The organism is Avibacterium paragallinarum (assembly GCF_011765605.1).
Taxonomy (GTDB): Bacteria; Pseudomonadota; Gammaproteobacteria; order Enterobacterales; family Pasteurellaceae; genus Avibacterium; species Avibacterium paragallinarum.
Genome location: NZ_CP050316.1, coordinates 741,161 through 798,831, shown reverse-complemented (window position 1 = coordinate 798,831; position 57,671 = coordinate 741,161). Strand labels below are relative to the sequence as shown.

General features: G+C 40.2%; 46 protein-coding genes, 2 tRNA genes and 2 pseudogenes (1 of these 50 cut by a window edge). 26 read left to right on the top strand and 24 right to left on the bottom strand.

All coding sequences use genetic code 11. The annotated features are described in order from the left end of the window. From tgt to HBL79_RS03885, 9 genes are all read left to right on the top strand, one after another. Nucleotides 1–35 carry the 3' portion of a tRNA guanosine(34) transglycosylase Tgt gene (gene tgt, locus HBL79_RS03925; RefSeq protein WP_035685293.1) on the top strand. Its footprint begins 1,141 nt before the window's first position, so the window shows 35 of its 1,176 coding nt (coding positions 1,142–1,176); the start codon falls outside the window, past its left edge; its stop codon occupies nucleotides 33–35. Further along, nucleotides 28–537, top strand: a complete 510-nt coding sequence (locus tag HBL79_RS03920; RefSeq protein ID WP_035685169.1) for a hemerythrin domain-containing protein — start codon at nucleotides 28–30, stop codon at nucleotides 535–537. The genes tgt and HBL79_RS03920 overlap by 8 nt, the downstream gene beginning before the upstream one ends. Before the next feature lie 286 nt (nucleotides 538–823). Continuing rightward, nucleotides 824–1,123 carry a preprotein translocase subunit YajC gene (gene yajC / locus HBL79_RS03915; protein ID WP_017806188.1) on the top strand — a complete coding sequence of 100 codons (300 nt, stop codon included), beginning with the start codon at nucleotides 824–826 and terminating at the stop codon, nucleotides 1,121–1,123. A 34-nt stretch (nucleotides 1,124–1,157) separates the two neighbouring features. Beyond that, the gene (gene secD / locus HBL79_RS03910; RefSeq protein WP_017806187.1) at nucleotides 1,158–3,008 is read left to right on the top strand and encodes a protein translocase subunit SecD; all 1,851 of its coding nucleotides are present in this window, start codon (nucleotides 1,158–1,160) and stop codon (nucleotides 3,006–3,008) included. A gap of 85 nt (nucleotides 3,009–3,093) precedes the next feature. Then, complete coding sequence (gene secF, locus HBL79_RS03905; protein ID WP_370539166.1) at nucleotides 3,094–3,987, top strand: protein translocase subunit SecF; 894 nt, start codon at nucleotides 3,094–3,096, stop codon at nucleotides 3,985–3,987. A 325-nt stretch (nucleotides 3,988–4,312) separates the two neighbouring features. Further along, complete coding sequence (locus HBL79_RS03900) at nucleotides 4,313–6,463, top strand: transglycosylase SLT domain-containing protein (RefSeq protein WP_035685173.1); 2,151 nt, start codon at nucleotides 4,313–4,315, stop codon at nucleotides 6,461–6,463. A gap of 54 nt (nucleotides 6,464–6,517) precedes the next feature. Further along, nucleotides 6,518–6,817 (top strand): trp operon repressor, encoded by a 300-nt coding sequence (gene trpR, locus HBL79_RS03895; protein ID WP_035685175.1) that lies wholly within the window; start codon nucleotides 6,518–6,520, stop codon nucleotides 6,815–6,817. A gap of 28 nt (nucleotides 6,818–6,845) precedes the next feature. Continuing rightward, nucleotides 6,846–7,526, top strand: coding sequence for a monofunctional biosynthetic peptidoglycan transglycosylase (gene mtgA, locus HBL79_RS03890; protein ID WP_046097437.1), 681 nt, complete (start codon nucleotides 6,846–6,848; stop codon nucleotides 7,524–7,526). Between the two features lie 15 nt (nucleotides 7,527–7,541). Continuing rightward, nucleotides 7,542–8,294: an SDR family oxidoreductase gene (locus HBL79_RS03885; RefSeq protein WP_035685180.1), complete on the top strand. Its 753-nt coding sequence runs from the start codon at nucleotides 7,542–7,544 to the stop codon at nucleotides 8,292–8,294. A gap of 55 nt (nucleotides 8,295–8,349) precedes the next feature. Here HBL79_RS03885 and HBL79_RS03880 read toward each other — a convergent pair whose 3' ends face one another. From HBL79_RS03880 to HBL79_RS03825, 12 genes and pseudogenes are all read right to left on the bottom strand, one after another. Next, on the bottom strand, nucleotides 8,350–9,513 hold the full coding sequence (locus HBL79_RS03880; protein ID WP_035685182.1) for a 3-phenylpropionate MFS transporter: 1,164 nt from the start codon (nucleotides 9,511–9,513) through the stop codon (nucleotides 8,350–8,352). An 870-nt stretch (nucleotides 9,514–10,383) separates the two neighbouring features. Next, nucleotides 10,384–10,884, bottom strand: coding sequence for a hypothetical protein (locus tag HBL79_RS03875; RefSeq protein ID WP_051128069.1), 501 nt, complete (start codon nucleotides 10,882–10,884; stop codon nucleotides 10,384–10,386). Then, the gene (locus tag HBL79_RS03870) at nucleotides 10,859–11,143 is read right to left on the bottom strand and encodes a hypothetical protein (RefSeq protein ID WP_035685184.1); all 285 of its coding nucleotides are present in this window, start codon (nucleotides 11,141–11,143) and stop codon (nucleotides 10,859–10,861) included. Before HBL79_RS03870 ends, HBL79_RS03875 begins: the two co-directional genes overlap by 26 nt. Further along, nucleotides 11,127–13,040, bottom strand: a pseudogene (locus HBL79_RS12445) (hemagglutinin repeat-containing protein); the annotation flags it as partial. The gene HBL79_RS03870 and the pseudogene HBL79_RS12445, both read right to left, overlap by 17 nt. A gap of 16 nt (nucleotides 13,041–13,056) precedes the next feature. Continuing rightward, on the bottom strand, nucleotides 13,057–13,428 hold the full coding sequence (locus HBL79_RS03860) for a hypothetical protein (protein ID WP_035685190.1): 372 nt from the start codon (nucleotides 13,426–13,428) through the stop codon (nucleotides 13,057–13,059). Beyond that, nucleotides 13,425–20,207 carry a two-partner secretion domain-containing protein gene (locus HBL79_RS03855; protein WP_046097436.1) on the bottom strand — a complete coding sequence of 2,261 codons (6,783 nt, stop codon included), beginning with the start codon at nucleotides 20,205–20,207 and terminating at the stop codon, nucleotides 13,425–13,427. Before HBL79_RS03855 ends, HBL79_RS03860 begins: the two co-directional genes overlap by 4 nt. 356 nt (nucleotides 20,208–20,563) lie before the next feature. Then, nucleotides 20,564–20,650: transfer RNA gene (locus tag HBL79_RS03850), tRNA-Leu, on the bottom strand. Between the two features lie 3 nt (nucleotides 20,651–20,653). After that, nucleotides 20,654–20,729, bottom strand: a tRNA-Gly gene (locus HBL79_RS03845). Nucleotides 20,730–21,049: 320 nt separating this feature from the next. After that, nucleotides 21,050–21,115, bottom strand: a complete 66-nt coding sequence (locus HBL79_RS12600; RefSeq protein ID WP_370539167.1) for a hypothetical protein — start codon at nucleotides 21,113–21,115, stop codon at nucleotides 21,050–21,052. A 196-nt stretch (nucleotides 21,116–21,311) separates the two neighbouring features. After that, nucleotides 21,312–24,617: a DEAD/DEAH box helicase family protein gene (locus HBL79_RS03835; protein ID WP_046097374.1), complete on the bottom strand. Its 3,306-nt coding sequence runs from the start codon at nucleotides 24,615–24,617 to the stop codon at nucleotides 21,312–21,314. Next, entirely contained in the window at nucleotides 24,618–26,504 is a 1,887-nt protein-coding gene (locus HBL79_RS03830) for a site-specific DNA-methyltransferase (RefSeq protein WP_158609862.1), read from the bottom strand. Between the two features lie 52 nt (nucleotides 26,505–26,556). Then, nucleotides 26,557–27,819: a restriction endonuclease subunit M gene (locus tag HBL79_RS03825; RefSeq protein WP_167316912.1), complete on the bottom strand. Its 1,263-nt coding sequence runs from the start codon at nucleotides 27,817–27,819 to the stop codon at nucleotides 26,557–26,559. A 167-nt stretch (nucleotides 27,820–27,986) separates the two neighbouring features. Between HBL79_RS03825 and HBL79_RS03820 the strand changes: the two genes are divergently transcribed. Beyond that, nucleotides 27,987–28,922, top strand: a complete 936-nt coding sequence (locus HBL79_RS03820) for a LysR family transcriptional regulator (RefSeq protein WP_035688498.1) — start codon at nucleotides 27,987–27,989, stop codon at nucleotides 28,920–28,922. Between the two features lie 20 nt (nucleotides 28,923–28,942). Here the strand turns inward: HBL79_RS03820 and qseC are convergent, their stop codons facing one another. The 9 genes from qseC to pntA all read right to left on the bottom strand — a co-directional run bounded on the left by qseC (nucleotide 28,943) and on the right by pntA (nucleotide 38,105). Beyond that, nucleotides 28,943–30,319 carry a quorum sensing histidine kinase QseC gene (qseC, locus tag HBL79_RS03815; RefSeq protein WP_035688499.1) on the bottom strand — a complete coding sequence of 459 codons (1,377 nt, stop codon included), beginning with the start codon at nucleotides 30,317–30,319 and terminating at the stop codon, nucleotides 28,943–28,945. Continuing rightward, entirely contained in the window at nucleotides 30,306–30,986 is a 681-nt protein-coding gene (locus HBL79_RS03810) for a response regulator (RefSeq protein WP_035688500.1), read from the bottom strand. Before HBL79_RS03810 ends, qseC begins: the two co-directional genes overlap by 14 nt. 24 nt (nucleotides 30,987–31,010) lie before the next feature. After that, the gene (gene tenA / locus HBL79_RS03805; protein WP_035688501.1) at nucleotides 31,011–31,661 is read right to left on the bottom strand and encodes a thiaminase II; all 651 of its coding nucleotides are present in this window, start codon (nucleotides 31,659–31,661) and stop codon (nucleotides 31,011–31,013) included. Nucleotides 31,662–31,778: 117 nt separating this feature from the next. Then, entirely contained in the window at nucleotides 31,779–32,285 is a 507-nt protein-coding gene (locus tag HBL79_RS03800; RefSeq protein WP_035688502.1) for a YgiW/YdeI family stress tolerance OB fold protein, read from the bottom strand. A 167-nt stretch (nucleotides 32,286–32,452) separates the two neighbouring features. Further along, nucleotides 32,453–33,550 (bottom strand): acyltransferase family protein, encoded by a 1,098-nt coding sequence (locus HBL79_RS03795; RefSeq protein ID WP_051128118.1) that lies wholly within the window; start codon nucleotides 33,548–33,550, stop codon nucleotides 32,453–32,455. A 107-nt stretch (nucleotides 33,551–33,657) separates the two neighbouring features. Beyond that, nucleotides 33,658–34,347 (bottom strand): acyltransferase family protein, encoded by a 690-nt coding sequence (locus HBL79_RS03790; RefSeq protein ID WP_052716795.1) that lies wholly within the window; start codon nucleotides 34,345–34,347, stop codon nucleotides 33,658–33,660. Nucleotides 34,348–34,394: 47 nt separating this feature from the next. Further along, on the bottom strand, nucleotides 34,395–34,982 hold the full coding sequence (locus tag HBL79_RS03785; RefSeq protein WP_035688504.1) for a DNA glycosylase: 588 nt from the start codon (nucleotides 34,980–34,982) through the stop codon (nucleotides 34,395–34,397). A gap of 129 nt (nucleotides 34,983–35,111) precedes the next feature. Then, entirely contained in the window at nucleotides 35,112–36,563 is a 1,452-nt protein-coding gene (pntB, locus tag HBL79_RS03780) for a Re/Si-specific NAD(P)(+) transhydrogenase subunit beta (RefSeq protein ID WP_035688506.1), read from the bottom strand. A 12-nt stretch (nucleotides 36,564–36,575) separates the two neighbouring features. Next, the gene (gene pntA, locus HBL79_RS03775; protein WP_035688509.1) at nucleotides 36,576–38,105 is read right to left on the bottom strand and encodes a Re/Si-specific NAD(P)(+) transhydrogenase subunit alpha; all 1,530 of its coding nucleotides are present in this window, start codon (nucleotides 38,103–38,105) and stop codon (nucleotides 36,576–36,578) included. 289 nt (nucleotides 38,106–38,394) lie between these two features. Here pntA and sfsA point away from each other — a divergent pair, with 289 nt between their 5' ends. Further along, nucleotides 38,395–39,111 (top strand): DNA/RNA nuclease SfsA, encoded by a 717-nt coding sequence (sfsA, locus tag HBL79_RS03770; RefSeq protein ID WP_035688511.1) that lies wholly within the window; start codon nucleotides 38,395–38,397, stop codon nucleotides 39,109–39,111. A gap of 183 nt (nucleotides 39,112–39,294) precedes the next feature. Here the strand turns inward: sfsA and HBL79_RS03765 are convergent, their stop codons facing one another. The 3 genes from HBL79_RS03765 to HBL79_RS03760 form a co-directional block, all read right to left on the bottom strand. Further along, a complete protein-coding gene (locus HBL79_RS03765) occupies nucleotides 39,295–39,993 on the bottom strand; it encodes a GNAT family N-acetyltransferase (RefSeq protein ID WP_035688513.1) in 699 nt (232 codons plus the stop codon). Between the two features lie 284 nt (nucleotides 39,994–40,277). After that, nucleotides 40,278–40,829, bottom strand: coding sequence for a sulfatase/phosphatase domain-containing protein (locus HBL79_RS12355; protein WP_208743566.1), 552 nt, complete (start codon nucleotides 40,827–40,829; stop codon nucleotides 40,278–40,280). After that, on the bottom strand, nucleotides 40,805–41,905 hold the full coding sequence (locus tag HBL79_RS03760) for a sulfatase-like hydrolase/transferase (protein WP_208743565.1): 1,101 nt from the start codon (nucleotides 41,903–41,905) through the stop codon (nucleotides 40,805–40,807). Before HBL79_RS03760 ends, HBL79_RS12355 begins: the two co-directional genes overlap by 25 nt. A gap of 293 nt (nucleotides 41,906–42,198) precedes the next feature. On the opposite strand from HBL79_RS03760, the gene HBL79_RS03755 reads away from it, so the two are divergent. From HBL79_RS03755 to hflX, 15 genes and pseudogenes are all read left to right on the top strand, one after another. Then, nucleotides 42,199–42,831, top strand: coding sequence for an acetyltransferase (locus HBL79_RS03755; RefSeq protein WP_017805869.1), 633 nt, complete (start codon nucleotides 42,199–42,201; stop codon nucleotides 42,829–42,831). After that, the gene (neuB, locus tag HBL79_RS03750) at nucleotides 42,828–43,865 is read left to right on the top strand and encodes an N-acetylneuraminate synthase (protein WP_035688517.1); all 1,038 of its coding nucleotides are present in this window, start codon (nucleotides 42,828–42,830) and stop codon (nucleotides 43,863–43,865) included. Before HBL79_RS03755 ends, neuB begins: the two co-directional genes overlap by 4 nt. A gap of 13 nt (nucleotides 43,866–43,878) precedes the next feature. Continuing rightward, nucleotides 43,879–45,153 carry a cytidylyltransferase domain-containing protein gene (locus tag HBL79_RS03745; protein WP_046097373.1) on the top strand — a complete coding sequence of 425 codons (1,275 nt, stop codon included), beginning with the start codon at nucleotides 43,879–43,881 and terminating at the stop codon, nucleotides 45,151–45,153. Continuing rightward, nucleotides 45,150–46,301, top strand: a complete 1,152-nt coding sequence (neuC, locus tag HBL79_RS03740) for a UDP-N-acetylglucosamine 2-epimerase (protein ID WP_017805872.1) — start codon at nucleotides 45,150–45,152, stop codon at nucleotides 46,299–46,301. Before HBL79_RS03745 ends, neuC begins: the two co-directional genes overlap by 4 nt. 174 nt (nucleotides 46,302–46,475) lie before the next feature. Then, entirely contained in the window at nucleotides 46,476–47,675 is a 1,200-nt protein-coding gene (tyrS, locus tag HBL79_RS03735; RefSeq protein WP_035688521.1) for a tyrosine--tRNA ligase, read from the top strand. 309 nt (nucleotides 47,676–47,984) lie between these two features. Then, nucleotides 47,985–48,914 (top strand): aminoimidazole riboside kinase, encoded by a 930-nt coding sequence (locus HBL79_RS03730; RefSeq protein ID WP_035688523.1) that lies wholly within the window; start codon nucleotides 47,985–47,987, stop codon nucleotides 48,912–48,914. A gap of 18 nt (nucleotides 48,915–48,932) precedes the next feature. Next, nucleotides 48,933–50,384 carry a glycoside hydrolase family 32 protein gene (locus HBL79_RS03725; RefSeq protein WP_046097372.1) on the top strand — a complete coding sequence of 484 codons (1,452 nt, stop codon included), beginning with the start codon at nucleotides 48,933–48,935 and terminating at the stop codon, nucleotides 50,382–50,384. Nucleotides 50,385–50,443: 59 nt separating this feature from the next. Next, entirely contained in the window at nucleotides 50,444–50,692 is a 249-nt protein-coding gene (locus HBL79_RS03720) for a type II toxin-antitoxin system HicA family toxin (protein WP_035687070.1), read from the top strand. Beyond that, a complete protein-coding gene (locus tag HBL79_RS03715; protein ID WP_035687072.1) occupies nucleotides 50,689–51,030 on the top strand; it encodes a type II toxin-antitoxin system HicB family antitoxin in 342 nt (113 codons plus the stop codon). The genes HBL79_RS03720 and HBL79_RS03715 overlap by 4 nt, the downstream gene beginning before the upstream one ends. A 94-nt stretch (nucleotides 51,031–51,124) precedes the next feature. Continuing rightward, nucleotides 51,125–51,600 (top strand): annotated as a pseudogene (gene tsaE / locus HBL79_RS03710) (tRNA (adenosine(37)-N6)-threonylcarbamoyltransferase complex ATPase subunit type 1 TsaE). Between the two features lie 12 nt (nucleotides 51,601–51,612). Continuing rightward, nucleotides 51,613–52,860 (top strand): N-acetylmuramoyl-L-alanine amidase, encoded by a 1,248-nt coding sequence (locus tag HBL79_RS03705; RefSeq protein WP_035687078.1) that lies wholly within the window; start codon nucleotides 51,613–51,615, stop codon nucleotides 52,858–52,860. A gap of 8 nt (nucleotides 52,861–52,868) precedes the next feature. Beyond that, a complete protein-coding gene (gene mutL, locus HBL79_RS03700) occupies nucleotides 52,869–54,842 on the top strand; it encodes a DNA mismatch repair endonuclease MutL (RefSeq protein WP_035687081.1) in 1,974 nt (657 codons plus the stop codon). Nucleotides 54,843–54,850: 8 nt separating this feature from the next. After that, entirely contained in the window at nucleotides 54,851–55,777 is a 927-nt protein-coding gene (miaA, locus tag HBL79_RS03695) for a tRNA (adenosine(37)-N6)-dimethylallyltransferase MiaA (RefSeq protein ID WP_035687084.1), read from the top strand. A 117-nt stretch (nucleotides 55,778–55,894) separates the two neighbouring features. After that, nucleotides 55,895–56,185, top strand: a complete 291-nt coding sequence (gene hfq / locus HBL79_RS03690) for an RNA chaperone Hfq (RefSeq protein WP_035687088.1) — start codon at nucleotides 55,895–55,897, stop codon at nucleotides 56,183–56,185. A gap of 2 nt (nucleotides 56,186–56,187) precedes the next feature. Then, nucleotides 56,188–57,546: a ribosome rescue GTPase HflX gene (gene hflX / locus HBL79_RS03685; RefSeq protein WP_035687091.1), complete on the top strand. Its 1,359-nt coding sequence runs from the start codon at nucleotides 56,188–56,190 to the stop codon at nucleotides 57,544–57,546. Nucleotides 57,547–57,671: the final 125 nt, after the last annotated feature.

The following is a 57,671-nucleotide window of genomic DNA, read 5'->3' as shown; positions in this document are numbered from 1 at the left end:
CAGAAAATCATTCACAAGGCGAAAGCAATGCTTAACCTACAACCGCAACAATTTGCTAGCTGGGACGATCCTATCGCGATGCTTTATGCTTGCCACGGCAAGGTGAAAATGTTTTGTCGCCAACTACGTATTCTGCCTAGCTATTTGGAAAAAAACGGCAATATTCAAGCGGTGAAAAAGGACGTGCAGCAAATTTTGAATTATTTCAATCTCGCTGCCCCTTTACACCACGATGACGAGGAAAAGGATTTTTTCCCTGCTTTGTTGAAACATTATCCGCAAGCCAAGGCAGAGGTGGAACAGTTAGAAAGCCAGCACGAAAGCCTACATCAAAACTGGGCGGCGTTATCCGCCCAGCTTGAAGCCTTACTTAACGAGGAAATAACGCTCATTTCCCCTGATCTGATCGAGAATTTTATCGCGGGCTACGACAACCATATCGCCATTGAAGAACCCTTATTTGAGCTAGGCAAACAGCACATTCCACAAGCGGAATTGGCGGCAATGGGGGAAGTGATGAGAGAAAGAAGGAGGTAGAAAAATGAACTTTACCTTTGGTTTAGTGATTTTTGCAATCATTATGGTTGGTTGGGCTTATTTGGCAACCCAGCTGGCTAAAAAACATTAATTATCCCAACCTGTAATTTTTACAGGTTTTCTTTTCCTCAAAACCCAAAGTGCGGTGCTTTTTCTGCTCGTTTTTCTGGTAAAAACGCTTCTATAACTCACCGCACTTTCACAAAAGCACTTTGTCAATAAAGGGATTTTGTGCTATTTTAACGCCCTATATTTTCATCATTTAACTTTAATAGAAGGATAAAAAATGGAAGCTCAACAAGGTAGCCCAATGTCAATGTTATTTATTTTCGTTCTTTTCGGTCTGATTTTCTATTTTATGATTTATCGCCCGCAAGCGAAACGCAATAAAGCCCACAAACAATTAATGGCTGAGTTAGCGAAAGGTACGGAAGTGCTAACCTCTGGTGGGATTATTGGTAAAATCACCAAAATTGGTGCAGAAAGCGATTACGTTGTTCTTGCATTAAATGACAGCACAGAAATCACGATAAAACGTGATTTTATCGTGGCTGTGTTACCAAAAGGTTCATTAAAAAGCCTTTAATTTTTAACTTTTCCGCAAGGGAACAGGAAAATCTATGTTAAATCGTTACCCTTTATGGAAGAATATAATGGTGATCCTCGTGGTCGCCATTGGTGTTTTATACTCCCTTCCAAATCTTTACGGCGAAGATCCTGCCGTTCAAATTTCAGGAACTCGTGGACAAGAAGCCAACACTACAACCCTTAGCAATGTGCAAACGCTTCTCAACGAAAATCATCTCACTACAAAATCCATTAAATTAGAAAACGGTTCTATTCTTGCTCGTTTTCATAATACAGACGATCAATTACTTGCCAAAGATAAAATCAGCGAGAAATTAGGCAATAATTATTCTGTGGCATTAAACCTCGCCCCAGCTACGCCAAAATGGTTGGCAGATATTGGTGGAAACCCGATGAAATGGGGCTTGGACTTGCGTGGTGGTGTTCGCTTCTTAATGGAAGTAGATATGAATACTGCTCTTACCAAACGTCAAGAACAGTTGCAAGATGGGCTATATGCAGAATTACGCAAAGCAAAATATCCATACACTAACATTCGTGCGGGTGAAAATTATAGTACCTTGATCACCTTGAAAAACCCTGATCAACTTTCTAGCCTTCAGCGGTTGCTACGCCAAGCTCACCCGAATTTAGTCGTCAATGAAGTGTCTAATAACACCCTTTCGTTGGCACTTTCTGATGCGGCACTCAATGAAACTCGTGATCACGCCATTGAGCAAAACTTAAGCATTTTACGTCGCCGTGTCGAAGAACTTGGCGTTTCTGAGCCAGTCATTCAACGTCAAGGGGCAGATCGTATCGTGGTTGAATTGCCGGGTGTGCAAGATACCGCACGAGCAAAAGAAATTTTGGGGGCAACTGCCACTTTAGAATTTCGCTTAGTCAATCAAAATGCCAATGTTGATGCCGCAATGCGTGGTATGCTACCTTCAGATTCTGAAGTAAAATTTGACCGCAATAATCGCCCTGTGGTGTTGTATAAACGTGCGGTATTGGGCGGTGATCATATTATCAACGCGTCATCTGGTATGGATCAACACACTGCCAGCCCACAAGTAAGCGTAACGCTAGATAGCGAAGGTGGGGATATTATGTCGCAAACCACCAAAATGAATCTGAAAAAGCCAATGGCTACCTTATATGTAGAATACAAAGATAGTGGCAAAAAAGATGAAAACGGCAAAACCCTCCTTACTAAACATGAAGAAGTGATCAATATCGCCACAATTCAAGGGCGTTTTGGTAGCCAATTTCAAATTACAGGGATTGATAGCCCAAGCGAAGCACAAAATCTGGCAGTATTGCTCCGTTCTGGTGCATTAACCGCACCAATTCAAATTGTGGAAGAACGCACCGTCGGGCCATCTCTTGGGGCGCAAAATGTTGAACAAGGCTTACAAGCTGGGCTTTGGGGCTTAGCGATCACCCTGCTCTTTATGGTGATTTACTACAAAGTATTCGGCTTGTTCGCAAGCCTTGCATTACTTGCCAATATGGTCTTGCTTGTGGGCTTAATGTCCTTATTACCAGGGGCAACCCTCACGATGCCAGGGATTGCGGGGATTATCCTCTCAGTGGGAATGTCCGTTGATGCCAACGTGCTGATCTTTGAGCGTATAAAAGAAGAACTCCGCAACGGTAGAAGCGTGCAGCAAGCCATTAACGAGGGCTACAACGGGGCGTTTAGCAGTATTTTTGATGCCAACTTAACCACAATTTTAACCTCTATCGTCCTTTATGCGGTGGGAACAGGGCCGATTAAAGGCTTTGCCATTACCCTTTCACTTGGGGTCGCGATCTCAATGTTTACCGCAATTACAGGAACGCGAATGCTCGTCAATTTCCTTTACGGCGGCAAACGTGTAGAGAAATTATCAATCTAAGGTGGTTACTGTGAGTTTATTAACACAAAATAAAAAAGTGCATCAATATAAAGGGGTTATCCTGCCTTTTCGGTTTACGCCATTTATGAAATATCGCCTTGTCGGCTATATTTTCTCATTTATTATTACCGCACTTTGTATTACAAGCATCATAACCAAAGGCTTTAACTGGGGCTTGGATTTTACTGGGGGAACGGTGGTAGATACCCACTTTTCTCAGCCTGCAGATCTGGAAAAAATCCGTGCCACCTTAAAAGCAAATGGCATTGAAAGCCCATTGGTGCAAACCACTGGTGGCGTGCGTGATGTGATGATCCGCCTGCCTGCATCTGCGGGCGGGGCGGATATTGGGACGCAAATCAAAGGAATGCTAAGTCAGCTAGACAGCGATATTCAAATTCGTAGCGTCGAATTTGTGGGGCCAAATGTGGGTGAAGAACTCACTCAAGGGGCGATTTATGCCACATTGATTACGCTCTTGATACTACTTGCTTACATCGCATTCCGCTTTGAATGGCGTTTAGCCGCTGGCGGGATTGTGGCACTTGCTCACGATGTGATCGTAACGCTCGGCGTGTTTTCTTATTTTCAAATTGAAATGGATCTCACTTTCGTCGCGGCAATTCTTTCTGTGGTGGGCTACTCCCTAAACGACAGTATCGTGGTTTTTGACCGTGTGCGTGAAAATTTCCGCAAAATTCGCCGTATTGACACGGTGGAAATCATTGACATTTCACTCACTCAAACCTTATCAAGAACCTTAATGACCTCGATCACAACCCTTTTTGTGGTGATCGCGTTATTTGTGTTTGGCGGACCAACCATTCACAGCTTCTCCCTTGCCCTATTAATCGGTATTGGATTTGGTACATATTCCACCATCTATATCGCGATTAGTATCGCACTCGATCTCGGCTTAAAACGTGAGCATATGATTATTCAAAAAGTGAATAAAGACGATATTGATGAAATACCGTAAAAATTCCACCGCACTTTTCTTATAGAGTGCGGTCTAAAAAAAGACTAAAATTCAGCCCGATTTGATCGGGCTTTTGTTTATTTTATTTCGGCGTTTCCGCTCACAATGAAACAAGGCTCAACAGCTAGGGGAACGCCCTATGGCTAAATGGATTTCACTTTCCAACAAGGCTTTAGTACAAGACTACGGCGAGGCAAAGTAATGTCGTAGAAAAGTGAAAGACGTTTAGCTATATTATTTTGAAGGTTATTTTGAAGCCAAACGGCAATAACAAAGTGCGGTGCTTTTTAGACCTATTTTTTAGCAAGCCATACTAGGAACAACAATGAAATTCACGCAAACACTTCTCCTATTTAGTTTATCTTCCCTGCCCCTTTTCGCTGGGGCAGATAGCCTTACCCCAACCAATGAAAAGGCAGAAAATCCCATCGTAAGCACGGCGGCACAAGCCCCAAATACGCCTCCAGATCCCAATACCGATGCCTTACGCGATCAGCAAAAGCTCACCACACAACGGGAAATTTATCGCAAACTTCAGCAATATTTAGCCCTTTCACAAAGCGAAGCAACACTCAATATTGCCGATGGGTTACTTGCTCAACTGCAAGACTACCCGCTTTTGCCTTATGCCGAATACCAGCGTCTAAAGGCCCCAAAAGCCAGCTTATCTATGGCAGAAATTAGCCAGTTTCAACAAAAATACCCTGATTTTCCGCTGAAAGATTTACCGCTCATTTGGCTACAACAGCAATATTCCGTGCAAAACTGGGCGGGTATTTTGGCAGCGGAAAACGCGATCAAAAGTATCACAACTAACCAAACGGCAAATTGCATTATTTTAACCGCTCAGCAAGCCTCGGATACTATTGCCGAAAGCCGAGATCCCGCAGCATCGCTCCTCCAACAAAATACTCAGCCAGAAAAAACGCGTGAAAAAAGCACCGCACTTTCTTCTTCCCTTAAGGATCTCTGGCTAACAGGCAATGTTTTACCTCAACAATGCGAAGCCTTGTTTACTCAAATGGCTCAAAAAAACTTGCTGAATAAAGCCCTTATCAAACAACGTGCCTTATTAGCGGTAGAAAAAAACAATGTTGCGTTGCTCAGTCAATTAGCGAAAATGCCCCAATCCTCCGAACTCAACATTTGGCTGAATAATTTGCTTAATCTGTTGAAATCGCCGCAGCAACTCCGCTCGCCTGCTAGCCCTTTTTATGTGGAAAATTTAGCCGTCAATGAGGAAAATAAACGGATATTGCTGGCAGTAATGCCGCGTTTTATAAAAGGCGTTGCCGAAAATAGCCTTGACCCGCACGCCCCTTTTGCTCAACTTCAACAATGGGCGGAACGCTTTAATTTATCCCCACAACAAAAGCAAGCGTGGCAATCGGCGTTGCTGAGCCAGTTATTTGATAGTGAAAATCCTGCCATTCAGCAATGGCGAGATGAAAGCGTACTCGCCTTAAAAGAAGACAAGCAAACCGAACGCCGCATTCGCGTTGCTTTGCGAGAAAAAGCGGAGATTCAATCTTGGCTGAACGTGCTTTCTGAACAGGCAAAAAACAAAGATGAATGGCGGTATTGGCAAGCAGCGGCATTCTTGCAACAGGGCAACAACCCCCAAGCCGAGCAAATTTGGCAACAAATGCAGCAAAATGCACGCGGCTTTTACCCAATGCTTGCGGCACAAGCCCTAAATCTCAATTATCAGCCCGTAATGAAAACCCTTGGCACAGCGGAAAATGTGCAAAAATACGCCACTCAGCTCGCACGCATTCAAGAATTACAAGCGTTAAAAGATAACACCGCACTTCAACGAGAATGGCGTGCCTTATTGGACAAAGCGAGTTTTGCAGAAAAGTTGGCGTTGGCACATTATGCCGAGCAAAATCAGTGGGCGGATTTGCAAGTGGAGGCGACTATTCAAGCCAAGGCTTGGGACTACATCGCGTTGCGTTTACCGAATGCCTATCAAAGGTGGTTTGATGTCTTTCTCAATGAAAAAACGCACGCCAAAATACACCGCACTTTTGCGATGGCGATCGCACGACAAGAAAGTGCGTGGCGAGCGGAGGTTACCTCTTCCGCCAACGCGAAAGGCTTAATGCAGCTTTTGCCAAGCACGGCGAAACTCACTGCGGAACAAGCAAATTTGCCTTATCGTAAAGAAAGCCAACTCTTTGATCCCATTGATAATATTATGCTTGGCACAACACATCTCAATCAATTAGCGGAAAAATATGGCAATAATCGTATTTTGATCGCCGCTGCCTATAATGCGGGAGCAAAACGGGTGGATAGCTGGCTGGCTAAAGCCAATGGCAAGCTCACAATGGCGGAATTTATCGCGACCATTCCTTTTTATGAAACCCGAGGCTATGTGCAAAATGTGCTAGCGTACGATTATTACTACCAGCTTTTGCAAGGCGAAACGCCAGAAAAATTTACCCAAGAGGAAAAAAACCGATTATACTAGTGCATTAGTTTAATAGCACAATGAAACATTCGTGATAGATAATAGGAGCTTGTTATGTATGTCAGCAAAAATATGGAACAATGGCACAGCTTTTTAGAAATTCTCCGCACCGCCTTTGCACAAAACAAAGAACAAGAATTGCTCACCCTACTTCTCACCCCCGATGAACGCGATGCGGTGGGGTTGCGTTTGCAAATTGTGGCTCAGCTATTAGAAAAAAGTTGTTCACAGCGTGAGATTCAGCAAAACTTGAACACCAGTGCGGCGACCATCACACGAGGCTCAAATATGATCAAAACAATGCCGCCTGAATTTATGCAATGGGTAAAAGAACAACTCAGTGAGCAAAAATAGAAAAAGGGGCCTACAATGTTGGCAACGCCTGAAACAGAAAATCTTACGCTATTCCCTTTATGGCTTTGCATTTTTCTGTGGCGTTACCCTGCTTTTTCGCGTTGTGCCAATCCCTTTTTCCGCTTATATGGTGCAACAAAAAGTGGGGCATCTTTTACAAGGCGAAGAATATACCTTAGATTATCAATGGGTGAGCATTGATAATATCGCTTGGCAAATGCAGCTTGCGGTTATTGCCGCTGAAGATCAAAAATTTGTTCAGCATCACGGCATTGATTGGGAGGCAATTGAGAAAGCCTTAAAGCATAATCAAAACGCTCGGCATATTCGAGGTGGTTCAACCATTTCGCAGCAAACCGTGAAAAATTTATATTTATGGCACGGGCAAAGCTGGCTACGCAAAGGCATTGAACTACCCACTACCTTAATGGTGGAACTGCTATGGACAAAAAAACGCATTTTAGAAGTTTATTTAAACATTGCAGAATTTGGCGAGGGGATTTTTGGCGTAGAGGCAGCGAGCCGATATTACTTCAAAAAATCCGCTAAACAGCTCAACCAGCAAGAAGCAGCACTACTCGCCGCTGTGCTGCCAAATCCAATTTTATTCAAAGTGAACAAACCCAGTGCGTTTGTGCGAAAAAAACAACGTTGGATTATGCGACAAATGAACCTATTGGGTAAAAGCTACTTAAATCAATTAAACTAACTGAGGAGAACAACAATGGCAATTCTAATTACGGGCGCGTCCGCGGGGTTTGGTAAAGCGATGTGCGAAGTGTTTATCAACGCGGGCTATAAAGTGATTGGGGCGGCTCGCCGTTTAGAAAAATTAACCGCCTTACAAAATGAGCTTGGGGAAAATTTTTATCCTTTGCAAATGGATATGAATAATTTAACGCAAATTAGCACCGCACTTTCTCAACTTCCCGAGGATTTTCAAGAGATTGATTTACTAGTAAATAACGCGGGCTTAGCCCTCGGCTTAGAACCTGCCCATCAAGCCAATTTTGAGGACTGGCTCACAATGATCAACACAAATATCGTGGGCTTAACCTATTTAACTCGCCAAATTTTACCGCAAATGGTAGCACGCAAGCTGGGGCATATCATCAATTTAGGTTCAATCGCTGGCACTTATCCTTACCCTGGCGGCAATGTATACGGTGCAACCAAAGCCTTCGTGGAGCAATTTAGTTTAAATTTACGTGCTGATTTAGCGGGAACGAATGTCCGCGTAACCAATGTTGAACCCGGACTATGTGGCGGCACGGAATTTTCTAACGTGCGTTTTAAAGGCGACGACGAAAAAGCCGCAAGCGTTTATGCTAACGTACAACCGATACAACCAATCGACATCGCCAACACCATACTCTGGATCTATCAACAACCCCCACACGTTAATATCAACCGCATTGAAATTATGCCTGTAGCACAAAGTTTCTCTGCGTTGAATGTGGTGAGAGATAAAAACTAAAGTGCGGTGAAAATTTTAGGCGTTTTTAAAGGCGATGGAAAATCGCCTTATTTTTTTATTCAATCACCTCTAAGTGATTTGAAAATTTCTTCGGTACAAGGAAGATTGCAGGCAGAACAAAAATCGCCATTAAAGCAAAACTCATTTGTGCAGAATGTGGATAAACCAATCCAGAAATGAAAGTGAAAAGTGCCATCATAATACAACTGGAACTTGCAAAATAAAGCCCTTGTAATCTTGGAATTGCCTCACTTGGCTGTGAAGTAATATAACGAATCATCGCAAAATGCCCCATTGCATAAGTAAAGGCGTGTAGCATTTGAGCTAACGCTAATAATGTGAAATCCGTTGTGTAAGCAATGGTTGTCCAACGAAGAATTGCCGCCGAAGCCGAACCTAAAGTTAAATAATGAATCTTCCAAGTTTTAAAAATCCTCTTAGAAAAAAAGAAAAAGATCACCTCTGCCACCACGCCCAAGCTCCATAGACAACTAATTTGCGATGTACTAAGACCGTTAGAAGACCAATAAATCGTACCATATGCGTAACAAGCTGCATGAGATCCCTGAATTAATGCCGTGGCAATAATCATTCTTACTGTCGTCGGATTTTTCAATAATTCTCGATAGCTGATTGTCGCCGATACATTTTGCTTATTTTGCTGACAAAATCGTTGCGTTGGATTTAGACTAATTCCTAATCCCCAAAAAACTAAATAGCCAATAATAATACCAATAATCGCACTCTTACCAAACCACCCTAACAAATATCCCGCACTAACAGATCCTACAATAAAAGCTAGTGAGCCAAATAAACGGCTCTTACCGTAATCCATTCCTAACTGCTGATGCCAGCTTGTGGCTATAGTATCGCAAACAGGCATAATTCCCCCATTCAACATATGAAATATCGCCAAAATAGGAATTAACCACCACAATGATTGCACAGCCCAACTCACAACAATTAGAACAAACACGCTTAACCAAGTTAAAAGACGAGTAAGCGGAATAAGCTGATTGAGATGATGAACTCTTTTGGTGAAAAAAATTGCACCAGCAAAGCGACAAAAATAACCAAGTGAAATTAATGTACCAATTAAATCAACATCATAGCCATACTGAGCCAACCAAATTGGTAGAAATGGAATCATCACACCATAAGCACAATAAAAACCAAAAAAATTAAATGATGACCATTGAAATGGGGTAAGTTTCAACATAGGGGAACTCCCAGCTTTAATTTTATCTATAAAAAATCTACACTTAGTAAATATCTTCTTGATTTATTTACAATTTCAAATGCACTAAATGCAAGACTGTCCTATCATAATTCGACATTCTAGAAATTTTAAATGCTTTTAAAATCATATACACACTATCAGTTATTCACATTCATTTTAATTAGTAAAATACCTAACATGGCAAAAAAATATTCCAAAAATAAGGTTTAATATATTTAGTATATCTTCTTTTATATTCATTCTTTTTTCTCCTTATCATGATCTTTTTCAAGATTTTTCTCAATTAATTTTTGTATTTACTAGGCACTTCCGCAAAATAACTACTATGTGAATAACAAATCCAGCAATTTCCTCCTGTTACTTCATTATTTCCGACTAAACCTAATCCCCATTTATTTCCAACAAAATCTGCTTTGTGTACTGCTGAATAAGCACCACTCTAAGGTGTTTCTCTATTCTTACTCATATAACTATATCCGTTATCTTGCAACTGAATTTGTATAGATTTAAACAATGAGCTTTATGCTATAAAAACGAGTAACTGCTCAAAATGTTTCTAGCTTATTTAAAAACATTTATACTTTTTATTATTAGAGATACAATACCTACTGGTAATTTAAATATTTTAGATCTTGTTCAAATTTATAATCAGAATCATCAATGCATTGATTAATTATGCGAATATGTATATTTCTATTAAACTTATCATTTAATTTTTTTTTCGCAATGTTTGTTTGTGTCTCCATACATCTATTAGAGTTTCTATGCCATACTGTATCATGACTATTACAATTCCAATCAAGGAAACGACAAGGATAACAGCCTACTAATAAGAAAGATAAGATAATATTAATAAGCATTCTTTTCATATAAATCTCCATTTTTTACTTTTGTTGGCAAGACTAACTTAGGTTGGCTTGTATTATTTATTCCATCAGACTCTCCCCAGATACGTTTAAAATCTTGATATAGATCTCTATTTAAGATTGGATCAGACACTTCCGCAAAATAACTACTATGTGAATAACAAATCCAGCAATTTCCGCCTGTAACTTCATTATTCCCTACTAAGCCTAATCCCCATTTATTTCCTACAAAATCTGCTTTTTGTACTGCTGAATAAGCACCACTCTGATATGTTTTTCCATCTTCACCTCTATAGCTATATCCGTTGCGTTGCAATTGATTAGCGTAGGCTTGCACATTAGTTGCTGTGCCATAAAAGCGAGATTTTCGGATTGGGATATTCGTTTCGCCTTTCCAAATATTCATATCTTGCAGAGCAATACTTGCCGTTAAACAACCTCGGCTATGATTGCTTGTATCAATTTGAAATTTTTTTGAAGCCATTTTTAAGGAGACATTCTTCTTGAGTTAAAGAATTATTATTATTTTTTAACCTACATCTATTAGAAATAATTTTTGCATCCTCACCACTGCCAGGATATGAATATATATATCCAGATTCTAATGATCTCTTTTTCTCTTTTTCTATACAATTCATATTCCAATCTAAAAAACAATCATGAAAAGGATTCAAAAAACCACTACAACCAAATTGTAAAAAAACAAAAAGCAATAGGAAAATTCTTTTAAAAGGCATTGTCATCTAAACCCCCTCCATCATTCGTCGGTTTAATTAATTTAGGTAATGAAGAATTGATAGGATTTTTGAGATCTATTTCTCCCCATTTTTCTGAAAAATCTTTATATGCTGGATTCTTGATTGTATTGCCATGTGAGTCAATAATTGTTTCATTAGGCACTTCCGCAAAATAACTACTATGTGAATAACAAATCCAGCAATTTCCGCCTGTAACTTCATTATTCCCTACTAAGCCTAATCCCCATTTATTTCCAACAAAATCTGCTTTATGTACTGCTGAATAAGCACCACTCTGATATGTTGTTCCATCTTCACCTGTATAGCTATATCCGTTGCGTTGCAATTGATTAGCGTAGGCTTGCACATTAGTTGCTGTGCCATAAAAGCGAGATTTTCGGATTGGGATATTCGTTTCGCCTTTCCAAATATTCATATCTTGCAGAGCAATACTTGCCGTTAAACCTCCTCGACTATGGTTACTGGTATCAACTTGATAACCCATTTGTTCTGCTTCTCTATACAAATCTTGATTCAGTTTTTGAGAATTATTTAATGGCAATGCTCCCCATAAATATTTGTCATTCACTTTGTCATAAGCAGCATACATAAGTTCTGACACTAAAGAGGTAGCAATCCAGCCTCCATCATATCGACCCGTTGGGCGATTCATCACAACGATGATGCCTTTTTGGTTTGTTTCGGAAATATTCTGTTTTTGTGCATTCTTTAAGGCATCTTCTCGATCATTAAAGATATCTGGATTAGAAATAGTTAAAACATTTCCATTTGCTTTTAAATTAGCTTGCTCTTCGTTTGTTAAATCACTGAGTGACCAAATTTGTCTGCGATTTTTATTGTCACTACAATCACCATTACTTGATGAACATTTTTGATACCACATTTCTTTAGGTGCTGTAGCAGAACGAACAACACGATCGGCTTGCGTACCAGCGAAAACACCTAACATGGTCTTAGTATTGCCAACACTACCTTGCAAAAGACCTAATCCCATATCCAACCAACGAACTTTTTCATCTAGATCTGCAGCTTCATTATCTAATTGAATAGAAAGTCCTGTGTCATAACCTCCATTTATTTTTCTAATTAGCGTTGCATTTTCTCGTTTTTTATCAACGATGGCATATAACTCATTTTTTACATCTTGACGATTTCGATCAAAATCTTGTGTGACGTCACGCTGTAAATCTAGCTCTTTTTGCAACCGCTCTTTATCAAAGTTTTGTGCCAGTTTACCTGTATGTTGTTCTGCTGTGTCTGTCGTAATATCTGTGCTGATTTCTCCTCTCGTTGTTTCTACCGTTTTCCCCGTTTTTGCAAGCTGGGATTGTTCATCTCGAATATGAAGATTTGTGGTGTTAATGCCACTTTTTGTTAGGCTAGATTGACTTTCTTTATCCGAACCAAAGCCAAAGGACATTCCTCCTGTTAAGGAATCTAACCCCTCCGCTAATTTGGCTTGGTTGGTATTCCCTGCACTGTCTCGGCTTGCGGTAGTTTGCTTGCCTTGACTATCTATATAAAGTTTTTCACCTTTGTCATTCACCGCTTGTTTTTGGCTTTGTGCTTGTCCGTATTCCCCTAATGGCGTGTAAAAGTTCATTGCCACTGACCCACTTAAACCAAAACTGCTTCCGCTGTAATTAGCGTGGTTTTTAATATCTGAATAGGAAAGTATTCCCGTTTCAAAACGGTTTTTACCCTCTGTTTCCGCTTGTGCAGTGGAGGTGATTAAGCCACCTTTTAAATCCGTATGCTTACGCACATCAATTTGATAGCCATCATCACCGACAAAAATACCCGATTGTTCTTGTACACTGGCATAATCGGCATTCATTTTCGATTGGTTATAACTGGCAGAGCCTGAGAAGCCATAACCGATACATCCCCCTAAAATGTTAATTTCTATACTTCATATTTTCTATGCAAGTTCTAGTATTATTTCCATCTTGAGCTAAGCACCATTTTAAAGGAGGTCTAAAACGATATCCTATATCATATAAGCATTGATTAACTAAAGCATTTTTTTTTCTATAAAGCTTCATAAACTCATCATCTTCCCTTTTATCAGAAGTTGAATTATTAAATTTATTTTCCAAATAAAAGTAATGATTTCCCATTTGTGCTTTTGCAAAATCATCACAATTTTTAAAATATTTAAATGGTATTTTTTCGCCATCCTTAACCCAGTAATTTGTTGGATCAGGAGACCCGTTGGCTAAATAACATCCTGATAATAATAAAGAAAATAAAAATATAATTTTTTTCATTGTTTTTTACCCGCTTCATTATTAAGAAAAATTTCTCTATTGAAATTTATACGTTCTGTTTTTGGTCCTACTTTCCCCCAAATATTTTTCTGATAATTTATTATTTCTTCGGATTTTTGGGGAGAAATAAATTTAATTGCCTCCTCATCCCGATAATATGCCTTAGTATGATGCCCCATTATCATATCCCATAACGGAATCCCTATACTATTATTTCCTGTGGTATTCGTATTCCCTATGCCAATACTTAAATCTCCTGGAACAAATGGCAAATTGATTCCTGTTGCAACAATATCCCTCGGTGCGGAAGCATATTCCACGCTTCCATCTCTAAATAAGCCAGCTGCCGTTTCGGTATAGCCTTTATCATACAAACCACCCGATAGAGTAGCACCTAAAGTATTATTTGTTATTGGATAAGACGTTCCCACGACATAGGCATTCAATGTTGTATTTTTGAAAGTCATTCCTTCATGTTTTGCCCAATTCATCGCATTTTTTGTACCTGAAGCCCCTAAGCTATGATTGACAGAAGATAAATCTACTCTATTCGTTGGGTTCTGACGATTATATTCATCTAATAATCCCCAAATTTTAGCTTGGTCTCTGCTTGCATTTGATGCGCCAAAAATACTTGGCATATCCAATCCTCCTCTTACTCGTTCAAATACGGTATAAATCAGTTCTGCAGGGAGAGAGGAATACTTTCTTCTTACAATTAAAGCATCATTGTTTAAGTATTCCTTTCCGCCATATTGAATTGCACCTATTGTTCTATCTTCATCAGACTCATTCATTATGCCGTGAACATAAAGACGAGCTAATAACTCTGCTTCCTCTTTAGTTTTTGGTACTGTGAGCTGGTTAACATTTATTTCAGACACCTTGATACATTCAATACTTTGACAATTCTCGTCTTTTTTATGTTTTAAATAGATATTTTGCTCATTTTTCTCTATTTGATAGTAGATTTCATCACCCTGATCGTTAAAGTTATTAACAAACTCTGTTGCAGTATTTAAATCACGTTCTAAATTTGAGCGAATCGTTTCAATATCCGCTTTTTCAACACCTTGATGAAGATTGATTCTAGGAAGCTCCTGTAAACTTTCCTCAACGGTTTTTCCAGTCAGTTTTTGTTGCGCATCACGATTGCGAATGGTGATATTAGCGGTATTGATTGAACTGGTTGTTATCCCCGTTTCGCTTCCTTTATCTTTAACTTGACCTAACAATCCAGTGGCAATGCCTTTGGTGATGCCCCAATTTCCTTGACTGCCAACACCCGCAACACCGCTGTATTCCACTTTTGCAGAGCCATCTTGATGATTTTCTCCAATTTGTCGAAGTTTCATTCCACCTATCTCTTTTGGTGCATCGCCACCACTGACGGTTACACCACCACTTAAGCCAAAGCCACTTGCTGAATGATTACTGTAATTGATGATATTTGAATAGGAAAGTGTTCCCGTTTCAAAACGGTTTTTACCCTCTGTTTCCGCTTGTGCAGTGGAGGTGATTAAGCCACCTTTTAAATCCGTATGCTTACGCACATCAAGTTGATACCCCTCATCACCAGCAAAAATACCCGATTGCTCTTGCACACTGGCATAATCGGCGTTCATTTTCGATTGGTTATAACTGGCAGAGCCTGAGAAGCCATAACCAACAGTCACTTGACCACTCACGTTCATTTGTTTGCCTTTATAGGTCATCGTATCTTGCAAGCTTTCAATATTAAGGTTTTCAACGTTTGCAGTAATGCCTTTGCCTCGCACTTGAGCACCACGAAGGGTCGTGTCCCCACCACTTTGAATGACCGTTTGGCTATGTTTATCACCAATATGGCTAGTTCGCCAAGTGGTTTCATCGCCATTGCCATAGCCTTTTCCATAATTGCCCCCTGCGGTAATCCCAAAAGCAAAACCATCAGAGCCATAACTCACCGCCACACCGGCATTAAAGCCCGTGGATTTATTTTTACTGCGTTCTTGATGCGTTTGTTTGGCTGCCTGTAAATTGATTTCATCATCGGCTTGCAAGCTGGTGCCTTGTTTGCCTGAAACATCTGAACCCACAATGTTAATGTCTGATTCTTTGCCTGCACCGGTGGCTTGGATATTGACTTTACCACCGGCATTGACTTCACTGCCTGTTACACTGTTGCCTTGGGTATCGGTGGTTTGCACATTTTTTTGCTCGCCATAGGTAATAGATACGCTGGCGTTCATTGCTCCTTGAGCCATATTGCCATTCGCCATTTGACTTAGGGTTTGCCCGGCTTTCATTAAGCCTTGTCCCGCTCGATAGGCACTCCAAGCGGTATTGGCAGTTGCCATCGCATTGATTCGGCTATTTTTGCTTTCGCCGACTTGTTTGGCTTGTTCCGCTACAGCGAGGGCATTTTGCACCGCTTGCACCACAGGAATATTTACCGCAATGGTGAAGCCTTTTTGTTCCATGGTGTGTTTATAATGGCTCTCGTATTTGTCATCGGTTGCCAAAATATCGACTTTTTTCGCACCGATATTCACATCGCCTTCCACAGAAGAAACCGTACTGCCTTGTTGTTGGTAATGGTCTTGAGCAAGTAGGGTAGTGTTCCCTTTTAGGCTTCCTACTTGGCTACCTGTAGCGTAATATTTGGTTTGCTCGGTTTCAGTGGTGTCTTTCTTTTCACCAATGGTAAAACCAAATCCCCCTGAGCCCATTAAGCCTGATTTCGTGGTTTTCTCAAAATCCTGTTCGAAAACACGGTTTTCCGCTTCTTTGATTGTGATGTTTTTGGCTTGAGCATTGAGCTGATTTTCTGCCACAATATTTGAGCCTTGAAGGGTCAGGTTAGCATTGCTTTGCAACACCACATTCTTACCATCAATGGTTGAGCCTTGAGCTAAATCATAATGGTGGTCGTGTTTGGTGATATGTGTTGTGGATTGCAGAAAACCACTATGTTTCACTTTAGACGCAGAAGAAAGCTGTTCTTTGTTACGCCCTTCTTCAATGCGAATATCGCCGTTTGAGGAAAGATTTACATCCCCGTTTTCGCTATGGATTTCTCCTTGGCGAACGACAGTACTTTGCTCGCTCACAAGGGTGATATTGCCTCCTCCATTTAACTGTGAACCTACTTCTTGTTGTTGATTTAGACGATAGTAATTATCTACGTCTGCATTGTAATTTGTTTTATTTTGCGTGTTGATTGTACCAATATCAATGTGTTTGGCTTGAATAAGCGTTTCACCTGCACTATTGAGCTTAGCCCCTTTAATCACCACGCCTTGTGGACTATAAATTGTCAGTTTTCCGCTTTTATCTGATACCTCTACCGCAGCAATTTTATCCACTACAGTACGATCAAACAGATTACCAAATTTGTCCTGATATGCTTTATGACTTGTTTGGCTACGAATTTCTATCCCCTCTTTACCCACTAATGTAGCAGCATATTTTGCTTCAATTTGCCCACCAATATTGCGTAATCGATGGTTAGCAAATAAATCAATATTATCCGCCGCTACAATGCCGCTATTTTGAATATAATCAGCTGATATTTGGGTTAAATCACGTCCAGCTATTACACCATTATTTTGTAAATCATCAATGTTGCCTATAATTTGACGGGCAGAAATCACCGCTCCCTTACCATTATGCTGGGATATCTTTAAGTTACGAGGAGCAAGATAGACTTTCGGGACAAGTGCGGTTGTTTTTTCGCCATTTGGCAACGTAATCTCTCGATTAACTAACCAAACCATATCAGAAGTAAGCTCTTGCATTTGGAGAGCGGTTAATTCTACTCCGGGTATAAGATGAAAAGCTTTCGCATAATAAATAGCATTATCCATCAAGGCCTTATATTGCTGGTAATCCGTCAGGTAATTAGCTAAAAAACGCTGCCCTGTTAGCTGGTTAATCTGTTCATTTACTAGACGTTGCTCATAAAACCCATCACCTAGACGTTTTAACATAATATTGTGATCAAACCGCAAGGCATTGAACATATAATCAGAACTTAGCCATTGTTCGCGATTGCTAAAACGTGGATCAGTTTCAATTAAATAGCCATTAGGTGCAGTAGGATTAATCTGATAAAGACTTTGTTGTGGCAAGGTTAGGGCTATTCCGTTAATTTGGCTTGGTGTAATTGCCTCTGATTTCTTCTCAATCTCTGTATTTGTTCCAGAGATAGGCTTTCCTATGACATTTTCTACTTTGTTAAATTCAAAATGAATTGTGGGATGAATATCATTTATATTGCCTTCTCCTGTACTGTAATTCGCCCATACTTTCTTTGTTATACCGTGTCTACGATGCTCTTTGTGAAAGCTATCCCAGCGTCCTTTGTCTGTAACGTTTATTGTCCCTGTAATATCGATATTATTGAGTGATGTCCCTGTTGTGGAATGTAAAGTCTCATTGGTGTCATTGTTTGTAAATACCTCGTTGCCGAGTAATAAATGCTTCCCTACAGAAAGAGTAGAAGCATTATTTTCTAACATTTCGCCAGTTACATGGAAATCACCTCCAATTAATAATTTAGCGGGATCTCGCTCTTCAATGGTTGTGGTAATGGTATGACGATTATAGACCCAATGCATCCAGGCATTCGCTCCAATAGTTTGTCCATCATTCAAATGAAGATAAGATTTACTATCATCTTCGTCATTATTTTTAAGATCAAAATAACCATGTCGCCCTTCTTTATCTACAAGAACATAACGTCGTGCGATATTTTGCGGAGCATATTCTTCTCGATGTTCATCAGTATGAAATTCGCCAAGAATTAAATGTAAATCATGGTTCCAAAGGCGTGCCGTATTCATATAAGCATTCCCTAGTGCTTCAATGGTGGCACTACCATTATCAATAAACATTGCCTCCCCTATGGCGTGATAATCCGAATCTAATTCTCCGCCAATCCCCATATCGCCAGCACTAAAAATCAAGGCGTGGTCTCGATTAGTCAGTGTGCCTACCGCAACATCTAACCGCTCGCGAGCAGCAATCGTTCCTGATTTCTCGCCCTCTTTATCATTTAATGCCATTTGCGTTTCAATCGCAAGATGATCGCCGTAAATTCGCCCAGTGCCTAAATTGGAAAGTGCGGTGCTTTTTAATAAGGTTTTTCCACCATCGATTAAACCTCGATTAAAAATATCATTGGCTTGAATACGAGCATTCTGACCTGATAACTCACCGCCTTGATAATTATTGAGGTGCTGAGCCTGTAAGGTTAAATCTCCTTTACTTACAATTTTACCTTGTTCGTTATTAATATTCAGTTTATCGCCTTGAATTTGCAACGCCCTCAAAGAGAGGATTTCGCCTTGTTGATTTTCCAAATTTTGTGCAAGGTTAAGTTGAATTGTTTCTCCCGCATAAACTGCCCCATTTTGATTTACAAGGCTATCTGCATTTAATGCTACAACTTTGGCTAAGATTCCCTGCTTAGGTTGGCTAGTTTCAGGATCTTTTGTGTTTTGATTAGTGAATTGTTTGGTGTTAATGGTGAGTTTTTCTGTGGATTGAATCAATGAACCTTTAGGGCTGACTTTACTATTATCTACGGATTCCTTTACATTAATTTGGGCAGATTTTCCCTTAATTGTTCCCCCTCTATTATCTAAGTGAGAACTTCTGGTTGTAAGATGAGCTTCTGCGAGCAATTGTCCTTGATTACGTATTTGGTTTTGGCTATTTGCTTGTATATCACCTTTCGCAGAAATGATGCCTTGATTGACTATCCGCCCTTGTGAGTCAATCACAACTTCTCCAGCACTTGCCCCAATATGCCCCGCATTACGCACGCCTAGCCCTTGTTCAGTGCCAACAAGATGAATTTTCCCCGCATACATACCGCCAAGTTCACTCACATCTAAAGCAAAGTGCGGTGTATTTTCACTGAGATTTTGGCTGTCAATGCGGGTAATTTGTAGTTCATTGTCGGCATTGACAAGCTCTGCTTGTTTGACGGTATTTTTCCCTGTAACCACATTGAGCTTTTTACCTGCCCAAATGCCTGCATTGATTTCTGCTTCTCGAGCAAGGATATCCGTATAATCAACACGGCTATTATCTAAGCCTTTACCGCTCACCACCATTTTGCCTTTTTCGACCTGAAAGCCTGTTACACGTCCCGCTTCAATCAGCGGTTTGCCTGTGGTCATTGTGGAGCGGGTGGCGTTAATCGTGCCACAGCCATCACAGTGCAGCCCATTTGGGTTGGCGATAATCACTTCGGCTTTTTTCCCTGCCACTTCAAGATACCCCTTCAGTTGGCTTGGATTTGTGGAAGTAACTTCATTGAGAATGACTTTGGCTTCACTACGAGCAAGGTAAGGATTGCCTTGCACCCAGCCCGCTTGCTGTGTCACTACGGCTTTATGACTGTTATTGAGAATCGCCCCTTTTTTATCCACATTAAAATCTTGGTATTTATTATGGGAAAGCCCTTTATCATTGGGTGTTTGAATATTGATTTGTGGCAATCCATTAGCAGTTTGAAGGACAATAGGTTGCTGATTTTTAGGCGTATTAGGATCGGCTTTGATGATTAAGGTTTCTGCAAATGCCGAAGGGGAAAAGACAAAGCCCAAAGCACAGAATAAACGGAAAGTGAGCGGTTTTAATTTGGCAAAAATCGGTAAAAAACCGACCGCACTTTGTGTTTGAGGCATTTCACTTTTTGCTTTGCCTTCGGCTTTTGCCAGTTCAAAAACCACGATAAGGCGTTGCAGTGTTTTGCTGAAAATCACACGAAAATTATGTTTATTAATAAGAACATTCTCGTCAGCCACAAAAATCCTCATAAACAACCTACCAAAATAAAAACATTAAAAGCCAAGAGAAAATAGGATTCTGTTTTAGGAGTGGTATTAAACGAGCTAGTCCAATACAGCCTATACCCAAAACAAACACCATTAACTATACAATATACTACCTAATTTATTTATAGTTAAATTATTTTTAGTGACCATTGGTCACCAAATCAGACAAAAGCAAAGCGTTAGTTTTTTTATAATAGGCTAAAAATAGTCACCAAATGGACACCAAAAGAAAAGGGAGGATAAAAATGAGATATAAAAAAAGCCGCTCTTGGCGACTATCTTATTGATTTACTTATGCTTTTAAATGGTGCCCGAGGGCGGACTTGAACCGCCACGACTCGAAAGTCGAGGGATTTTAAATCCCTTGTGTCTACCGATTTCACCACTCGGGCAAGTGGAGCGGGAAACGAGGCTCGAACTCGCGACCCCGACCTTGGCAAGGTCGTGCTCTACCAACTGAGCTATTCCCGCAAATTTAACTAACCATTTGGTCCTGCTAAATAACGGGGTGAATTTTACGGATTTATGTCGATTAGTCAAATAGAAATTTCTTACTTTGTGTTTAATTGACTAAAAAAAACTCATTGTAAATTAATATGCTTATTTCAGGATCAAATTTTGTCTACTTTAACATTCTCGCATTTAAGGGAATGCAATCAGACTAAATAAAAATAGATAAAAAACACCGCACTTCAGTTTCAATAAAATGATCTGCCTAAAAAGTCCTAAACACCTAGGAAATTAAATATTGAGTCCTGTATTGCACAGGACTCTAGTTGTTTAACACAGGTTTAATCCCATTCATTATAGTGGCGAATATACTCGTACAGTGCCGCCTCCAGCTTCGTCATATCCATAAAATTACTCTGGGAAAAACCTTTCGATTTCACAATGCTAAAAAATCTTCCATCACTGCATTATCATAGCCATTTCCCTTACTACTCATATTCTGCCCCCCCCCTTTTCATCTATCAACATTTAACGCCCCTCAGCCAATTGACAAAGATAGCCTTGCTCGCTAGGAATCAGCATAGCAACCCCATTTAACTTTCCTTAACTCAACAACATCTTTTCAAACATCGCTTTCAAATAATCCCTATCCTGCATAAACAGAATATTTTTGTCTTGATAGACAGTTTCATCATATTGATGGGTTAAATTTTCCCTTTCGGTGATTGAAAGAATAAAAGCATTGAGCTGAATCGCTAAGCCGTTTTCTTTTTGCAGATTTTTGATTTCTTCTGCTAAGCCGAATTTGGGATCGTCAATGCTCATATGCAAAATGCCTTTGGGGTCAATCAGGCTGAGCCATTGCTTGCCCGTTGCCCGATCCACCAGCCAGAGCAAAAAGTCGGGGTAAAAATTACCTGCCAATGCAAAGCCTAAACCTTTGTTTTTATTGGCGGAGTTGCGGAGCAAATACAACTCTTTGTCGCCGATCCATTGGCTAAGATCTCCGTTGGCTTGAGCGGTTTGCAGATCTTGCACAAAACGGATTTCGCTGGTTTGATTCATATCCATGGGCTTCATGGTGAACGGCAAGGTGTCGGCATTTGCTAGCGTCATAATGGGGTAATACAAATGGGGTGCAAAGCAAATGGCAGTGATGTTGGGGGCTTGCCAGTTGAGGGCTTGTTTTAATTGACCATTTTTAATGGCGTTTTCCAACTGTTTTAATTTATTTGCGTATGCTTCACGCTCCTCATTATTGTCTTTATCAAAGGCAAAATGATAGTGGTTTTGCAAGGCTGGGTGATTTTCGTTCACCTCCACAACTTCATAAAACTGCCCTTCATACAAGCCTTTGAGGGTTTGGTAAAAACGTTGCATATAAAGTTTTAGCAGTTCAATCAGAATCGTTTGTTGTTTTTCAATATCAGCATAACAATGAACGCTGAGTGCCTCTTTCGGAATATACAGGCGATACCAGCCCTCCGTTCGGGCAAAATCTTGAATGCCTTTCTTATGGATTTGCAGATTCCACCACGAGCGTTGCCATTTGTATTCCCACAAAGCGAGATAGATTTTTTCCCAATCAAAGGCGGTAAACAGGCGTTGATCCAGCGTATGATGTTCCCATTTATCCAGTGGTGTGCTGTCGCCTTTGGTGCGATACATTTCAATTTTTGGGTATAAATCCAACTCAATATGCAGGCGTTTGGCTTTGCCTTGATAGCATTCAGGCAGCCTGAAAAATTCAATGCCTTTTTGTTGGCGTTTGAAGCCCATTTTTTGGTTGTCTTTATAGCCGTCTTTTAATTGCAAGGTTTTTAAGGTGCGTTGTGGCAAATTAGCACGCACTTTAAAATCAATAGTCAGCATTTCATCAGGCGGGGTAATGCCTTCTTCTTTGAGGTATTTTTTAAATTCCTCCATATAACCTGCGGCGATGCCGAAAATATTCAGCGTTTCTAATTTTTCCAGAAATACGCCTTGAGGACGTTCATTTTCTTGGCTACGTTTTAACGAATAGCCTTGCCCTTTGAGCCGCACGCCTCGCCCAAACAATTGGATAATTTGGCTACCCTCGCTTTTGCCCATATTGAGCAAGCCCATAGTGGACACCCGCCAGCTCGACCAGCCTTCGGTGAATTTTTTTGAGCCAATCAGCAAATGAATATCGCTGTCTTTGTGGTTAATCTTCCGAAATAAAGAGGGTGAAAAATCATTCTGTACGGTATCAAAATCCCTTTGCGTTTCGGCGGTTTTGGCAAACCCTTTGGCATCGCCAATATTAATCACACCAAAAGCAGGGGCATTGCCTACCGATAATGCCAATTCACCTTCTACGTTTTTATTGTTTAATAAGGCAACCTGCAAACGCCCATCAATGGCGGTATTGAACACTTTTTGCAAAATATCGTTATACAACTCGGCTTCTTTGCCTAAAAAATCCATTAATGGCACAAATTGCCCTCGAAAAATATTTTCCCCCTTTGCATTGGTTAATACAGCGGTATCGCTGAGTAATTGGTTCAGACGGCGTTCAATGGTGGTACGGTCGTTTAAAAAATGTGCCAAAAATTGCAGGATTTTTAAAATATCGCTGTCATCATCGGCAACTTTATTGCCCACAAACACCCACAGCGGTTTTTCAATTTGAAAAGAGGCAATGGCTTTTTGGTGGCGTTCAAATAAATACAGCTGTTGATAAAACACCAATAAGCAAGCGGTTAAATACATCTCACCGTGTGGGGCATAATCTTCATCACGCAAATTGAGGATTTGGCTTTCTTTGCCATAGCCATCGGCGTAAAAATATTTGTAGGAATAATCAAACAACACGGCTTTGGCATACACTTCCAACATCGCCGATTGTTTGATTTCTTGCAATGCCAACACATCGGGCTGTAATTGTGCCAATTGATGTTCATCTAAACCTTTTAGGCTTTTTTTGCCAAACAGAATGCCCGCTTGCTTTTTTTGCCATTCGATTATTTGTTCTTTCACGGTTTTGCCCTTACTCACCGACTGCCCAAAGGTGGCGGAATATTCAAAAGCAAAACCATTGCCAATCAGCTGTTCACGGCGTTTTAGCCACGCATCGCCTGATGTGCCGCGGTGTCCCTCGTCCACCAACACCAAATTGCTGCCTGAAAAACTTTCCACTGCCACCGTTTTATCGCCGTGTTTATCTGCCAATTTATTGATGTCGATCACCTGAATGGCTTCATACAATTCCCCTTGCTTCGGGGATTTATTTTTATCAAATAAAGCAGCGGAAAAATTGGACTGCTCCAATTCCTGAAAATGTTGCTGGCTTAAGCCCTCATTGGGGGTAAGCAAAATAATTTGATCGATTTTATTCGGGCAATAATGCTGATATTGCAAAATATTAACGTGCATCAGCAAGGTTTTGCCCGAGCCTGTGGCATTCCAAAAGGCAATTTTGTTTAAATCTTCCGCTTGATAATCGGATAAATCCAAATGATCGTTTTCTTGCTTATAGCTTGCCAAGATTTGATTTAAGCCCGCCAGCATTGCCTCTGTGCGATGAACAAACCAATCCAAATAAATCTCAGTAAACAACAGCGATAAATATTGGAAATATTTCATCTGCAATTGATGACCGCTGGCTTGATTACGTTTTTCGGTGATGGTTTGCCAATGTTTGACAATATTTAAATCATAACGGCGAAAATCTTCCTCGCTGATTTTTTTAGAAAAAACGTCTTTTAAGGCTTCAAAAAAAAGCGTTTGCCCCTCATTATTTAAGCCGATTAAGTCGTTATCCTTTAAAGCCTTTTTTAAATCCTCAAAACTGTTTTGCCCCAAAAGCGATAAAACCCAGCGGTTTAAAATCAAATGGGCGTGAAAAGTGCGGTGCTTTTTGGAAGCCGTTTTTTTCTGCTTTGCCATTTATTCCCCCTTTTGTGCAAACATTAGGCGTAAAAATTCAGGCTCAATGGCACGCAGGCTTAAACGGCTTTCTGTGCCGTCTTCGTTTTGCCAAAGGCTTGCCATATCGTGATCGCCGTTGAGATAAACCACATCATATTGATCGCTATTGGGGTTAATATTTTGTGCATTAAAGCATTGTGCCACTTCGGCATAGCCCATTTTTTCGACATCACGCCACACAATCAGGCAGCGATCGCCATTCGGCAATGCCCCCTCCACCATCACATAACCCCGTTTCTCTCGTTCATCAGTGATGTGTTGCACACGAAGCCCGAGCAGATAGTTAAAAGTTTCCACCAAGTCAATTTTGGTTTTTGCATAAGCACCTGCGGAATCCGTAGCAATGTTGAGGCAATAATCAAAGGGGTGGGTAAAATCATCGCTGTTGAGTAGCGAGCCTTTGCTTTCCACGTCTAATAAATAACGCAATAAATAATCTTCTTGCACGCTTTCAGGCAGCCCGCCAATAAAATCCGCTTGCCCTTTGAGTTCCAGATTATTGAGGGTGTCTTCATAGCTTTCGAGTTTTAAGACTTTGACGATTTGTGAAACACCATTCAGGCTGCCTGAAGATTTTTTCGCATCCACATTGGCAATTGCTTTTTGAATGCGTGATTTTAGTACTTCATTAAAATATTCACCTTGTTCAACAAGGATATATTTACGTTTTCCACCATCTTCACGATTAAGCTCGATAACGGCGTGTGCAGTTGTCCCACTACCTGAAAAATAATCAAGAATAATCGTATCATCATCAAGCATTCTCACTACATCTTTGAGCATTTGAATAGGTTTTTGACCATTGGAAAATGAAATCCCCAATGCTTCAGAAGATAAGTTGTTGTAATTTAAGTCGTCCCATAAATTACCTTTATTATCTAATTTATAAATAACCCCCTTATTTTTTACTACAACATCTTCAAGGAATGCAATTAAATTCCTAACTCTATCTTTATAAAACAACCTAATTGTTTTGCCTGCATTCTTTCCTTTCTTTGGAATATATTCAATGCTAATCAAATCTCCCAGCTCTCCAGTTTCATTCATTACTTTCGTTCTAATTGAAGATTGAGCATTAGTTGTTCTAAGAATTTTATCTATATATTCATAGTAAACCTTACTTTGGTCGCCATTAAATTCATCAGAGGCTACCTTACTAACAGAGCAAAATTCATAATCTGAATGTTCATAAACTTTGATTTCATCTCCATCAGATGTAACTAAAGATTTAATGTATTTGCCAGCATCAATTCTCTTTAAAACAGTCGTATATTTCCAACTTTTACCAATAGATTTCATGTTTTCAATAAAAGCATTTAATTCCTGCTGTTTTTTGGGAAGATTGATGATTGAAAAGTCATTTTTATTTTTCGCATACAAAAATAGATATTCCACATTATTTTGCAAACTTCCACCTAAATGGCTTCCGCTTACTCCTGCAACTTTGGTTTTTACTGATACCTGATTAACAAAATTTCCTTCTCCATAAATCCCATCACAAAGCTGTTTCAATCTCGCCTGCTCATTATCATCAATCGAAATAAAATTCACCCCATCTTGGCGTAATAAAGGATAGGCTGCCTGAAGACGGTTCTCCATTGTGGTAAGCCAACTAGAATGCTGATAATTGTCTTTATAAATAAACCCATCTGTGCCAGTGTTATACGGCGGATCAATATAGATACATTTCACCTGTTCCCGATAACGGGCCTGCAAAAGATTAAGGGCTTGGAAATTATCAGAATGAATTAAAACACCGTCTGTGTTTGCGTCTAAATCCCATTTTTCAGAAAGCAGTGTGAGCAGTTTTTGTTGATAGCTGGGCGGATAAAGCGAGGTATCCACCACTAAGTGCGGTTGATTTTGCTGGAATTTTTCTAGATTTTGTTCGGCAAGGTTACCCCCCCGAGTATTCTAACGCATTGAAATTAAATAGATTTTTCCAAGCATTTTGTTGAGCTGGGTTGGAGAGGGTTTCAGCTAGCATTTCGGTTGGAATGCGATCGAGGGTGATGAGGTAATGGCTTTGGGCGACAAATTTTTTCTTCAGCCAAAGTTTTTTCTGAAAGTTTTCCAGTTGGGCTAAAAAGTCGATCAGATCGTGGGCAATTTCTCGCAATACTTGGATTTGACGCAGGCTGTTTTCGATTTGAACAAAGCTGTCGGCGTGCTGGATATTATCCAAGTGCATCACTTCGTTTTTGATGTAGAAATCCAATTCACGGCGTAAAAATCCGCCTAAATCTTTGTGGATAAAATAATCCGCACTGTTTTTTTGCGTGTAATCGCTGAGGTGTTTTTCTAATAATGTGCGGTTGGGATTATTGGCTGTCGGTGCTTTTTCCCAAACAGCTTGCCAATCGGTGGAAATAAGACTTTTTAGGGCTTCAATGGTGCGGGCATTTGCTTGCTCTTGTTTGTCTTTTTTCTCCGTTGGGCGGTATTCAAAGCGGATTTCTAGTGTGTTGCCGTCTTCGCTTTGTGCCAATGTTTCGATTTGCTCTTCATTGTATTCGCCATCTTCGTTTTGTTTGGCAATTATTCTTGGCTCTGCCAATGCAAATAAACGTTTAGCATCGTTGTCTTTGCGATTGTCTTTGGCGGTGTCGGCGGCAATCAGGCGGAAAAACACTTCTTTGCCATCTGCAAGTTTAAAGCGGTAGTTGCTAAAATTTTCGCCTGATTTGGTGTAGTACTGATCTTTGTTTGCCCAGTGCAGCAGCACTTCTTCACCGCTATAGGGAATGGCGTAGGTGTCGCCTTTGTAACGGCGTTGGCTGATAAAATCGCCTTCATCGTAGTAGCGAGAAAAGAAAGTGTATAAATGGGAAAAAATCGCTGCCTCACTTTGGCTACCCGCTTGTTGGGCTTGGGCGATTTGTGCTTGCAGTTGTTGCACTTTAGGCGAGGCATCAGGCTCTACCCCTAAGGCTTGAGCCTGTTTTTCAGCTTCGGCTAATTCATTTTGCCATTGTGCCATTTGCCCTTGATTGGCTTGACTGAGGGCTTGGCGGATTTTTTGCGGCAGTTTGTGATTCAAATAATCGTTTATTTGATCGGCTCTACTGTTTAAAATGCGGTAAATACCAAAATCCAAATCCGCACGGTCGGTTTGAAAAATTTCTTTCAGTTTTTGGGTGAGTTGGGGGAGATGGTGCATTTTTGCCTCTCTAATGAGTTTTAGTTATTTAAGTGAAAATAATGATTGTAATTTAGATAATAGATTACTCAACGATACATTGATAATCCACCTATTCTATTTATTTTTCACCAAAGTTTATATAGTATCTCAGATCAAATTTTATAGATAACAATATTTTAGCAAGAATGAACAGCACCACCTACCACCAACTACAAATTTTCCACGCCATTGCCCAAGAGGGGAGTATTAATGCGGCGGCGAGGAAACTGGGGATTACCAGCCCTTCCGTAAGCCAAGCCTTGAAGCTGTTGGAGCAATCAATGGATATGCCGTTGTTTTGGCGTAGCACAAGGCGGGTTCAGCTCACGGAGGCTGGAGCGAGATTGCTCACACAAACCGAGCCGTTAATGCGGGAATTGGACAGCCGTTTAGAGCAGTTTCTCAGCGAAGAACACGCGCCATCGGGTTTGGTGCGGATTACCCTTTCCCGCTTTACTTACCGTTTGATTTTGCAAGATCATTTGGCGGAATTTCACCGTCGTTATCCGCATATTTGCTTGGATATTTCTGTGTATGACGGCACGGTGGATTTGGTGGCTCAAGGCTTTGATTTAGGCATTCGCTTTGGCGACAAAATCGATGAAAATATGGTGGCACGCCAGCTTCTGCCTGCCTTTCAAGAAGGGCTATATGTTTCAGACAGCTATCTGAAACAATACGGTATGCCGAGCCGTGAAAACCTGCACCAACACCATTTAATCGGCTACCGTTTTATCACTACTGGGCAGATTTTGCCGCTGATTTTGGAACATGAGGGCGAAAGCGTGAGTGTGGAAATGCCCACGCCGATGATTTGTAACGACATCGACACCATCGCAGACGGCGTGCGTGCGGGCTTAGGCATTGGGCGTTTATTCACCCCGATTTATCAACAACTACCCGACAAAGCTAACTTTATCCCCGTGTTGCAAGACCATTGGCGAACCTATCCACCTGTGTATGTGTATTACCCACAAGCCAGCCAAAAAATAAAGCGTGTGGCGGCGGTGATTGCGTTTTTGCAAGAGCATATCCACACTAAAAATAATATTCTCTTTCCTCGCGTGTTGAATGAGCAGTAATCTTATTGCACCTTATTCCCCTAAGGTGCCAATTCGATTTCCACACAAAAACCTTTTTCGCCGCGAAAATTCTCCTGATTTTGATACCGCACTTTGTAATGATGAAGTTCGGCGATGCGTTGCACAATGGATAGCCCTAAGCCACTGCCCTTTTCATTTTGCCCTGCGGGGCGATAGAAACGTTGTCCGAGTTTATTTAGCGTTTCATCGGGGACACCGCCGCCATTGTCTTCTATTCTGAGCTGAGTTTTCATTAGAATGATGTTGATCTCGCTCCCTTTGGCACAGTAGGCGATCCCGTTGTCGATCACATTGCGTAGCATTAACGACAGTAACAAGGGTTCGCCCTGTTGCGTTGCGGGTTGGGCGAGTTGATCAAAATTTAGGGTGATGCCCGCTTTTTCTGCTTGAAAATATCGCTCGGCGATGAGTGAGCGGATCAGCTTATCCCACTGAATTTGTTGTAGATTTTCCAGTTGATTGAGATTATCCAAGCGAGATAAGGTCAAAAGCTGTTCCACCAACTGGCTCGCACGGTCAATGCCTCGCGTCAGGTTTTGCAAGGCTTGTTCTCGCATCGACTGATCCTCGCCTGCCATTTGAGCGATTTCAGTTTGGATACGCAAGGCGGTTAAAGGGCTACGCAATTCGTGTGCCGCATCAGCGGTGAAACGGCGTTCACGCAACAAACTTGCTGCGGTTCGGGTAAAAAACTGATTCAGGCTTTCCACTAACAGCAAAATTTCCGTTGGGATTGACTGCGTGTCTAAAGGGTGAGCTTCATCAGGGCGACGTTCGCTCACTTGCTGGCTCACCTGTCGCAACACCGCCAGCTCTCGGCTAATCGTCCAAATTATCACGCCTAACAACAGGGGCAAGCTGGCGAACCAAATCCACATTTGCCCCAGTACCATTTTTTCAATCAGGGCTTGGCGATATTTGAGTTCCTGCCCTACCGCGACCATCAAATGCCCCTCCGCAATAGGTAGCCAGAAAATTCGCCATTGGTCGCTATCCCCTTGTAGCGTGGCGTTATCAAAGCCTCTTTTGGGGTCATAAAGAAAATTATTGCCGTTTTCGCCATCGCTAAGCAACATTTCCCCCTCGCGGGTAAAAATCGCAAACGCCAGTGCGTTATCATCGTGATTTTTTCGCTTTCTAAAGTGCGGTCGTTTTTTGAGGTGATTTTTCCATTCGGGCGGATTGCGGTCAATTAACATTGTGCGAAGATCGGAAGAAGCCAGCCGTTTCGCAAATAAAATCTGTTGCATATCAAAAACTTCATTCACTTGGCTACGCACTGCCGACCACGCAATCGCGGTGGAAATACCCCAAATCGCAATGGCAAGCAATGAGAGAATGAGGATAAGGCGTAAGCGTAAACTACGAGCTGGCATTGTCGTCCTCAAGCGTTCCTAAGGCATAGCCCACGCCGTGAACCGTGCGGATAAAGGGCTTGCCGAGTTTTTGGCGGAGGTTATAGATATGCACTTCTAGGGCGTTACTGCTCACTTCATCGCTCCAACTGTACAATTTTTCCTCGATAAAAGAACACGTTAGCACCCGCTCTTTGTTGTGCATTAGCAGTTCTAATAATTTGTATTCCGTGCCAGTGAGGGAAACGGGCTGCCCGCGTAAAAAGGCTTGATGTTGGCTTAAATCAAGACTGACCGCACTGTGCTGAAGTAAGGATTGCGTTTGCCCGTAACGGCGACGAATTAAGGCTTGCAAGCGTGCAACCACTTCACTCAGTGCAAAGGGTTTGACGAGGTAATCGTCCGCCCCAAGTTGCAAACCTTCGACCCGCTCTTCTAGGCTGCCGCGTGCGGTCAAAATTAACACTGGAACATCGTGGCTCTGCTTACGCCATTGTTGCAACAGGGCTAGCCCGTCTTTCTTCGGCAAGGTGAGATCCAGCACCACCGCATCATAAGGGGCGGCGTTCACCGCGTACATTCCCGTTTCGCCATCACGAAACCAATCCACGCTGAAACCTGATTTGCTTAATCCAATATTCAGCCCGTCGCCGATTAAAGGATCGTCTTCAATGAGTAAAATTCGCATTATTTTTTGACCGCACTTTTATTTTTAACTGAGATCCAACCCCATTTGCCAGAAATCAATTTCCATTCGCGTCGCGGTGGTGAAAATCTGTTGGAGCTGTTGATTTTGCTTCGCCGATAAGCCTTCATATAAGCCATTTAGCATCGCCGTGAAGTCCGCTGCGGCTTGTTGAAAGTCTGCTGCCCCGTAGGTGTCGATCCATTTTTGATAAGGATTATTCGGTGTGGGCGGCTGCTGACTTAAGCGTTTTCCAATTTCCGCATACCCTAACATACAAGGGGCAAGGGCGGTGTAAAGCTCCGCCAAACCGCCTTTTACACCACAATCTAACACATAGCGGGTATAAGCCACGCAAGCGGTCGATTCTGGCACATTTTGCAAGGCTTGCTCAGAAATGCCCCACTCACGACAAAATTCAATGTGCAACTGAATTTCTTTCAACAGCAAATCGTTCGCTTGGTGTGCAACGTGAATTTCTGCAAAATTATCCGCTTTAAAAATGCCGAGCGACAATGCACGGCTGTATTGGAAAAGGTAAAGATAATCCTGTTGCAAATAGTGCTGAAAACTTTTTGTCGCCAATGTGCCGTTGTTCAACTGTTGCACGAATGCGTGGAGAATATAATTATCCCAATAGGGTTGGCTATTTTCAATGAGGTGAGAAACAGTAAGCATTTGATTTTCCTTATATAAATGAAAAGAATGTTGCCATTTCGCCTCACCCACTACATAAACCCAATGAGGGAAATGCCTCATTGAGTTTAACTGAAAAAACGAATTTGTAAAATGAGATTAATTCTCACCCTGAATTTTCACAATATGATGTACTTCTAGCTCCAGCTTATTGTCCGATTTATCTACTTCAGCAAAAATTTTCACTTCATCATTTGGCGTGATGGTTTGCCCTTTCCACGCACGACGATGTTTCACTTCAATTTCCGTTTCACCACTGTTATCACGGAAAAGAAAATCGTTTTTGCTCAACTGTTTCACAATTTTCCCTTGTAATACCACTTGCTGATCGTCTTTCCACTCCCCTTTTTGCGAAATCAAATTAGCGGGTTGATTGGCATCAAAAGAGGGAATTGCCTTTTTCTGCGTTTGCGGATTGCTCGGATCAACAAACCCACCACGCATTCTCTCGCCGCGTGATTTTTTATGATGATGCTTCCCTTGGTGCTTTTCCCCTTTTTGTATCGTTGGGGAATTTTCTGTTGTCTGTGCCACCGAATTTTCCGCATTTACCGCAAAACTCACCATTGATAATAGTAAAATTGTTGCTAAACTAAATTTTTTCATTGTTTATACTCCTTAATAAAAGACAAGACGAGTGTCTTGTTGGAAGCATTAAAACAAAGAAATATTAAGAGAATCTTAAGAGGGAGAAGATTACTCATCTCCCTCTTATATTTTATGAGGATTTTTATGATAAATGATCTACCAATAGCCTGTAGGTTATCGTTACTTTAATTCTTGCTTTTATAAAGACTATCCACCAATTTAGAAGGTAATAATTGCTGATGTTGATGAAAATTAACACCAATTTGATAAGAACCAAAACCAGTTAAATGATCTTGATCAGCATAAACTACTTTATCTTCTGTATAATAATATTGTGGTAAATAAGGAACAATATCTACCCAATGCACATTAGGAATATCCTTAATAATAGAAAATATTTTTTGATTACTTTCTTGAATATTTCCCATATGAATAATTGGAGGTAAATAATTACTTAATCCTAAATATTTAACTCTAAAATATCTTAATGGCGAATAGCTCAATGCTGGAATATTACTAAAAATATAAACTTGCTTATCTTTCGACAAATCTCTAATAAAACGTTCAAATTTGGTATAAAAATCTTTTACTATAAAATCTTTTGGATTTGAACGAGGGACAGGATAATCTCCTGAATACAGATCATAGAAAAAGCTAATAAAAACTATTGGATAATCTTTCACTTCCTCATATACACAATTATGACCTTGTTCATCAACTTCAAAAGTAATTTCGCAAGATGGATTTTTCTTTTCAATATATTTAAAAATTGAAGCACGCCAATACTCTTTATCACCTATATAATTTAAAAAATCTTTTAAGTGCCAAGAATGCGAGTCTCCAATAACAATAATTTTACTTTCCAGCTTTTTATTAGACTGCTGAATAATATCAGCATTAAATGTTTTTTCCCAATTTCTCAGACTATTTCTAATACAATAGTTTGAAGCAATTAGCACCAAAGATGGTATAAGGTAAATGAATAAAAATGATTTTTTAAAACTTATTTGAGAATATCTGATAGGCTTTTCGATAAAAAGATATCCTAAAATAGACAATAAAAGAATTAAAGTCATTTGGATAATAATCATAAAAATATGTTGTGCTTTATCACCTAAAATATAGTGAAAAGGCGTAATTATTACCCAATGCCATAGATATAAAGAATATGATAATAAACCAATTTTTACAATAAACGCATTACTTAAAACTCTCTTAACAAAAGAACTTGATACAGAAAAGTAAATAATACCCGCAGTACTTAAGCAAGGTAATAAAAGCATAACACCTGGTATATACGGCATATTATCCGAATATAGAAAGAAACAGCTAATAAGAATAACAAGAAAGGTTAAAGATAAAAAATCGCTCCATCTTGAGTAACTTTGATTTAGTTCATTTGACTTTTTAAATAAAATTGTATAGGGGGGGGGGGTAAGAAAGACAGCCCTGAACCAATTAATAACTCAAAAAACCGTAACTGTGATAAATAATAAATATTAATGTATTTTGTATAATAGCTATCTGGTATAAAAGTTAATCCTAAACTTAATAGAAATAAAACAAAAGTTAAATAAAAAAATATCTTTTTATTTCTAAAAAGTTTGTATCCAAAAATAAGAAAAAGAGGAAATATAAGATAATATTGCTCTTCTACAGATAATGACCAAATATGTAAAATAGGATTACTATTCGCATCTAGATCAAAATATCCTTGCTTTTTAGCAAAAAATATATTGGCCGAGAAAAAAGTGGAAAATTCGATACCTTTTCTTAGAGTATTAAAATCTTGATATGTAAAAATCAATGTTCCAATCAACGAAGAAAAAAACATAACCGAAATAAAAATAGGAAAAATTCTTTTTATTCGACGGTTATAAAAATCCTTATAAGAGAACTGATTATTCTCTATATCAATAACAATAATCTTGGTAATTAAATATCCTGAAATAACAAAAAAAACATCAACACCTAAAAAGCCACCTGGCAACCAGTGATGATTAAAATGGAAAAGGATCACAGAAATAACAGCAATCGCCCGTAAACCATCTATCTCTGGTCGATATTTAATCTTTGACATAAATGATACAACCTCATATAAAATTTAACGATAAAAATCTCAGTATATTAAATTATATTCGCTTTCTTGAAAAAAGCACAATACGCCGCTACCTTTTTCTCAAAAGCCAAAGGATAAGCCCTTGAGGTAGAGGGTAAACGATATAAATTTAACGTAAAATTGGGGTAGGGATAAGGAATAAAGCTGTTGGTTTTCGGCTCTTTAACCTTTTCAGGTAACAAAGAAAGCAAAATTTCTGTGGCTTTTCCGCCGGTGGTAAAAATCCAATGGCAATGCGGTACTTGGGGTAACACTTCCGATAAATTCACAGTTTCCACCACTTTTAAGAATTTATCAGAAGCGTTGTCTTGCAAGCGAATCGCTTTACGCACGGTTGGGCAAAGAGCGATACCTCGCTCCCAAAGAAATTGTTTGATCCGTTCAGCATCAAACCGTTTTTCATTTGGCACTTGAAAATAGTCCGCACGCCCGAAAAATACCGCACCATAGACCCGCCACATATCATTTTGAAAATTAGGATAATGAAATGCCATACAACGCTTTTCTTCTTTTGGCGGAAAACTTCCCATCATCATTACTGTGGCGTGCGGTGGCAAAATAGCGGGGAACGGGTGCATTTCAATTTGTTGGCTCATTGCTTTTCCTTATTTTTCAAATTTATACAAATATACTCCATAATGACCATTTCATAAAAAAACCGCACTTCCATTTAAAGTGCGGTCTATTTTTAACATATTTTTTGCGAAAAGAAAGTAAAACTTAATTTAAAGGGCTTTTAAAATATCATCCACACGTTCTTTCGCATCACCAAAGAGCATTTGGGTGTTTTCTTTGAAGAATAATGGATTTTGTACGCCTGCGTAGCCCACTGCCATTGAGCGTTTGAAGACCACCACATTAGCGGCTTTCCACACTTCTAGCACTGGCATTCCTGCGATTGGGCTGTTTGGATCGTCCATTGCCGCTGGGTTTACGGTATCATTTGCACCGATAACCAATACCACATCAGTATCCGCGAAATCATCGTTGATTTCGTCCATTTCTAATACTACGTCATAAGGCACTTTGGCTTCAGCGAGTAACACGTTCATATGCCCTGGCAAACGCCCTGCTACTGGGTGGATACCAAAACGCACATTCACGCCACGATCACGCAATTTTTGTGTGATTTCAGCCACTGGATATTGTGCTTGAGCCACTGCCATTCCGTATCCCGGGGTGATGATCACTGAGCTTGCATTTTTCAGCATTTCCGCTACTTCTTCTGCGGTTGTTTCGCGGTGTTCGCCTTGTTCTTCATCACTACTTGCAACCACATCATTACCAAAGCCACCAGCGATAACGCTGATAAATGAACGGTTCATCGCTTTACACATAATGTAAGAAAGAATCGCACCTGATGAACCTACTAATGCACCCGTTACGATCAAGAGATCGTTATTAAGCATAAAGCCTGCTGCCGCAGCTGCCCAACCTGAATATGAGTTCAGCATTGACACCACCACTGGCATATCCGCACCACCAATTGATGCCACTAAATGCCAACCAAAGGCAAGGGCAATGATGGTCATTAATAGCACTGGGAAGATATTTTCTGGTGAGCTTAAAAAGGCAATCATTAATAAGGCAGACACCACTAAGGCCGCTAAATTTAATTTATGGCGATGCGGTAACATCAACGCTTTAGAATTGATAATGCCACGCAATTTACCAAATGCTACCACAGAGCCCGTGAAGGTTACCGCACCAATAAAGATCCCTAAGAACACTTCCACATTGTGGATTGTAGCAAGGGTTGCTTGTTCTGCATCAAAGGCGGCTTTCGCGTTTTCTAATGCGGCTTCGCTGATAAATGCGGTACCTTCTGGTGCAACAAATTCAGGGGTAACGTGTAAACCAAAGCTGTTAAAGCCTACCAACACCGCTGCAAGACCAACAAAGCTATGTAGAATTGCTACAAGCTCAGGCATTTCGGTCATTTCTACTTTTAATGCACGCTGGATACCAATCACCGCGCCAATCGCCATTGCGATTAAGATCCAAATTTGCCCTGAAGTTTGTGGGCCAAAAATGGTTGCGATAAGGGCTATGGTCATACCCACAATGCCATACCAACAACCTGCTTTAGCAGTTTCGTGTTTAGAAAGCCCTGCTAAGCTCATAATGAAAAGTAATGCCGCTACAATATATGCAGCCTGTACTAGACCTTCTGACATTGCTTTTTCTCCTTAACCTTTTCTAAACATTGCAAGCATACGTTGGGTAACTTTAAAGCCACCAAAAATATTGATACTTGCCACTAAAATTGCAATAAACGCGAGCAGGCTAATAAAGAAACTGCCTTGGGCAATTTGCAATAATGCGCCCACAATGATGATGCCTGAAATGGCATTGGTTACCGCCATTAATGGCGTATGTAAGGCGTGGCTCACATTCCAAACCACATAGTACCCCACCACACAAGCAAGCACGAATACGGTAAAGTGTGATAAGAATGCCGCAGGCATCACTGAACCTAACCATAGGAACAACACGCCAATTGCGCCCATAATGCCGTATTTCACGCGTGGGTCTTGCGGTTTTTCTTCTTTTTTCTCAACAACCACTTCCACTTTTTGCTGTGGCTGGGCTGAAACTTGAATTGGTGGCGCAGGCCAAGTGATTTCACCATCACGGATAACCGTTACACCACGCAATACCACATCATCAAAATCAATGTTGATGTTGCCATCTTTCTCTTTGCACAATAATTTGAGCAAGTTCACCAAGTTAGTGCCGTAAAGTTGGGAAGATTGCGTTGGCAAGCGCACTGGGAAATCGGTATAACCGATCACTTTCACCTGATTATCGGTAACGAACACTTCACCCGGTTTGGTATATTCGCAGTTACCGCCTGTTAATGCGGCTAAATCCACAATCACCGAACCTGGTTTCATTGAATCCACCATTTCTTTGGTGATCAAACGCGGAGCAGGTTTACCTGGGATCGCAGCGGTGGTAATAATAATGTCCACTTCTTTCGCTTGTGCAGCGTAAAGTTCCATTGCACGGCGGTTAAATTCTTCCGACATCACTTTCGCATAGCCATCACCTGAGCCACCTTCTTCTTCAAAATCAATTTCTAAGAAGTCTGCCCCCATTGATTTCACTTGCTCTTTCACTTCTGGACGAGAGTCAAAGGCACGCACGATCGCCCCAAGGCTATTCGCTGTACCGATTGCAGCCAAACCAGCTACACCTGCACCAATCACCAACACTTTCGCCGGTGGCACTTTACCCGCTGCGGTAATTTGCCCTGTGAAGAAGCTACCAAAGGCATTCGCCGCTTCCACCACAGCACGATAACCAGAAATATTCGCCATTGACGAAAGGGCATCTAACGCTTGCGCACGTGAAATACGCGGCACGGCGTCCATTGCTAAGACATTGATTTTCTTCGCCGATAATTTTTTCATCAGGGCTTCATTTTGGGCTGGCCAAATAAAGCTAATTAAAGTTGCCCCCTCTTTAATTAAGGCAATTTCCTCATCAGTCGGAGGATTCACTTTCATAATCACATCGGCATTCCAAACTTCTTGCTCAGTGCCAACTTTCGCACCCGCTTCAATGAATGCCTGATCTTCAAAACTGGCTTTAAAGCCCGCATCGTGTTCAACAATAATTTCAAAGCCAAGCTTCAAAATTTGCTGCACCGTTTTTGGCGTTGCCGCCACGCGAGTTTCATTATCAAGCCGTTCTCTAGGTACACCAATTAACATAATGTTTCCTTCAAATTGGTTGATGATACAATCTGGAAAACCTTGCTTTCCAGCCCATAAATGACAATAGTCAAAACCGCCCTAACTGTACCACTTATTCTAGATAACATACAAAAAGATTTTACATATTGCATCGAAAAAATTTACCGATAAATGACTATGTTAAAATTTATCTAAAAAATATTGCCTTTCTCTACCACAAAGAAAAACTGCCGCCAAAACACACCGCACTTTTTCCCCCAATCACAAAATGGTACACTTCAAGCTTTTAGATCAATTAGGAACAACAATGCAATTACCTTCATTACAATCCGCGACATTCATTCGCCGTTATAAACGCTTTTTGGCTGATGTAGAGCTGGCAAATGGCGAGGTGCTGACGATTCACTGTGCTAACACAGGGGCGATGACGGGCTGTGGCGAGAAAGGCGATACCATTTGGTATTCCACCTCCGATAGCAAAACCCGCAAATACCCCCATTCGTGGGAACTCACCCAGCTCAAAAATGGGCAAATGGTGTGCATTAACACGCACCGTTCCAATCAGCTCACCCTTGAAGCCTTGCAAAATAAGCAAATCAAAGAATTAGCCGCATACAAAGAAATTTTGCCTGAAATGAAATATGGCGAAGAAAACAGTCGCATTGATTTTCTGCTCAAGGGCGAAGGGTTACCCGATTGTTATGTGGAAGTGAAATCAGTAACGCTGGTAAAAGGCGATCTTGGAATGTTCCCCGATGCCGTAACCACACGAGGGCAAAAACATTTGCGTGAATTAATGGCGATGAAAAAGCTCGGACATAGAGCGGTGATTTTTTTCGCAGGATTGCACAACGGTTTTGATCATTTCAAAGTGGCAGAATACATCGATCCTGAATACGCCAAATTGCTCAGCCAAGCGATCAAAGAAGGGGTTGAGGTGTATGCCTATGCAGGCGAATTTGAATTTTCGGGTCAAATTCCTACCGCACTTTCTTTGACCCATTGCGTGCCTTACATCGAATAAAAAATATTGAGAATTATTTTCATTTATCTGTTGACTTTGTATTTGAGAACTATTATCATCTAACCATTCAAACAATAATAGATAATCACTCCAACACTTTAGTGCCTCTCCCCCCACAGAAAGAGGCACTTTTTTTATGCGTAAAACTAAACTAATAAGTGCGGTCAGATTTTGGTAGAAATTTTAACAATCTTGTAACGAACGCAACTGACGACCTGTTGCATCAAAATTATCAGGTGAAAGCCAACGCTTAAATTTAGGTTTCATTGCTCGCCATTCTTCTTCCAACATTGAAAAAGACGCCGTATCCTCGTTACGACCTTTATTAATAGCTGCTCGCCTCAAAATACCTTCAAACTGAAATCCAAGCCGCTTTGCTGCATTAATAGATGGCTGATTTAAGCTATCGCATCGCCATTCATAGCGGCGATAATGCAAAGTTTCAAAAACATATTGCATCACTAAAAAATGGGCTTCGGTTGTTGCAACACGGGAATTTCTTTTAAGGCTTTCAGAATAAATGATCCCTATTCTAATAGTACGGTTTTCTCGGTTCACAGGAGATAGAGACAAAAATCCAACAACTTTTTCTATAGCTTTATCAATAATAACTAAATAATAAGCCTCTGAAAACTGCATACAGGCTTGCAAAAGCCGTCGTGCGGCTTGTTCGTTAGGTTGTGCATCAATAGACAAATAAGTCCATTGGCTTTCAGGGCTATTTGGCCCAAAAAAATCATAAATATCGCTAAAATGACGAGATACACAAAGCCGTTCCAAACGACAATATTGCCCCTCTAACACCTGAATATTCGGCAACTCTCCCACTGTAAAATCTGCAATAAGTTCACCGATAGGCTGACCGAGATGGTTAATTGGCATTGTACTCCCTCATAAAAATAGGCGTAACACCTGTAATAATTGATATACTTGATGTTAAAGCTTTAAATGCTAATTTCAATACAGCTGTCGTACTGCATAATGACTTGTTTTATTGCACGACCTCTGGTTGTGATAATACTGTCGATAGCCTGAAAACTTTCAATTAAGCCAGTTAAAACATCTTTCAATTAATACCGCACTTTTAAAAAGTGCGGTGTTTTTTTAGCCTTTTTTGGATAACTGTGGAATGTCAAAATAACACTTAGCTATACAGCATTGTGATATTACTTATCCACAACAAGCACACTTTTACTCAAACGTAATTGTTTCTGTAATTCAAGCGTTACCTTATGTGCTTTCTCCCAATCTTTCTTCGTTAGTAATGGGCGAATTTCCCGTAAATAAATTTCGGTACTTGTTTCCCCTGTATGATGTTCGTACCCCAATGGATGGCTACGCCAACGTTGAGGATCAATTAACACATCTTGAGAATAAAAAGGATCAGAATTATTTTGGATATGTTTGTCTAATTTCGCACGTAATTCCCGCTTAATCTCTCGGTAATTTGGATCATTTGCTAAATTACGTGTTTCACCACGATCATTAACCATATCATAGAGTTCTTCTTCCTCGTCCTCTTTATAAAGCACATATTTAAACTCATTTGTTCTTAACATTCGTGCTGGTTGAAGATCAAGATTTCGATCCGTATTCCAATGGGCAACAACATATTCTCGCCACTCTTCGGTCGGTTTATTTTGTAATAATGGTAACAAGGAACGCCCATAAATCGGATTAGGAACAGTTAACCCTACATAATCACAAAGTGTTGGCAATAAATCACATAAGGATACCAGCTCTTTTTTATGCTGATTTTTTGAATATCTGGCCCGAGGAAGGTAAAAGGTACATTCATCGCTTCTTCATAAAACCAATTCATTTTTGTAACAAGCCGATGAGCCCCCATTGCATCGCCGTGATCAGAGAAAAAGACAATGAGCGTATCATCATAAAGCCCGTTTTCTTTCAATGCATTAATGACTTGCCCAATATAATTATCCGCAAGTTCTGTATAGTAATAATAAGCTTTAAGATATTGTTGAAAATTCTTTTCATTCCATTTGCCTGCCTGTTTTACTCTTGTATGAGTACAGCAAGCATATTGAACCGCTTTTGGTCGATTAATTAAATCTGATTTTGTATCAAAATTATCTAAAAGCTCAGGCAATTCGCCGATCCCTTCAATATCGCCGTGTTCTCCTGCAAATTTGCCTACCCAGCCGTTAATATTGTGCGGATTATTGAATTCAACCGCTAATAAAAATGGTTTTTTCCCTTTTCGTTGATTCAATCGATTGATAAATTTTAAGCTTTCCTCTAAGCAATATACATCTTCTTTAGTGTCATAATTCACAGGAAAAGCGGGTTCAGCGGGAAAATCTTTTTCAATTTGTTCCGCACTAATAAAACCTCTCAACGCACCGTGATCATGGCGTTTTCCAAAATGGTAGCATTCATAGCCCGCCTCACTAAAAATGGATCCCACGGTTGCCAATGTTTCAGGAATATCCGCATTATCATTGGCAACAACTCCCGTATGATGAGGTAAACATCCTGTCCAAAAGCTCGATCGCGAAGGCGCACATAGCGGATAACTACAATAAGCATTCTCAAAACTGACACCTTGAGCCATTAACGCATCAATATTCGGCGTTTTTACGACCTTATTTCCATATCCCCCAACCGCACGCTTAGCTAGCTGATCAGCGGTAATAATGACAATATTTTTAGCATTTAATAATTTTTCGCCTTCATTACTACAGGTATCCTTAGCCATAGTTTCTGGCATTACCACCATACCAGCAGAACCTAATGCGACATTACGAATAAATTTTCTACGTGTAATACTCATCGTTACTCCAAGATATTTAAATGAAACCCTGTAGAGAATGATATGACACTTTTCATTTTAAAACTGTGAAATAGCTCACATAATATAAAATATATGATTATTTTTTTTGAAAAAACGTTTCAACAAATAAAATTTCAAAATACTATCCGACAAGCAAATTAATTAATTTAATCAGAAAGACTCTTAACTAAGAATAGCTTATAAATAATACAAAAAAGAGGTGAGGTTGTATTCTTTCAATTTTTAAGGTATAAACTATGGTCAAATTCCCATAGTAAATATACCAAAAGTAAATGATACGAAAAAAAGTTCTCTTTATTGGAGCTGGTGGCTATGCAAAATCTGTCCTTGACTCCTTAGACAAAGATAAATTTGAATTAATCGGATTCATTGACAACTTTCAAAATATAGGAAACCACCATTTAGGCTATCCAATTATCGCCAACAATATTGAAACTTTACCCAATAGACAAGACTATGAATATTTCATTAGTATCGGCGATAATACTCATAGAGTTAGGCATTTTATTAATCTAATGAAATTTGGTTGTAAACTGATTAATGTTATTGACAAAACAGCCCTTATTTCCGATGGTTCGACACTGGGAATTGGCGTGTTTGTGGGTAAGTATGCCATTATTAATAATGGTACCAGCATAGGCAATAACGTTATTATTAATACCAAATCATTAGTTGAACACGGTTGTATAGTCGAAGATCACTGCAATATATCTACAAATGCGACATTAAATGGAGATGTTATTGTTGAAAGTGCCAGCTTTGTTGGCAGTTCCTCAGTAATCAATGGACAATTAAGAGTGGGTACGCATTCGATTGTTGGCTCAGGGGCTGTTGTCGTGAAAAATGTAACGCCATATACCATTGTTGCCGGCGTACCTGCAAAACATATAAGGAATATAAAATGACAAAAGTATTTATTACTGCTGAGATAGGGTGTAATCATAACGGTGATCCAATGCTTGCAAAGAAAATGATTGAAGTTGCTAAAGATTGCGGAGTAGACGCAGTAAAATTTCAAACATTTAAAGCAGCTCAATTAATTTCAAAATTTGCTCCTAAAGCAGAATATCAAAGAAAAACAACGGGTGAACAAGATTCACAACTTGCTATGACCCAGAAATTAGAATTGTCCTATGAAGATTACAAATGGTTATCTGAATATGCAAAATCATTAGGTCTAGAGGTTTTTTCAACCCCTTTCGATATGGAATCTATAGATTTCTTAGCAAAAGAAAACCAAAAAATTTGGAAAATACCTTCTGGAGAATTAACAAATTTGCCATACTTGGAAAAAATAGCCCAACTTCCAATACAAGATAAAAAGATAATTCTTTCAACTGGTATGAGTACCATTGATGAGATTGAGGCTACTTTAAATATACTAAATAGATGTGGTGTTTCCCCTAGAAATATTACGATTTTGCACTGTAATACCGAATATCCTACACCTTTTGAAGATGTAAATCTAAATTCAATCAATGCTCTAAAAGAAGCCTTTCCAAATTATTCAATAGGTTTCTCAGATCACTCCGAAGGTTATTTTGCTGGAATAGCTGCTATTCCTTATGGCATTTCATTTATTGAAAAACATTTTACACTAGACAAATCTTTCGAAGGTCCTGATCATCAAGCTTCAATCACTCCTAATGAACTAGCAATACTATGTCAAGGTATCAGAGTTATAGAAAAAGCATTAGGTACATCTCAAAAGGTTGTCACGCCTTCAGAACGAAAAAATAAAATTGTAGCAAGACGTTCTATCGTTGCTAAGAAAAAAATTTCTAAAGGCGAGGTATTTACTATCGATAATATTACAACTAAAAGACCCGGTAATGGCATCAGTCCTATGCATTGGTATATGTTATTAGGAAAAAAAGCAGAAATGGATTTTTATGAAGATGAATTAATCATAGATAGTAGATTTCCTAACCAAGACTAACGAATATATAAGTATGAAAAAAATTGCCATTATTCCAGCACGTTCGGGTTCCAAAGGCTTGCCTAATAAAAATGTCCTATTAGTTTCAGGAAAACCACTAATTGCATTTTCAATAGAAGCGGCTCTAGAATCTAAAGAATTTGATAAAATTATTGTGACAACAGATTCTCAAGAATATATAGACTTACTCTCTCATTATCCTATTGATTTTATTCATAGAGATGCTGATTTAGCGACAGATTCAGCAAGCTCTTATGTTGTAATAGAAGACGTCCTACATAAATATAAAAACATTACATTTGATTACTTTGTTTTATTACAACCGACATCACCATTAAGGACAGCAAAGCACATTATTGATGCGAATCGAAGGTTTGAATCTCACTTTAGAAAATTTGATTTCCTTGTTTCCGTTTCCTCTGCTCACAAACCAACGACATTAACTCGCCCTATTGAGCAAGATGAAACGCTCAAACATTTCAAACTAGATTACTCCAATTATGCAAGGCAAAATTATAGCCCAGAATACTCCCCTAATGGAGCTATATTTTCAGCTAAGCCCTTAGCATATTTAGCCCAAAAACATTTTTATGGAAAAAAATGTCTAGCATATTTTATGGATAAAGAAAGCTCAATAGACATTGATGATAAATTAGACTTTGAGTACTTCTATTCAATTATTCAGCAAAGAAATAAAAGAGAAATTTTATTATCTCAAATTAAACAACGCATTGAATATAAAAAACATTTATTCAGTAAAATCCAAGAAATTACTTTCATTGGTCATTCTATTTTAGATAGATGGACAATACAAACTCTAGGAAAATATAAAATTACTAACTTAGCTATATCAGGAATCGCTACACAAGAATATCAATCCTTAATTCTCGATAGTGGATTATTAAAAAACGTTGGTAACAAAACTATTATAATGCTGGGAACGAATGACATTATCAGCAAAAATTGGAATAAAGAAGAAAATTTACTCGCTATTCAAAAATTAATAGATAGTATAAAAAGCCTTAATCCAAATACAGTAGTTTATTTTTTAGAGATCTCACCTACGGCACTTCGCCTAGATAGAAATAATAATAAGATTAAAGAATTTAATCATTATCTTAAAAATAATTTAAAAGATATAGAATGGATTGATCTATATGATGAATATAGCGATAAATATGGAAAATTAGATTTATCACTGAGTGATGATGGTCTTCATTTTAATGCTGAGGGATATACAAAACTCTACTCTATTTTAACAAAAAAGTTAGATAACAAAAAACAATGAAAAAACTTGCTTATATTACAGGTTCTAGAGCTGAATATGGAATCGTCAAAAGACTATTAATCAAACTTCAACAATGTAATGATATTGATCTATCTGTGATTGCTACAGCGATGCACTTAGATAAACAGTATGGCTTTACAGTAAATAATATTATTGAAGATGGAATTAAAGTTTCTCACAAAATACCATTAACACTAGATAGTTCAAATAATGAAAAAGTTATTGATTCAATGGCTGAATGTCTCTCGTTATTTGGTCACTTTTTTCAAAAAAATTACTATGATGCAATAATGATATTAGGCGATAGATATGAAATGCTTTCCGTAGCTATCGCAGCTGCTATGCATAATATTCCTATCATTCATTTACACGGCGGAGAAAAAACATTAGGAAATTACGACGAATTTATTAGGCATAGCATCACTAAAATGGCTAAATTACATCTAGTTTCTACTGAAGAATATAAAAAGAGAGTAATTCAACTTGGTGAAAAACCAGATTCCGTAATAAATATTGGTTCTTTAGGGGCTGAAAATAGTATATTACTTCCCCTTCATTCAAAAGAATATATTTATAATAAGATTGGATATAAAAAGCCCTATTTTGTTGTTTTATTTCATCCTGAAACACTGCTCCAAGATGATTTGAATATGCAAGTTGATGAGCTTTTAAAAGCAATAAACGCTCTAAAGAATAAATATGATTTTATCTTTATTGGCTCGAACTCAGATACAGGTTCAGATCTTATTCACAAAAAGATTAGCAATTACATTAATCAGTATAATTATAAATACTTTAATTCACTTACTAGTGAAGAGTATTTAACATTAGTGAAATATTCTCAAGGTTTAATCGGAAATTCCTCCTCTGGACTCATTGAGATTCCATCACTTAAAGTCCCTACAATTAATCTAGGTAACCGGCAATTAGGAAGAGTAAGAGGGGAAACGGTCATAGATTGTCCTGTTTGTTCCGAACAAATTGTTAAATGTATCGTCGCCTCACAAGAAAAAGCATTTCTTGATAGAGTAAAAAATAGCCAAAATCCATATAGAAAACAAAATACACTACAACTTGCTTATGATAGTATCCTAGAATTTATAGCATCACCGACTAAAACACAGCTTAAAGACTTTTGGGATTTATAAAACAGTTTATAATTTCTTACAATTCAACAAAATGAAATACATTTAGCATAAATTAATTTTAATTAACATAAATGAGTAAAAATATTGACTATTATAGATTTCATTTGAATATTGTTTTTTCCTATCTATAATAATGAAATTCAAGAAAATAATTTACACATATAGGATACCTCAATGACTGATCTTTCACCTTTGCTTGCCGAACAGCTTGCTGAGCTTAAACGCGGCACAGATCAACTTTTTTCAGAACAAGATTTAATCGAAAAACTTAAAGAAAACCGTCCGTTACGCATTAAATTAGGGGCTGATCCAACTGCACCCGACATTCATTTAGGGCATACGGTGGTGCTAAATAAATTGCGTCAATTCCAAAATTTTGGTCATCACGTTATGTTTTTGATCGGGGATTTCACCGCAACCGTAGGCGATCCATCGGGGAAAAATGCGACGCGTCCACCGCTTTCTCGTGAAGATGTGTTACGCAATGCGGAAACCTATAAAGAGCAAATTTATAAAATTTTAGATCCTGAGAAAACGGAAATCGTGTTTAACTCCGATTGGCTTGGGGAATTAGGCACGGTGGGAATGATCCGCTTGGCATCAAATTATACTGTCGCACGAATGTTAGAACGTGATGATTTCAAAAAACGTTTCACCAATAATCAGCCGATTGCCATTCACGAATTTATTTATCCGTTGTTGCAAGGCTACGATTCTGTGCATTTGAAAGCGGACGTGGAATTAGGCGGCACAGACCAAACCTTCAATTTGCTGATCGGGCGTGAACTGCAAAAATCAGACGGTCAAAAACCGCAAGTCGCCATCACCTTACCACTGCTTGTGGGCTTAGACGGTGAGAAAAAAATGTCGAAATCCCTCGGCAACTACATCGGCGTAACGGAAGCACCTAATGAAATGTTCGGCAAAATTATGTCGATTTCAGATGAGTTAATGTGGGATTGGTACGACTTGCTTTCTTTCCGTCCACTCAGCGAAATTGCTCAGTTCAAACAAGAAGTAGCAGAAGGACGCAACCCGCGTGATATTAAGGTGTTATTAGCGAAAGAAATCACTGCTCGCTTCCATTCTGAAGCCGAGGCAGACGCTGCAGAGCAAGCCTTTATTAACCGCTTCCAAAAAGGGGCGATCCCCGATGAAATGCCAGAATTTACCTTTGAGGGCGAAATTGGGCTAGCCAACTTGTTAAAAGAAACGGGGCTTGTTAGCTCGACTTCTGAAGCCATTCGTATGGTAAATCAAGGCGGGGTAAAAATTGACGGCGAAAAAGTGGAAAATGCCAAAGCCATCATTTACGCCTCCACCGCCGTTTATCAGGTGGGCAAACGCAAATTCGCTCGCGTAACGGTGAAATAATTCTTTTAAAAATAGGCGTATGAGAATACGCCTTCTTTTTAGCCAAGAAGCTAAATGGATTTAGCCAGAAAAATAATGCAAAAATAGTTCAAAACAAGACAGAGTATTGCTCCAAAGCGAGGAAAAATAAAATGTCAATAAGATGTAACGCGATGATTAATCCTTTGATTTTAAAAGCTCGCTTTGCCGAACGCGTTGTACTGCCTGCAAATCAACGTTTTGTCTTATTTTGAAATCAAAGGATGGTAAAATGAAATCCGCACCGCAGAAGTGCGGTCAAAAAATCAAGCAAATTTATAAGGAAAAACAATGTCAGAAAAAATTTGGGTATTAGGCGATGCCGTGGTGGATTTAATCCCTGACGGCGAACAACATTATTTACGCTGTGCGGGCGGTGCACCTGCCAATGTGGCAGTGGGCGTGGCTCGATTAGGCGGTAAAAGCGGTTTTATCGGCAAAGTGGGGAAAGATCCGCTGGGTGAATTTATGCGTCAAACCTTACAACAAGAAAAAGTGGATACTGCCTTTATGACCTTAGATCCCGCACAACGCACCTCCACCGTAGTGGTAGGTTTAGATCAAGGGGAACGCAGTTTCACTTTTATGGTGAACCCAAGTGCGGATCAATTTTTGCACGTTTCTGAATTACCCACTTTTGCACAAGGGCAATGGCTGCACTGTTGCTCCATTGCGTTAATCAACGAGCCATCTCGCACCGCAACTTTCACCGCGATGAAAGCGATTCGCCAAGCGAAAGGCTATGTGTCTTTTGATCCGAATTTGCGTGAAAGCCTGTGGCAAAGCCTTGATGAAATGCGGGAGGTGGTAATGCAAGCGGTAGCATTGGCGGACGTGTTGAAATTCTCCGAAGAGGAACTCACTTTCCTAACGGAAACAGACGGTCTTGAAAAAGCGTTCGCAAAAATCACCGCACTTTATCCTGAAAAATTGATTATCGTTACCCTTGGAAAAGCGGGTGCGTTGTATCATTTCAAAGGGCAAAAAGACATTGTGGCGGGCAAAGCGTTGCAGCCTGTGGACACTACGGGAGCGGGTGATGCCTTTGTGGGTGGCTTGCTCGCGGGGCTTTCGCAAAATCCTGATTGGCAAAACAATCGCGAAACACTCGTGAAAATCCTACGCCAAGCCAATGCCTGCGGTGCGTTAGCCACCACAGCAAAAGGTGCGATGTCTGCCTTACCGAACCACGCACAATTACAAGCGTTTTTAAGCGAATAGCGAATAAGGAGAACGCCAATGATCATTTTCAATGAAGGGAAATACAAAAGCCTTTACGCCGCCGAGCAGGGAGAGTTAGAAAAAATCGCCCAAATCGTAGCACAAGATCAGGATTTTCGCCCTGTTTATCATCTAGCACCGCCAACGGGCTTGCTCAACGATCCGAACGGGTTGATTTTTGACGGCGAAAACTATCATCTGTTCTATCAATGGTATCCTTTTGATGCCCTACACGGAATGAAACATTGGGCACATTTTATCACGCAAGATTTCCAGCAATTTAGCCAAGCAGATTTGCTTGTGCCTTGTGAATTATATGAAAGCCACGGCTGTTATTCAGGCGGTGCAGTGAAAATTGGCGATCAAATTGCTGTTTTCTACACGGGAAATACTCGCCGTAAAACAGATAATCAACGCGTTCCCTACCAAAACCTCGCCCTGTTTAGCTTAGAGGGAAAATTACTCAGTAAGCGACCGCTCATTGACCAAGCCCCCGCGGGCTACACCGAACACGTTCGCGATCCCAAACCTTTCTTAACCCAAGAAGGAAAAATTCGCTTTATTTGCGGAGCACAAAGGGAAGATCTCAGCGGCACGGCGTTAATTTTTGAAATGGACGATTTGGCAGACACGCCTCGTTTATTAGGCGAACTTGCCTTACCAGCCTTTGATAATCAAGGCGTGTTTATGTGGGAATGTCCTGATTTATCGCAAATGGGCGATAAATCGCTCTTTATTTGGTCGCCACAGGGCAAAGCACGTGAGTGCGAGCAATATCAAAATAATTATCACGCTGTTTATGCACTGGGTAATCTTACCGATCGCCAATTCCACGCAGAACAGATTGCCGAACTGGATCAAGGCTTTGATTTCTACGCCCCACAAACCTTTTCAGGCACGCAAACAATGCTGTTAGGCTGGGTGGGGCTGCCGGATTTAACTTATCCAACAGATTGCTACAAATGGCATTCAATGCTTTCAATGCCACGTCAGTTACGCTTACAAGAGGGCAAAATCTATCAGCAACCGATTGAAAATATTTATAAAAATCTTACCGCACTTCAATCTATTACGGTTGAAAAAGAGGCTGTGATTGCAGATTTAGATCGCGCTTATCTCAAATTTGATGCAAACGCCCAGCCGTTCAGCCTGAAATTCTTTAATAATGCACAAAATCAGCACTTAACCCTAAGTTATGACGGCGAGTTGCTCTGCTTAGATCGTAGTCAAACGGAACAAACGGATTCAATGAAATCCTTTGGCGATCAGCGTTATTGCCGCATTGAAGATTTACGCCAAGTGGAAATCTTCTTCGATCGTTCTGTAGCTGAAATTTTTCTCAATCAAGGCGAAAAAGCAATGACTTCACGCTTTTTCATCTGCGCAAGAGAAAATAAACTTTGTACAGATAAACCGCTGGCGCTACAGGTGGGGTATCCAAAGAAAATTGAGGTTGATTATACAAAATAGCAAATAGATCTGTTTTTTTAAATTTATGTAACTATAATTAGTATCAAAAGGATGGATAGATGGGAAAATCTGAAAAATTATTAGAAAAATTAGCTAACGCTAAAAACACCTTTATTTGGACAGATTTACTCACCTTATTAGCTCGGTTAGGCTATGAAAAACGTGAAATGGCTGGCTCTCGTGTTAGATTTTACAACGCAGAGCTTGATCACTTAATCTTGTTACATAAACCGCACCCTGAAAATTACATTAAAGGTGGTGCGTTAAAATCGGTTAAAGAGGGATTAAAAGGAGCGGGATTGTTATGACCTTACTCAAATATAAAGGCTATGTCGGCACAATTGAAGCCGATTTAGAAAATAATGTGCTATTTGGAAAATTGGCTTATATACGCGATGTTATCACCTACGAAGCGGAAACTTTGCCACAATTAGAGAAAGAATTTCAAACTTCTGTGGATCTGTATTTGCAAGATTGCCAAGAACTTGGGCGAACGCCTGACAAACCTTTCAAAGGCGTATTTAATGTGAGAATTAGCGAAGAACTTCACCGTAATGCCGTGTTAGCTGCAGGTGATCTTAGCTTGAATGCCTTTGTTGCTGAAGCAATTAAAGAAAAAGTAGAACGTGCTGGCATTACAAATTAATACAATCTCGTATCATTTCCCCTACAAAATACAATAAAAGTGCGGTACAATTCCGCACTATTTTTATCTGAAATTAGCCAATCGCCGAGAAAATATGGAACAGTTTAGCCAATACATTCCTGATGAAATCACAATGTGTCGCTTTGGGGCGAAATTAATGCGAATTGTTAGCAAAATGACGACAGAAAAAGGCATTGTGATTTATTTAAATGGTGATCTTGGTGCAGGCAAAACCACCTTAAGCCGTGGAATGATCCAAGGATTAGGTTATGATGGCAAGGTAAAAAGCCCGACTTACACCTTGGTGGAAGAATATCATTTAGCGGGAAAATCCATTTATCATTTTGATTTATATCGTTTAAGCGATCCCGAAGAATTAGAATTTATGGCATTCGTGATTATTTTAATCCGCAAAGCGTTTGTTTAATCGAATGGTCGGAAAAAGGGCGAGGGCTGTTAGCTGAACCCGATTTAATCATCAATATTGATTATGCCGATGATGCACGCAACCTCCGCTTGCAAGCTCAAAGCCCGCAAGGCAATGTGATTATTCAACAGTTAAATCCGTAAAATGCAATAAATATGATAACAAAAGCCTATCGATTAATAACATATTTTATTATATTTGGATTGTACGCTCTTCCATCAGCAGCTAATGTATGGACTATTGCTATTGATCCAGGACACGGCGGAAAAGATCCTGGAGCAATCAGCCGAACTAAAAAGATCTATGAGAAAAATATTACCCTCTCCATTGCAAAAGAATTAAAAATTCTGCTAGATAAAGATCCTAACTTTAAAGCCGTTCTTACGCGTAAAGGAGATTATTATATTTCTGTCTCTCAACGATCAGAAATAGCGAGAAAATACAAAGCAAACTACCTCATCTCTATTCACGCTGACTCATCAGTTTCACCTGACCTTAGAGGAGCTTCTGTGTGGGTCCTCTCTAATCGTAGAGCGAATAGCGAAATGGGGCAATGGCTAGAGGATCACGAAAAACGCTCTGAACTCTTAGGGGGAGCTGGTACAGTTCTTGCCTCTCATAACGAAAAGTATTTAGATCAAACTGTTTTAGATCTTCAATTCGGGCATAGTCAGCGAGTAGGTTATGAATTGGGCGATGTTATACTCAAACGTTTTGCACAAATTACAACACTAAGCAGAAACACCCCCCAGCACGCTAGTCTTGGTGTACTACGCTCACCGGATATTCCATCTGTTTTAGTAGAAACTGGTTTTTTATCAAATTCCGATGAAGAAAAAAAACTGAATTCACCTACTTATCGGAAAAAGCTTGCTCGCGTTATTTATGAAAGTCTTGTAACTTTTCGACGGAATAATATAAAAAATGAGATTAATAACAATCAATATAAACAGAAAATACTGCCGAAGGACAGCAATATTCGCCATAAAGTGAAAAAAGGAGAAACTCTATGGGGTATTGCCAATACATATAAGGTCAATATAGATGCACTCATTGCTTTAAATAATATTAATGGAAAAACGCTTTTAGCTGGAAAAATACTAAAAATTCCTGTTTCTATTAATGAATCTGCAACATCAATCAATAAAAAAACATCTAGTAATGGTGCGTCTAATCAGCCCCTAGAGGTAAATAATAATGAAAAGATGGAAGGTATCACAAAACATAAAAACACCAATAATAAAATAAAAAATCTACCTAAATTCCATATTGTAAAAAAAGGTCAAACATTATTTGGAATTTCAAAAAAATACAATATCCCTGTACCAACTTTACAGAAACTCAATCCAAAATTGAAAGACGGCAAAGTGCAAACAGGGCAAAAAATTCAGTTACAAAAGTAGGAACACCAATGCCAATTCAAATTCTACCGCCACAATTAGCTAACCAAATCGCCGCGGGTGAAGTGGTGGAACGCCCTGCTTCAGTAGTGAAAGAATTGATGGAAAACAGCCTTGATGCGGGGGCGACACGCATTCAAATTGAGGTGGAAAATGGCGGGGCGAGCCTGATCCGCATTCGTGATAATGGCATCGGTATCCCGAAAGAAGAATTGGCGTTGGCATTGGCTCGCCACGCAACCAGTAAAATTGCGACCATTGAAGATTTAGAAGCTATTCTCAGCCTTGGATTTCGCGGTGAGGCCTTAGCCAGTATCAGCTCCGTTTCTCGCCTCACCCTCACCTCTCGCACCGAGCAACAAAAAGAAGCGTGGCAGGTGTATGCTCAAGGGCGAGAAATGGAAACCACCATCACCCCCGCCTCTCACCCCGTAGGTACAACCGTTGAAGTGGCGAATTTATTTTTTAACACTCCCGCAAGACGCAAATTTTTACGCACCGATAAAACGGAATTTGCCCATATTGACGAAGTGATCCGCCGTATCGCCCTCGCCAAACCTCATATTGCCTTTACCCTAACCCACAATGGGAAAACGGTACGACAATATAAAAGTGCGGTGGATTTTTCGCAAAAATTAAAACGCATTGCCGCGATTTGCGGTGAGGAATTTATCCAGCACGCTTTGCACATTGATTGGAAGCACGATGATCTTCATCTTTCGGGCTGGGTGGCAGCACCGAATTTTAAACGCAGTCAAAATGACTTAAATTATAGCTATGTGAACGGCAGAATGGTGCGGGATAAAGTGATCACCCACGCCATTCGTCAAGCCTATGCGGATTATTTAGGGCGTGATGAACACCCCGCTTATATTTTATTTATCGACCTCAATCCCAATGACGTGGACGTGAATGTTCACCCCACTAAACACGAGGTGCGATTTCAGCAATCCCGTTTAGTCCACGATTTTATTTATCAAGGCGTGCAAAATGCGTTGCTTTCTAGCCAAGAGCTAGGCTTTGTTGAACAGGTTGGGAATGGCGATCATCTCACGCAACCAGAGGGGACGACCGAGCAATCACACAATCAGCCATCGCATAAACCACAATCCTCAAGCGTACAAGAGCCAGCGGGAATTTGGCAGCCTTTTGCAGGAACGCCAAGAGGCACGACAAACCGAGCGGCAGCGGGGCGAAATATCTTTCAGCCTACAAACGAGGCTTTCTATAACATTACCGCTCCAAATGAGGGCGAGGGAGAGAGCCTTTCTCCCGCTGAGCAAAAAAACAATGCGGAAATCACACCGCACTTTGAACAACGCCAAAAGCATTACACGCCGTCAATTTCAAAAACTGAGCGTCAGGCTTATGCCGAGTTGATGGGCGGGGCTTCGGCTACATCGCAAACCACGCCCCGAATGGAAATTCAAGGCCCTGAGGATCTTTCTGCCATTCCGCACAACAACGCGATTTTGCGAACTCTTGCGTTGGTGGAAAACAAAGCCCTGCTATTGCAACAAGCCCAGCAATTTTATTTGCTCCCTATAAAGGCGTTGCAGACCCAGCAAATCAGGCTCAGCTTACAACAAGATCATATTGAGCAGCAGCCTTTATTGATCCCCATTCTGTTCCGCTTAGATGAAACACAACAAAAGGCGTGGCAGCAGCAAAAGGCATTTTTCGAGCAAGCAGGCTTCGCTTTCAACGAAAATTTCGCTCAGCACCGTATCAGCCTCACCCTTGTGCCAAGCTGTCTGCGTCAGCAAAATTTACAACAATGCGTAGGCAATTTACTCAATCAGCACAGCGAAAATTTCGCTCAATTTCTCACCGCACTTTGCGAGCAACTCGACTATACTGAGATTAATGTGCTTGGCGACGCGGTGAATTTATTAACGGAAATCGAAAGCCTGCTCCACCAGCAAAACCAAATTCGCTTATCGCAACTGCTGATCCCCATTGATTGGCAACATTATTTAAATTAGGGAACAGAATGTCAAACAAACCTCGTGCTATTTTCTTGATGGGGCCCACGGCTTCAGGCAAAACCGACTTAGCCATCAAATTACATCAACGCTTTCCCGTTGAAATTATCAGTGTCGATTCCGCCTTGATCTATCGTGGAATGGATATTGGCACGGCGAAACCCAATGCGGAAGAACTAGCACAAGCCCCGCATCGTTTGATTGATATTAAAGATCCAAGTGAAAGCTACTCGGCTGCTAATTTCCGCCAAGATGCCCTGCGAGAGATGGCAGACATCACCCAGCAAGGGAAAATTCCGCTCTTGGTGGGCGGCACAATGCTTTATTACAAAGCCTTATTGGAGGGGCTTTCGCCTTTGCCTGCCGCTGATGAGGGCTTACGCCAAGAAATCGAACAGAAAGCGGAAGAAATCGGCTGGAATGGGTTACATCAAGAGCTAGCGAAAATCGATCCCGTTTCCGCACAGCGGATCAACCCGAACGATAGCCAGCGGATCAACCGTGCGTTGGAAGTGTTTTACCTCACAGGAAAATCCCTCACCGAGCTAACGGAGCAAAAGGGCGAAGCGTTGCCTTATGACATCAGCCAATTTGCCATTGCCCCGCAAGAACGCCAAGTCTTGCACCAACGCATTGAGCAACGTTTTCATATAATGATCGAGCAAGGCTTTCAACAAGAAGTAGAAAAACTCTACCAACGCGGCGACCTGCACGCAGATTTGCCCTCTATTCGGTGCGTAGGCTATCGTCAAATGTGGGAATTTTTGCAAGGTGAATATGATCATCAAGAAATGGTTTTTCGCGGGATTTGTGCTACACGTCAGCTTGCCAAACGCCAAATCACTTGGCTACGCGGCTGGAAATCACCACTCACTTGGCTCGACAGCTTACAACCAGAAAACGCCTTAGCACAAATCACGCAAACGTTAAAATGATAAAATATCTAGATGACATCAAGATAAATTATTGCTATATTGGCAGGCGGAGACAATACGGGCATCCTCCTCCGTATGTTTATTTATTATAATTAATATAACCAAGAAGGAAAAAAAATGGCAAAAGGGCAATCATTACAAGATCCTTATTTAAATGCACTACGTCGCGAACGCATTCCTGTATCCATTTATTTAGTAAACGGCATTAAATTACAGGGGCAAATCGAATCATTCGATCAATTTGTGATTTTATTGAAAAACACTGTAAACCAAATGGTTTACAAACACGCAATTTCTACAGTTGTTCCAGCACGTGCCGTTCCTCATCACAACAATCAATCTCATAATCAACACAACGCAGTACAAGAAACGCCTGCAACACCAAGTGCTGAACCACAAGCTGAATAATTTTGGATAATCAATACCCTAAAAGTGCGGTGCAAAATTTAGATGAAATTTCCACCGCACTTTTCTCATCGTCAGAAACTCCCTCCACAGCCGATCCCGTGCGAGATCGTGGCATTATCGTGCAAGCCTTTTTCTCGGCTGAGAAAAACCTCGATGATTTGAACGAATTTCAACTTTTAGCGAAATCAGCTCAAGTGGAAATCGCTGCCACAATCACCACAAGCCGAGCCACACCGCAAGCCAAATATTTTATCGGACAAGGCAAAGCGGGAGAAATCGCCCAAGCGGTGCAAACTTACAATGCCAATGTGATCTTAGTAAATCATTGCTTAACCCCCGCCCAAACCCGTAACTTAGAAGCCCTTTGCGAATGCCGCGTAGTGGATCGCACGGGCTTAATTTTGGATATTTTTGCCCAACGCGCCCGCTCTCACGAGGGGAAATTACAAGTGGAACTTGCCCAATTAAAGCACCTTGCCACCCGTCTGGTACGGCGTAAAACGGGTTTAGATCAACAAAAAGGGGCGGTGGGCTTGCGTGGACCGGGGGAAACTCAGTTAGAAAGCGACCGCCGTTTAATCAAAGTGCGGATCGCTCAACTGCAAAATCGGCTCAATAAAGTGGAAAAACAGCGGAATCAAAATCGCCAAACGCGTAAAAAAGCGGATATTCCTACCCTCTCCCTTGTGGGCTATACCAATGCGGGAAAATCCACGCTATTTAATGTGCTAACGAACGCGGAAGTTTACGCTGCAGATCAACTTTTTGCCACCTTAGATCCCACATTACGCCGTTTAACCATTCAAGACATCGGTGCGACTATTTTGGCGGACACAGTGGGCTTTATCCGTGAGTTACCACACGATTTAATTTCCGCCTTTAAATCCACCTTGCAAGAAACTACCGAAGCGAGTTTGCTGTTGCACGTTGTAGATTGTACGGACACACGAAAATTAGACAATATTCAAGCGGTAAATGAGGTATTGCAAGAAATTCAAGCCGATAGCGTTCCCACCTTACTGGTCTATAACAAAATTGATCAAGTGGAAAATCTCGCTCCGCATATTGAATATGACGAGCAAAATCGCCCTATCGCCGTGTACATCTCTGCCCACCAGCAACAAGGCATTAAGTTATTAACGGACGCGATCCGCCAACGGCTCAGTAAAAATATGCTGCACTTACGCCTAAACCTCCCGCCACAAGAGGGACAAATTCGCCATTGGCTGTATGAAATGGGTTGTATTCGCCAAGAGCAAATTAGCGAGCAAGGTGAGTTTTTACTTGAGATTAATCTTGAGCAAAGCGAATGGAAAAAACTCCTCAAAAAACGACCGCACTTAATCCACTATCAAACATAGCTTAATGCCCTTACTTCATCAGATAATATCTCACGTTGCTATATTATGTAAGATAAATATTCATATCGCTTTTAACCCCCAAAGCAAACGATTGCTTAAAATAAAATATCTAGTATAATTCGCCC

What these genes read in the sequence shown, in the direction of transcription:
- HBL79_RS03820 (WP_035688498.1), top strand. Translation starts at nt 27,987, where the DNA reads ATGAACAGCACCACCTACCACCAACTACAAATTTTCCACGCCATTGCC.
- HBL79_RS03745 (WP_046097373.1), top strand. Translation starts at nt 43,879, where the DNA reads ATGAAAAAAATTGCCATTATTCCAGCACGTTCGGGTTCCAAAGGCTTG.
- neuC (WP_017805872.1), top strand. Translation starts at nt 45,150, where the DNA reads ATGAAAAAACTTGCTTATATTACAGGTTCTAGAGCTGAATATGGAATC.
- pntA (WP_035688509.1), bottom strand. Translation starts at nt 38,105, where the DNA reads ATGTTAATTGGTGTACCTAGAGAACGGCTTGATAATGAAACTCGCGTG.
- miaA (WP_035687084.1), top strand. Translation starts at nt 54,851, where the DNA reads ATGTCAAACAAACCTCGTGCTATTTTCTTGATGGGGCCCACGGCTTCA.
- HBL79_RS03785 (WP_035688504.1), bottom strand. Translation starts at nt 34,982, where the DNA reads ATGAGCCAACAAATTGAAATGCACCCGTTCCCCGCTATTTTGCCACCG.
- HBL79_RS03760 (WP_208743565.1), bottom strand. Translation starts at nt 41,905, where the DNA reads ATGAGTATTACACGTAGAAAATTTATTCGTAATGTCGCATTAGGTTCT.
- HBL79_RS03730 (WP_035688523.1), top strand. Translation starts at nt 47,985, where the DNA reads ATGTCAGAAAAAATTTGGGTATTAGGCGATGCCGTGGTGGATTTAATC.
- pntB (WP_035688506.1), bottom strand. Translation starts at nt 36,563, where the DNA reads ATGTCAGAAGGTCTAGTACAGGCTGCATATATTGTAGCGGCATTACTT.
- HBL79_RS03870 (WP_035685184.1), bottom strand. Translation starts at nt 11,143, where the DNA reads ATGACAATGCCTTTTAAAAGAATTTTCCTATTGCTTTTTGTTTTTTTA.
- HBL79_RS03920 (WP_035685169.1), top strand. Translation starts at nt 28, where the DNA reads ATGCTTAACCTACAACCGCAACAATTTGCTAGCTGGGACGATCCTATC.
- HBL79_RS03825 (WP_167316912.1), bottom strand. Translation starts at nt 27,819, where the DNA reads ATGCACCATCTCCCCCAACTCACCCAAAAACTGAAAGAAATTTTTCAA.
- hfq (WP_035687088.1), top strand. Translation starts at nt 55,895, where the DNA reads ATGGCAAAAGGGCAATCATTACAAGATCCTTATTTAAATGCACTACGT.
- tyrS (WP_035688521.1), top strand. Translation starts at nt 46,476, where the DNA reads ATGACTGATCTTTCACCTTTGCTTGCCGAACAGCTTGCTGAGCTTAAA.
- yajC (WP_017806188.1), top strand. Translation starts at nt 824, where the DNA reads ATGGAAGCTCAACAAGGTAGCCCAATGTCAATGTTATTTATTTTCGTT.
- HBL79_RS03720 (WP_035687070.1), top strand. Translation starts at nt 50,444, where the DNA reads ATGGGAAAATCTGAAAAATTATTAGAAAAATTAGCTAACGCTAAAAAC.
- HBL79_RS03810 (WP_035688500.1), bottom strand. Translation starts at nt 30,986, where the DNA reads ATGCGAATTTTACTCATTGAAGACGATCCTTTAATCGGCGACGGGCTG.
- HBL79_RS03715 (WP_035687072.1), top strand. Translation starts at nt 50,689, where the DNA reads ATGACCTTACTCAAATATAAAGGCTATGTCGGCACAATTGAAGCCGAT.
- neuB (WP_035688517.1), top strand. Translation starts at nt 42,828, where the DNA reads ATGACAAAAGTATTTATTACTGCTGAGATAGGGTGTAATCATAACGGT.
- qseC (WP_035688499.1), bottom strand. Translation starts at nt 30,319, where the DNA reads ATGCCAGCTCGTAGTTTACGCTTACGCCTTATCCTCATTCTCTCATTG.
- HBL79_RS03900 (WP_035685173.1), top strand. Translation starts at nt 4,313, where the DNA reads ATGAAATTCACGCAAACACTTCTCCTATTTAGTTTATCTTCCCTGCCC.
- HBL79_RS03725 (WP_046097372.1), top strand. Translation starts at nt 48,933, where the DNA reads ATGATCATTTTCAATGAAGGGAAATACAAAAGCCTTTACGCCGCCGAG.
- sfsA (WP_035688511.1), top strand. Translation starts at nt 38,395, where the DNA reads ATGCAATTACCTTCATTACAATCCGCGACATTCATTCGCCGTTATAAA.
- HBL79_RS03765 (WP_035688513.1), bottom strand. Translation starts at nt 39,993, where the DNA reads ATGCCAATTAACCATCTCGGTCAGCCTATCGGTGAACTTATTGCAGAT.
- HBL79_RS03835 (WP_046097374.1), bottom strand. Translation starts at nt 24,617, where the DNA reads ATGGCAAAGCAGAAAAAAACGGCTTCCAAAAAGCACCGCACTTTTCAC.
- HBL79_RS03885 (WP_035685180.1), top strand. Translation starts at nt 7,542, where the DNA reads ATGGCAATTCTAATTACGGGCGCGTCCGCGGGGTTTGGTAAAGCGATG.
- HBL79_RS03860 (WP_035685190.1), bottom strand. Translation starts at nt 13,428, where the DNA reads ATGAAAAAAATTATATTTTTATTTTCTTTATTATTATCAGGATGTTAT.
- secD (WP_017806187.1), top strand. Translation starts at nt 1,158, where the DNA reads ATGTTAAATCGTTACCCTTTATGGAAGAATATAATGGTGATCCTCGTG.
- mutL (WP_035687081.1), top strand. Translation starts at nt 52,869, where the DNA reads ATGCCAATTCAAATTCTACCGCCACAATTAGCTAACCAAATCGCCGCG.
- HBL79_RS03880 (WP_035685182.1), bottom strand. Translation starts at nt 9,513, where the DNA reads ATGTTGAAACTTACCCCATTTCAATGGTCATCATTTAATTTTTTTGGT.
- trpR (WP_035685175.1), top strand. Translation starts at nt 6,518, where the DNA reads ATGTATGTCAGCAAAAATATGGAACAATGGCACAGCTTTTTAGAAATT.
- HBL79_RS03755 (WP_017805869.1), top strand. Translation starts at nt 42,199, where the DNA reads ATGATACGAAAAAAAGTTCTCTTTATTGGAGCTGGTGGCTATGCAAAA.
- HBL79_RS03800 (WP_035688502.1), bottom strand. Translation starts at nt 32,285, where the DNA reads ATGAAAAAATTTAGTTTAGCAACAATTTTACTATTATCAATGGTGAGT.
- tenA (WP_035688501.1), bottom strand. Translation starts at nt 31,661, where the DNA reads ATGCTTACTGTTTCTCACCTCATTGAAAATAGCCAACCCTATTGGGAT.
- HBL79_RS03795 (WP_051128118.1), bottom strand. Translation starts at nt 33,550, where the DNA reads ATGCTTTTATTACCTTGCTTAAGTACTGCGGGTATTATTTACTTTTCT.
- HBL79_RS03790 (WP_052716795.1), bottom strand. Translation starts at nt 34,347, where the DNA reads ATGTCAAAGATTAAATATCGACCAGAGATAGATGGTTTACGGGCGATT.
- HBL79_RS03875 (WP_051128069.1), bottom strand. Translation starts at nt 10,884, where the DNA reads ATGGCTTCAAAAAAATTTCAAATTGATACAAGCAATCATAGCCGAGGT.
- HBL79_RS03705 (WP_035687078.1), top strand. Translation starts at nt 51,613, where the DNA reads ATGATAACAAAAGCCTATCGATTAATAACATATTTTATTATATTTGGA.
- secF (WP_370539166.1), top strand. Translation starts at nt 3,094, where the DNA reads ATGAAATATCGCCTTGTCGGCTATATTTTCTCATTTATTATTACCGCA.